Here is a 57671-nt window from a genome sequence, read left to right as displayed (position 1 = left end):
CTGGAGATCCTCTTCGACCACGACACGCACCTCAAGCCGCTCACCGACGTCAAGGCCCAACTGGACTTCCACGGCGGTGTGCTCGTTCTGTTGGAGCGGCTCACCGTGCTCGGCCACGGCGCCGGGGCGTCCGTCCCCTACGAGGGATCCGCCCACTCCGTCGACGAGCTGTACGCGGTGCTGCGCGCCGGCTGCCTGGACATCGCGCGCCGGTTCGACGCGCGCAACGGCAACAGCCGTGTGTCCGACCGGTTCCTCGCCCGGCTCGGTCGGACCCCGCTGGTCGACGTACTGCCCCTCGGAGTGCGCAGTTCGGCGCTGCCGCACGCCGCACCGACCGCGGTCCCGACACCCGTCCCGACCCCGACGCCCGTTCCGGACGCCTCGGTGCGGGCCGGCGTCGACGCATCGGCGGAACGGGCCCGTCATGCCCGCGATCAGGGACACCCGGGGGCGGACGCGCTCTGGGCCGCCCTCGCCGTAAGCGTCGCGGCCCTCCCCGAGTCGGAGGTGGACCCGCTGCTCTCCGCGGACCTGGCGGACCACCGGGCCGTGTCCGCGGCTCGCGCCGGGGCCCCCGAGGCGGCGGAATTGCTCGCAGCCGCCAGGGACCGCTACCGGGCCCTGGGGCAGGCGGAGCGCGCCGCGCTGGCGGAGCTGCGCCTGGCGGGCGTCGTCGCACAGGCGGGGGCGGATCCGGCGGAGACCCGAAGGCTGCTCGCGACGGCCGTCAGGGCCGCCGAGGCACTGGATCCGGCCGACCCGGCACGGGTCCGCCGCATCGCGCGCGCCGAGCTGACCACGATCCGCCTGGAGCCGTACCTGCGGTCCATCGAGGCCACCCACGAACACGACGAGTCCGGGCCCGACGCCGGGCACGAGCACGAGCACGAGCAGAGCCACGGTCACACCGAACTCGCCGCCGAACTGGACTCCTTCATCACCTCGTACGCGCAGGCGTTGCCCGACGTGGCGGCGGAGGCCGAGGAGATGCTGGGCCGAGTGATCCTCGCGCAGGGCGACCCGGAGCGGGCCCTGTCGGCGCTGGCCTCGTCCGCCGACCGGGCCGTCGCGGCGGGTTGTCCCTGGCAGGCGGTGGACGCCCTGGTGCTGCGGGCCGGAGTGCTGCTCTCGTTGGGCAGGCCCGAGGAGGCGGAGGGGGCGGCCCGGTCCGGGCTCGAACACGCCGCCGAGCTGACCGATCCCGAGGAGCAGGGCGTCGTACGGCTCACCTTGGCCGACGCCCTGCTGCGTCGACGCGACGGGGCCGAGGAGGCCGCAGAACACGCGCTGACGGCGGCGCACTGGTTCGACCAGGCCGGGCTGAGCGCGGACGGGGGTGCGCAGGCGCGGCTGCTGCTGGCACGGGCGTACGCGCGGGCCGAGCGGTACGCCGATGCCGCGGAGGTGGTGCAGTCGACCCTGCCGGACCTGCTGGAGCACGGTGAACAGCAGGCCGTCTTCGTACGGGAGTTTCTCGGCGATCTCCTGCGCGAGGTGCGGGACCTGCCGGCCTCGGCGGAGCAGTACCTGCACGCCGCGGAGCTCACCAAGGACTGGGAGGACCCACGTCCCCAGGCGGGCTTCGCACAGGCGGCCGCCGACCAGCTCGCCGGCACGGAGCTGGTGCGCGAGGCGGTCGCCGCCTACGAACGGGCCCTGGAGCTGCATCGGCGCGCGGGCGGTGCCCCGGTCGCGGAGGCGCGGATCCTGCGTTCGCTGGCGTGGTTGGCGCTGCGCGAGGAGGTCACCGTGGACACGGTGGCGGTGGCCAGGGCCTTGATGAACGAGGCCGCCGGAGTGCTGGAGGCGGCGTCGGCCACGGATTCGCAGAACCCGGAGCTCCGAGCCGAACTCGCGCAGACCTGGCACCAGTCGGCCCAGGTCCTGGACCGACAGGTCCAGGCGATGGAAGGGTCCGACGAGGAGAACGACGACGAGGGCGAGGCGGAGAGCGCTGCCTCAGCGGCCACCGCGCTCGGCGAGGCGGAGTTCACGGCGCTGCGACTGGAGGAGATCCGTCTGTGGGACCGGGCCGCTGTCGTCTACGCGGAGCTTGGCCACGACCATCTGGAGGACCGCTTCCAGTGCACGAACAACGCCGCTTGGACGGAACAGGAGCTGGGCCGCTCGGAAGCGGGGGTCGAGCGGATCACTGCGCTCATGGAGGAGATCCGGGCGCTGCCCGAGGGTGTCGTACAGGAATGGATGCTGCCGAACGCGGAGCGGATCATCGCCCGCCTGAGGGCCTGAAGGCCGATGCCCTGAGGGTCTGAGGACCTGACACCCTGCGGTCCCCGTCCCCGCCCCGTCGTTTCATCGCGGCGGGGCGGGGACGGCTCCCGTGTCCGGGACCGGCCGGGGCCTCAGCGTTCGAGTTGGGCCAGGGCCTCGCCGGCGATGCGTTCGAACACGGCCTCGTCGGCGGCGAAGTCGGAGTTCGGAATGGGCGCGTGGACGACCAGTTCGGTGAAGCCGAGCTCTTGATGGCGGCCGGCGAAGTCGACGAACGCGTCCACGGACCCCAGCAGCGTGTTGCGCTCCGGGGTGAAGCCCGTCAGCAGGACCTTCTCCATCGCCCCGAAGTCGCGCTCGATCTCCACACAGGCCTTCTCGAGCTTGCCGAGCTGCCCGCGCAGGGCCTCCAGCGACTGCTCGGGAGTCCCCTCGAAGACCTTGGGATCGCCCGCCGTCACCCAGGCCTGGCCGTGTCGCGCCACGACCTTCATGCCGCGGGGCCCGGTCGCCGCGACCGCGAACGGCAACCGCGGCCGCTGGACGCATCCGGGGATGTTGCGGGCCTCCACGGCGGAGTAGAAGGTGCCGTCCTCGGTGACCGCGTCCTCGGTCAGCAGCCGGTCCAGGAGCGGTACGAACTCGGCGAAGCGGTCGGCCCTCTCTCGCGGGGTCCAGGATTCCTGACCCAGGGCGGTCGCGTCGAAGCCGTTGCCGCCCGCGCCGATGCCGAGGGTGACACGGCCGCCGGAGATGTCGTCCAGGGACATGAGGTCCTTGGCCAGGGTCACCGGGTGTCGGAAGTTCGGCGAGGTGACGAGCGTGCCCAGCCGGATCCGCTCGGTGGCGCAGGCCGCCGCGGTCAGCGTGGGAACCGCGCCGTACCAGGGGCCGTCACGGAAGGTCCGCCAGGTGAGGTGGTCGTAGGTGTACGCGGTGTGGAACCCGAGCTCTTCGGCCCTCGACCACTGGTCGCGGCCTCCTTCGTGCCACGGTCGGACGGGGAGAATCACAGTGCTCAGACGCAAACTCATACAGGCGAGCGTAAGGCGGTGCCCGCGTGTTTCACGTGAAACATTCGCCGCCTCCGCCTCCGGCTGGACTCGGTTTCACGTGAAACATCGCCCCGGAACGCGCGGGAACACCCTCAAAGCTGCGGGAATCCACGCGGCAGGCCGGCCGATCTTGGTCCAGTGCCATGGGCCCATGGGCGAAGATGGAACCGTGACCTCGGCTCCCCAGCGCCCGGACGGGCCAACCTCCTCTCCCCGGCTCATCGCCACCGACCTCGACGGCACCCTGCTGCGCGACGACAAGTCCGTCTCGCCCCGCACCGTCGCCGCACTCGCCGCCGCCGAGGAGGCCGGGATCGAGGTCTTCTTCGTGACCGGACGCCCGGCCCGCTGGATGGGTGTGGTCAGTGACCATGTCCACGGCCATGGTCTGGCGATCTGCGCGAACGGCGCGGCCGTGGTCGACCTCCACGCCGGCCCCGAGTTCGTACAGGTCCGGGCGCTCCCTCGGGCCACCGCGCTCACGGTCGTGGACGCCCTGCGGACCGCAGCTCCCGGTACGACCTTCGCCGTGGAGCGCACCACCGGGATCAATTACGAGCCGGCTTACCCGCCGTTCTTCCAGGACCCGGGTGCCACGGTGGCCACCGTCGAGAAGCTGCTGCACGAGGAGTACGACGACAGCGCGGAACCCGTGCTGAAGCTGCTCGCGCACCATGCCGAGCTGGCACCCGACGAGTTCCTGCTCCTGGCACGTTCCGTCGCCGGCGGGCACGCGTCGATCACCCGCTCCAGCCCGACCGCCCTGCTGGAGATCAGCGGACTCGGAGTCTCCAAGGCCAGCACCCTGGCCCTGTGTTGTGCCGAGCGCGGGATCTCCCCCGCCGAGGTGGTCGCCTTCGGGGACATGCCGAACGACGTGGAAATGCTCAGCTGGGCAGGCACCTCGTACGCCATGGGAAACGCCCATCCTGACGTGATCGCGGCCGCGTCCGGCCGCACGGTCGCCAACAACGAAGACGGGGTCGCCCTCGTCATCGAGCGCATCCTGGCCGAACACACCGCGTAGGAGCCGTACCAAGAGCAGCCGAACCGGGAGCGGCCCGGTCGGGAGCGGTCGGACCGGGAGCGGCCGGGCCGGAAGCGGCCGGGCCAACGCCGCCGGCGGGACAGCGGGACCGGCCTCGGACGCTCAGAGCGGGGCCTCCCAGACCAGGGTGGTCCCGCCGCCGTCCTCGCCGATCCCCGGGCCGTACGAGCTCGACCCACCCAGCGATTCGGCTCGACGGCGCAGGTTCCGCAGCCCGCTGCGGCGGCCGCCCTCGGCGATGCCCACCCCGTCGTCAGCCACCTCCAACCGGACCCCGGGCCGGCCGTCGGTCAGGTGGATGGTGGAGTCCAGGACCACTTCGATCCGGGACGCCTCGGCGTGCCGGAACGCGTTCGACAGTGCCTCGCGGAGCGCCGCGATCAGGTTCTTGCCGACCAGTTCCCCCACGACCGCGTCGATCGGTCCGAGGAAACGGTGCGCGGGCTTGAAGCCGAGGGGGACGGCGGCCATGTTGATCTCTCGCAGTACCCGGGTGCGCAATCCCGAAGGGGCTTCCGCCGGGCCCTGCTGGAGGGCGAAGATCGCGGTGCGGATCTCCTGGATCGTGACGTCCAGTTCGTCCACGGCCTTCCCGACCCCGTCGCTGACCTCCGGGACGACGGACCGGCGCTGCGCGCCCTCCAACATCATTCCGGTGGCGAACAGTCGCTGGATCACCAGGTCGTGCAGATCACGGGCGATGCGGTCGCGGTCCTCGAACACCGCGAGCCGCTCCCGGTCACGCTGGGCCTCGGCCATCATCAACGCGAGGGCGGCCTGGGAGGCGAACTGGGTCGCCAGGGTCCGCTCGGACTCGGTGAAGGGTCGCTTGCCACGCGCCCGCGGGGTGACCAGGGCCCCGAGCACCCGTCCGCCACTGTGCAGCGGCAGCATCATGCAGGGCCCGTACTGGCTGGTCAGCTTGCTGATCATGCGAGGGTCGGAGGCGGCGTCGTCCACGAAGACGGGTTCGCCCCGCAGCAGCTTGTCCACCACCGGGCTCTCGGCGGGGATGACCGCTCCCAGCGAGGTCGCCGGGTTCTCGGCGGACACGGCGACGATCTCCATCCCGCCGTCCTCGGCCGGCAGCAGCACGATCCCGGCCGCCGAGTCGGCCAACCGGCGGGCCTGCTCGGCCACCACCGCGAGGGCGTCGTCCGCGTCTCCGCCGGACAACAGGGCAGTGGTGACGGCCACCGAGCCGTCGATCCACCGCTCGCGCTGGGTGGCGGCCTCGTACAGCCGGGCGTTGCCGATGGCGATGCCCGCCTCGGTGGCCAGCACACGGACCATGTGCACGTCGTAGTCGTTGAACTCGCCGCCGCCGTTCTTCTCGGCGAGGTACAGATTGCCGAAGATCTCGCCTTGCACCCGGATCGGGACACCGAGGAAGGTCTTCATGGGCGGGTGATGGTCCGGGAAGCCCGACGACCGGGGATCCTTCGTGAGATCGGCGAGCCGCACGGTGTCCGGGTGGGAGATGAGCGCGCCGAGCAGGCCCCGCTTCCCGTCCGGACGATGGCCGATCTTCCGTGCCGTCTCGGCGTCGATGCCGAAGGTGACGAAGTCCGAGAGCCCTCGGCCCTCGGTGTCGACGACGCCGATCGCCGCGTAGCGGGCGTCCGCCAGTTCGGCGACCGTCTCGCAGATGCGGTCGAGGGTGGAGTGCAGTTCAAGGCCCGTACCGACCGAGCGCATGGCCTCCAGCAGTTGCGGCACCCGGGCGGTGAGCTCGGTGGAAAGGCCCTGCAGACTCCTGGCGGCCTGGGGGGTGGCCTCCAGCGGGTCCGGTGTTCCCCGTGATGGTTCCGGTGGTTCCTGAGACTCCTGCACTGACATGTCCTTGAGCCTAGTTAGTCCCCTTTATTGGGGAAAGTCGGCCTGCGGTTCCCGGCCGGCAGTGCGTCCGCCTCCCGTTCCCGCTCCAGGAGCCGACGCAGTGGCCCCTCGACGACGGCCAGCTCCTCGTACCCGCCACGCTGTACGACCGCGCCCCGGTCCAGGACGAGCACCTCGTCCACCGCCTCCAGGCCGGCCAGCCGGTGTGTGATCAGCACCGTGGTCCGGCCCTCGGTGGCCGCCAACAGGTCCGCGGTCAGCGCGTCCGCGGTCGCCAGGTCGAGGTGCTCGGCCGGCTCGTCCAGGACCAGGACGGGGAAGTCCGCGAGCAGCGCCCGGGCCAGGGCCAGCCGTTGGCGCTGACCGCCGGAGATCCGCTCCCCGTGCTCGCCGACGAGGGTGTCCAGGCCGTCCGGAAGCCCGTCGGCCCACTCCAGCAGCCGGGCCGCGGCGAGTGCCCGCCTCAGCTGCGCCTCGGTCGCGTCGGTGCGGGCCAGGCGCAGGTTCTCCCGTACCGAGCTGTCGAAGATGTGGGCGTCCTGGGCACACAGACCGACGATCCGCCTCACGTCGTCGCTGTCGAGCGAGCGCGCGTCGACCCCGCCCAGGGTGTACGAACCCTGGCTCTGGTCCAGGAACCTCAGCAGGACCTGTGCCAGCGTGGTCTTGCCCGAGCCCGACGGTCCGACGACCGCGACACGTCGGCCGGCCTCCAACGTCAGGTCGAGCCCCTCCAGCGCGTCCCGCTCCTGGCCGGGGTGCCGGGCGGTGAGCCCCGTCACGCGCAGAGGGAAGGGCGAGACGGGCATCGCGTGCGGCCGGTCCGGTTCGGCGACCGGAGCCGGCGCGTCGATGACCTCGTAGACCCGCTCGGCACTGCGGCGCACCCGCTGCCGGTACTGCACCGCGAGCGGAAGTCCGGTGACGGCCTCGAAGGCGGCCAACGGAGTCAGCACGACCACCGCCATCGTCACCCCGGACAACCGGCCGTCGACCACGGCGTTCGCGCCGAAGAGGGCGGCGACCACCACGGTCAGGCCGCACACCAGGGCGGACAGTCCACCGCCGAGCCCGGTCGCGGCCGCGCCCCGCGAGGCGATGTCGGTCAGCCCCCGGTCGCTCGCGCGCACGGCGGCCTTCCGCCCCTCCAACGCACCGGCGACCGTCAGCTCGGCGGTACCGGTCAGCAGGTCGGTCACCCGGGTGGCGAGCCGCCCTCGGGCGGGCGCCAGCCGGCGTTCGGCGCGGCGGGCGACGGCGCCGCTGACCAGGGGCACCCCGACACCGGCCGCGAGCAGGCCGACGGCCAGCGCGGCCCCGGCTTCCGGCAGCAGCCAGGCGGTGAAGGCCACCGAGCCGGTGCCGACGAGCACGGCCGTGCCGACGGGAAGGAGCCAGCGCAACCAGTAGTCCTGCAGGGCGTCCGCGTCGGCCACCAGCCGGGACAGGAGATCCCCGCGCCGCTGTTCGCGCAAGCCCGCCGGGGCGATCCGCTCCAGCCGCCGGAACACCGAGACCCGCAGATCGGCGAGCATCCGCAGGACGGCGTCGTGCGACACGAGCCGTTCGGCGTAGCGGAAGACGGCACGCCCGATGCCGAAGGCACGGGTGGCCGTGACCGCCATCATCAAGTAGAGGACCGGTGGCTGCTCCGAGGCCCGCGAGATCAGCCATCCGGAGACGGCCATCAGGCCGACACCGCACCCGACGGCCAGCGCGCCGAGCAGCAGCCCGAGCCGGAACCGCCCCTGCCAGGCCGCGGCCACCTCGCGGACCCGTCGGAGCGGATCGCGCCCGCCCGCGTCGGTACCCGCTTGCTTCGCGGCGCCCTCTGACGCGACGCCGAGGATCCACTCCCCGGGATCCGCCGGTTCCGTGTCCCGACCCGGTCCCGCTTCCCGCGGGATCCCTGCGAGCGGGTGCGCGTCCGCCATGGGGGAGGGGCCCGCCGGGCCCGCCCCCACGGCCACGACACGGTCCGCGACGGCCAGCAGCGCCGGCCGGTGCACCACCAGCAGGACGGTCCGCCCGACCGCGAGCTTTCGTACGGCCTCGACGACAGCGGCCTCGGTCTCCCCGTCCAACGCGGCGGTCGGCTCGTCCAGCAGCAGTACGGGCCGGTCCGCCAGGAAGGCCCGGGCCAGCGCCAGGCGTTGGCGCTGGCCGGCGGACAGCCCCACCCCGCCCTCGCCGAGTACCGTGTCCGCGCCACGAGGCAGCGCGCTCACGAACTCCCGGGCCCCGGCGTCCGCGAGCGCCTCGGCGACGGCGTCGTCGGACGCGTCCGGCCGGGCCATTCGCACGTTCTCCGCGATGGTCCCCGCGAACAGGTGCGGCCGCTGCGGCACCCACGCGATCCGCTCCCGCCACTGCTCGGGCGCCAGGTCGGCCAGGTCCACGCCCGCGACCGACACCCGCCCGGCGGTCGGCTCCACGAATCCCAGCAGTACCTGCAGCAGTGTGGACTTGCCCGCGCCGCTCGGCCCGGTGAGGGCCACGCACTCGCCCGGTTCGACCACCAGCGACACCGGTCCGGGCGAGTCCTCGCCCCGGCCCTCGTACCGGACGGCCACACCGTCCAGCGCGATACGAAGCGGGGTGCCGGCCGGCGGGACCACCGAACCGCCGCCCCGCGCGACGGGGGTCTCCAGCACCTCGAAGATCTCCTCGGCGGCCGCCAGCCCCTCGGCCGCCGCGTGGTACTGCGCCCCCACCTGGCGCAGCGGCAGGTAGGCCTCCGGGGCCAGGATCAGGATGACGAGTCCGGTGTACAGGTCGAGGTCCCCGTGCACGAGCCGCATGCCGATGGTCACGGCCACCAGCGCCACCGACAGCGTGGCGAGGAGTTCCAGGGCGAAGGAGGAGAGGAAGGCGATGCGCAACGTCCGCATCGTGGCCTGACGGTAGTCGTCGGTGATCTTGCGGATCGACTCGGCCTGGGCCTTGGCCCGACCGAAGACCTTCAGGGTCGCAAGCCCTTCCACCACGTCCAGGAAATGCCCCGAGAGCCGTGAGAGCAGCCGCCACTGGCGGTCCATCCGGGACTGGGTGGCCATGCCGATGAGGATCATGAACAACGGGATCAGGGGCAGGGTGACGACGATGATGGCCGCCGACACCCAGTCCTCGGTGACGATCCGCGCGAGCACCGCCACCGGCACTACGATCGCGAGCCCCAGCTGCGGCAGGTAGCGGGAGAAGTAGTCGTCGAGGGCGTCCACGCCCCGGGTGGCCAGCGCCACCAGCGATCCCGTGCGTTGCCCGCTCAGCCATCCCGGCCCCAGGTCGGCGGCCCGGTCCAGCAGTCGCCCCCGTAGTTCGGACTTGACCGCGGCACTGGCCCGGTGGGCGGCCAGCTCCGTGAGCCAGGCGATCAGCCCGCGCCCCAGCGCCACCGCCGCGAGCAGCAGCAGTGGCGTCCGGAGCGCCTCACCGTCCAGCCCCTTTTCGAAGGCACCGACCACGATCTCGGCGATGAGCATCGCCTGGCCGACGACCAGCCCCGCCCCGACCAGCCCGAGGGCCACCACCGCGCCCAGGAAGAGACGGGTGGAGCGGGCGTACCGGAGCAGACGCGGGTCGATCGGTTTCACGTGAAACATCCCCTCGGCAGGGTCAGGCAGGCGTGGGCTGTCCCAGGCTCGAAGAGCCCGGGACGGTCAGCGGCTCAGTGCGCGTCAACGATGTGCTGCGTACCGATGCGCTTGCGGAACACCCAGTAGGTCCAGCCCTGGTAGAGCACGACGACCGGGGTGGCCACCACCGCGAGCCAGGTCATGATCTTCAGGGTGTACGGGGTGGACGAGGCGTTGTCGACGGTGAGGCTCCAGGCGTCGTTCAACGAGGACGGCATGACGTTCGGGAAGAGCGTCAGGAAGAGCATCGCGACGGCGGAGGCGATGGTGACCCCCGACAGGGCGAACGACCATCCCTCACGGCCGGCCAGGTTGAAGCCGAGCGCCGCGAGCAGCGCCACGACCGCGACGGCCATGGCGATCAGGCTCTTGCCGTCGCCCCGCGAGACCTGGGTCCAGGTCAGGAAGACCAGCGCCAGCACCGCGGTGAGCACACCCAGCCGGGTCGCCAGGCTCCGCGAGCGGTCCCGGATGTCACCGACGGTCTTGAGCGAGGCGAACACCGCGCCGTGGAAGGTGAACAGGGTGAGGGTGACCAGGCCGCCGAGGATCGAGTACCCGTTGAGCAGGTCGAGGAAGGTACCGACGTACTCCTTGTGCTCGTCGATCTTCACGCCGCGCACGATGTTGGCGAAGGCCACGCCCCACAGGAACGCGGGAATCAGCGAGGTCCAGAAGATCGCGTGTTCCCAGTTGGTCTGCCACTTGTCCTCGGGACGCTTGTGGCGGTACTCGAAGGCGACGCCGCGGACGATGAGGCAGACCAGGATGATCAACAGCGGCAGGTAGAAGCCGGAGAAGAGCGTCGCGTACCACTCGGGGAACGCGGCGAAAGTGGCACCGCCCGCGGTGAGCAGCCAGACCTCGTTGCCGTCCCACACGGGCCCGATCGTGTTGATCAGGACCCGCTTCTCCGTGCGGTCACGGGCGAGCAGCTTGGTGAGTACGCCGATCCCGAAGTCGAAGCCCTCCAGGAAGAAGTAGCCGATCCACAGGACGGCGATGAGCACGAACCAGACGTCTTGAAGTTGCATGGTGTGGTCTCCTCAGCCTCAGTACGAGAAGGCCATCGGCCGGTCGGAGTTCTTGTCGTCCCCGCCGATCTTGGTGGGCGGGTTGAGGTCGGCTTCCGTCAGTTCGGGCGGGCCCGTCTTGACGTACTTCACGAGCAGCTTGACCTCGATCACGGCGAGTACCGCGTAGAGGGCCGTGAAGACGAGCATCGACGTGATGACCTCGCCCTGCGAGACGCTGGGGGAGACGGCGTCACGGGTACGCAGGACTCCGTAGACCACCCACGGCTGGCGGCCCATCTCGGTGAAGATCCAGCCCCAGGAGTTGGCGATCAGCGGGAAGCCGAGCGTCCAGATCGCGGTGAGCCAGTACAGGCGGGTGAAGCGGGGACTCAGTGCCTTCCGGAAGAGCACCAGGTGGGGCCGTTCGTCCTCGCCGGTGCGCAGGGCCGACGGCAGCATGAACTTGCGGCGCGTCAGCCAGAGGCCGATGGCCCCGATCGTGAAGGAGGCCATGCCGAACCCGATCATCCAGCGGAAGCCCCAGTACGCGACGGGGACCTCCGGCCGGTAGTCGCCGGGCCCGTACTTCTCCTGCTCGGCCTTGTTCACGTCGTTGATGCCGGGCACGTAGGAGTCGAAGGTGTTGTCCGCGAGGAACGACAACAGGCCGGGCACCTCTACGGCGACCTTGTTGTGGCCCTTGTCGACGTCGCCGTAGGCGAAGATCGAGAAGGGCGCGCCCTTCTCGCCGTCCCACAGCGCCTCGGCGGCCGCCATCTTCATCGGCTGCTGCTTGTACATGATCTTGGCGAGGGTGTCGCCGCTCACCGCCGTGAGCAGGCCGCCGACCACGACGGCGATCAGGCCCAGCCGCAGTGAGGTGCGCATCACCGGGATGTGCTTCTTGCGCAGCAGGTGGAAGGCGGCGATGCCCACCATGAACGCGCCCCCGGTCAGCAGGGCGGCGGTGAGGGTGTGGAACACCTGCGCCAGGGCGGTGTTCTGCGTCAGCACGAGCAGGAAGTCGGTGAGCTCCGCCCGCCCGGTCTTCTCGTTGATGCGGTAGCCGACCGGGTGCTGCATCCAGGAATTGGCCGCGAGGATGAAGTACGCGGAGAGGATGGTGCCGATCGACACCATCCAGATGCAGGCCAGGTGGATCTTCTTCGGCAGCTTGTCCCACCCGAAGATCCACAAGCCGATGAACGTGGACTCGAAGAAGAAGGCGATGAGGGCCTCGAAGGCCAACGGCGCCCCGAAGACGTCACCGACGAACCGCGAGTAGTCGGACCAGTTCATGCCGAACTGGAATTCCTGGACGATGCCCGTGACGACGCCCATCGCGATGTTGATCAGGAAGAGCTTGCCCCAGAACTTGGTGGCCTTGAGGTACTTCTCCTTCTCGGTCCGCACCCAGGCGGTCTGCAAGATCGCGACCAGCGCGGCGAGCGAGATCGTCAGGGGGACGAAGAGGAAGTGATAGACGGTGGTGATGCCGAACTGCCATCGCGCCAGGGTCTCTGGCGCCAGAGCTTGGTCCACGTCGTCGTCTCCTTCGTGTCGCCGTGGTCACAGCCGCAGTTTGTCTGTTGTGCACTGCTCAGAACGGGATGAAGCAGGCACGCTTGTGAACGCGTTCACATTCACAAGCATTATGGCGCACGTGGTTTTCGGACGCTTGAGCGGGGTCCCCTCTGGTCAACGCCTTCAACAAATTGTTGAATGCACCCCATGAGGATTCGAATCTCCTGGCCTGCGGGTCAGCTCACCGCGACGCTCGAAGAGACCCCGACCAGCAAGGCCCTGGCGGAGGCACTCCCGATTTCCGCCTCCGCGAACACCTGGGGCGAGGAGGTCTACTTCGACACCGGGATCTCGGTGGCCCTGGAACACGACGCCCGACAGGTGGTCGACCCGGGCACGGTCGCCTTCTGGACCGACGGCGACGCGCTCGCGCTGCCCTACGGCCCCACGCCCATCTCGCGCGAAGGCGAGAGTCGCCTGGCGAGCCCGTGCAACGTCCTCGGCTCGTTCGACGGCGACCCCCGCCTGTTGGCCACCGTCCGCGACGGCGACCCCATCCGCGTGGAACTCGCGTAGTCGAGTCCCGCGGGCTGCCGACCGCTCCGCAAAGCCCGTACAGCCCCGCGGCCGCACAGCCATGCAGCCGTTCAGCTCTTACAGCTCCTTGAGGAACGCCTCCGCCGCGTGCAGGAAGAGGTCGTTCGCCTCGGTCTCACCGATCGTGACCCGCAGGCCCTCGCCCGCGAAGGGCCGGACCACCACACCGGCCTTCTCGCAGGCCGCCGCGAACTCCGCGGTCCGCTCGCCCAGCCGCAGCCACACGAAGTTGGCCTGCGTCTCCGGGACCACCGTCCAGCCCTGCGCGAGCAGCGTGGCGTGCACCCGCGCCCGCTCGCCCACCAGCGCGCCGACCCGGCCCATCAGCTCGTCCTCGGCGCGCAGCGAGGCGACCGCCGCGTCCTGTGCGAGCTGGCTGACACCGAACGGAACCGCCGTCTTGCGCAGCGCCGCGGCGACCGGCTCGTGCGCCACCGCGAAACCGACGCGCAGGCCGGCCAGCCCGTAGGCCTTGGAGAACGTACGCAGCACGCACACGTTGGGGCGGTCACGGTAGAGCTCGATGCCGTCCGGCACGTCCGTGTCACGCACGAACTCGCGGTAGGCCTCGTCCAGCACCACCAGGATGTCCGAGGGCACCCGGTCCAGGAACCGCTCCAGCTCCGCCCGGCGCACCGCGGTACCGGTGGGGTTGTTGGGGTTGCAGACGAAAATCAGACGGGTCCGCTCGGTGATCGCGGCGTACATCGCGTCCAGGTCGTGCACATCTCCGTCGGTCAGCGGCACCTGCACGGACGTGGCGCCCGAGATCTGCGTGATGATCGGGTACGCCTCGAAGGACCGCCACGCGTAGATGACCTCGTCGCCCGGACCGGCCGTCGACTGGATCAGCGACTGCGCCACCCCGACCGAGCCGGTGCCCGTCGCGATGTGCTCGACCGGTACCCCGAACCGCTCCGCGAGCTCGTTCACCAGGCCCGTGCAGGCCATGTCCGGGTAGCGGTTGAAACGACCGGCCGCCGCGACGGCCGTCTCCAGGACCCCGGGCAGCGGCGGGTACGGATTCTCGTTCGAGGACAACTTGAACGCGACGGGTCCACCCGCGGCCGCGGGCTTGCCCGGCTTGTAGGTGGGGATGCCGTCCAGCTCGGCGCGCAGCCTCGGGCTCTTCTCGCTCACCGCAGGTCCTCCTCGACCGTCCCGTCGACGTCGCCGTCGACTCAATGCTGCACACCTTATGAGGATTCCGCCGATCCGAGAATGGCGGGCGCCAGGATCACAGGGGGAGCGCGCGCATATATGCGCGCGCCGGTGGCCTGCGCCGTGGCGCGCATCCCCCGTGCAGGTGAGTTGCGACCGACCGGACAGCGCCCCGTTTTGGCATGCCCGTACCCGCCGACAAGCTCCACTCTCGCTGCAAGCCACCAAGAACCTTCTTTTCCAAGGTCATTGGGGGTGGCGAACCATGCAGAAACGTGCCTGTCAACGCGTGCATATGCACCCAGACCAGCCGCCCCCACGAGCCCTACTATCGGCTCGCCATGACAGCAGCAGGGAAGCATCAGGTGAGCCGGACCGAGACCACCCGGCGGACCGGCGGCCGACAGGGCCGGGCCGGCATCAGAGACGTGGCCGCAGCGGCGGGCGTCTCCATCACGACCGTCTCCGACGCGCTCAATGGCAAGGGGCGGCTGCCCGACGCCACCCGACGCCACGTTCGCGAGGTCGCCGACCGACTGGGCTACCGCCCGTCCGCCGCCGCCCGAACCCTCCGCACGGGCAAGTCGGGCCTCATCGGCCTGACCGTGACCACGTACGGGGATGAACCTTTCACCTTCACCGAATTCGCGTACTTCGCGGAGATGGCGAGGGCGGCGACCTCCGCCGCGCTCGCCCGCGGCTACGCCCTCGTCATCCTGCCCGCCACCTCACGACACGACGTCTGGTCCAACGTGGCCCTCGACGGCACCGTCGTGATCGACCCCTCCGACCACGACCCCGTGGTCAGCGAGCTCGTCCGCCAGGGCCTGCCCGTGGTCTCCGACGGCCGACCGGCCGGATCCCTCCCCGTCACCGCCTGGGTCGACAACGACCACGAGGCGGCCGTACTCAACCTGCTCGACCACCTCGCCGCCGCGGGTGCCCGCCGGATCGGGCTGCTCACCGGCACCACCACCGACACCTACACGCGGCTCTCCACCACCGCCTACCTCAACTGGTGCGAGCGCGTCGGCCAAGACCCCGTCTACGAGTCCTACCCCGCCCACGACCCGTGCGCGGGTGCGGTCGCCGCCGACCGGCTGCTCGCCCGACCCGACCGACCCGACGCCGTCTACGGGCTCTTCGACCCGAACGGCACCGATCTGCTCGCCGCCGCCCGGCGCTACGGGCTGCGTGTCCCCGAGGACCTGTTGCTCGTGTGCTGCAGCGAATCGACCGTGTATGCGAACACCGAACCACCGATCACCACCCTCTCCTTGAAACCGCGGCGCATCGGCACGGCCGTCGTGCAGTTGCTCATCGACGCGATCGAGGGAGTCGACACCGGCCGGCCCGTCGAACAGGTCGTCCCGACCGAACTGATCATCCGTACCTCCTCACAGCGCAGGCAGCCCCGCACGACCGTCAGTCCGCCGCGCTCGCCGGCCCAGGACTGACCGTTCGACCGACTGCTCGACCGACCGATCGACCGACCGAATCGGCGGTGCCGGACGCCACACCGGCGGGGCCGACGGCCCCGCCAAAGATTTCAACCACACAGATATCGGTCGAAAGTGGCAGGAAGGACGGCTCTGGCCAGGATTCACCACCCCTGGTGCGTCACAGAGCGCGAGCCGCATTCCTATGATGGGCGCACGACATCACGGACCCTCCGACCCGGAGGTCAGAGGGTCCGCAGGTGTACGGCAGCGCGACGGTGGTGGAGGGGTCGATGACTCAGGGGGCCGGTCAGGGACCCGCGATGCGGACGGACACGCTGCGAGACTTCCGCGTGCCGGTCACCGAACCCGCCCCGTACGCGGCGTCCGTCGGCTTGCCCGGCGAGCAGCCGGTGTACGGCGAGTACCCCGCGTACTACGGCGAGGGCGCGCCCGGCCACGGGCAGCCCGAGTACCGGAGGGAGCCCGTCACCCACCCGACGGGCCACGTCGTGGTGCGCCCGGAGGGCGAACACGAACACGTGCCCCACCAGCGAGTCGTCGGCGCGTTCACGGGCCTCGCACCCGCCGGGTCGGACATGCCGGACGCATCCGCGCCGGCCGAGGACGAGGACCCCGAGGGCTACACGCCCACGCAGCGCGACCTGCCCATCATCGGCCCGGGCGCACAGGGCGGCCCCGGCGACACGGTCCAGGTCCACTACGTACCCCAGGAGACCTCGGCGCCCGGGCCCGGCCCGCTGTACGTCGTGGGCGACGTGCACGGCTACCTGGACGAGCTCGTCACCGAACTCCAGGCCCAGAACCTCATCGACGCCGACCGGCGGTGGTCCGCGGGCAACGCCCGGCTCTGGTTCCTCGGGGACTTCACCGACCGGGGCCCCGACGGCATCGGGGTCATCGACCTGGTCATGCGGCTCTCCGCCGAGGCCGCCGCCGCGGGCGGCTACTGCAAGGCCCTCATGGGAAACCACGAGTTGCTGCTCATCGGCGCCAAGCGCTTCGGCGACACCCCGATCCACTCCGGAGCCGGCACCGCCACCTTCCAGGCCGCCTGGCTGCTCAACGGCGGCCAGCGCACCGACATGGAGCGGCTGGAGGACGTGCACCTCCAGTGGATGTCGCGGCTCGACGCGGCCACGCTGGAGGACGGGCACCTGCTGCTGCATTCCGACACCACCGCCTACCTCGACTACGGCAGCTCCATCGAGGATGTCAACGACACCATCCACGAGCTGCTCAACCGCAACGACGCAGACATCACGTGGGACCTCTTCCGAAAGTTCACCAAGCGCTTCGCCTTCCGTGACGAGGAAACCGGTCCGCAGGCCGTACGGGAACTGCTGAGCACCTACGGAGGTGGCCGCGTCGTGCACGGTCACAGCCCCATCCCGTACCTGCTCGGCGAGGTGGGCACCGAGGACGGCGACGAACCGCGCGGCCCCGAGGTCGTGGACGGCCCGCACGTGTACGCGGACAGGCTGGCCATCGCGATGGACGGCGGTGTCACGATGGCCGGGAAACTCCTGGTCGTCCAGCTGCCTCTGCGCGACTGAGCGTTCGCTGAGCGGGGTATTTCCGGAAAGCCCCTGTCACGGCGTGGCATGGTCGCTCTACCATCGCTCTATCCGTAGCAGGCTCTCCTCCGTTTGTGCCGGCGCCCGGGTCTACGCGGGCATACCGGCTTGTACGGAGCATCGGGGGATGCACATGACCAGCGCTCCGCACCTGCTCACCGAAGACCGACCGGAGTTCGATCGGCTCCTCGACGAGGCGCTGCGCACAGCGAACGAACGGCCCGAACTCGCCGCCCTGGGGGAACGACTGAACGCCGAACAGTTGCGCACCATGGCCATGGGCGCCAGCGCGATCCTGACGGCGGCGGCCGCCGCCGAGTACGACCACTTCGTGAAGGTCCGCGAGGACCTGCGCGACGAGGCCCTGACGGCCTCGGGAAGGGCCGGAGAGCACCAGTACACCGGTCAGGACGGCGGGGCGGGACTGAGCGCCATCGTGGCCGTACTGGCGCCGGTCCTGGCGGGCACCGCCATGCTGATCTTCCTGCTGGTGGGTTACAGCCTCAAGATGCTCGACCCCGAACCAGCCTTCGCCCAAACGATGCTGACGGCGGGTTGGCTCTTCGGCGCACTCACCGTGGCCGCGCTGCTGTTCGCGGTGATCGGGCTGTTGGTGACCGCGATCCGCAACAGTTCCACCGAGGTCGCGGCCGAGGAGACCGTGTCGATACCCGACGAGCTCTCGCGCGCACGGGAAGCCTGGCGCAACGCCCTGCTGGAACGGGGCATCATGCCGTTCCTGCGGGACGCGCTGGCCGATCCGAGTACGCGCCCGGGTTCACCCGTACGACGACTTCCCTCCAGCCGGATGCCCAACCTCGGCTACACCGCACCGGACTTCACGAGTCCCGGCACGTCCGGCGGGGCCGCCCGGCCGGGCTACTCGCCGCCGGACTTCACCAGCCCGGACTTCGGAGGCCCGGAAAACGAACCGGAGTGATCTGATCGGAGCCCGACCAGGTTGGGCGGAACGGCCCATCAGGCGAGCCCACTTGGCGGTGCTCCCGGGGTCCACCCGGGCCGCTCCCCGGCGTGCCGTCCCACGGCCCCGCGAGCCCGTCCCCAGGGTCAGCGGCCGTGAACCCTGGGAGTCCCGGCCGGAGCGACTGGAAGCCTGCTACGAATTCGCTTCCAGGCTGCGCCTCCGAGGCCGCCACCACGGGGCGCACTCCATCTCCGGTGCCGTCCTCGATCGGCCGGCTCCGGACGACCTGTTGTTCGTCCAACCCTGGGTGTACCGGTGGGGTCTGCTCTTCGAGCACTCGATCACCTCGTACCGGGTGGGCGACGTGGCCGGCTCTCTCCTCGCCTGCGACCGACTGCTCGCCATGCCCGACCTGCCGGGGACCTACCGACGACAGACCGAGGTCAACCGCGGGTTCGCCGTATCCCGCGCCCCGATCCGCTCCGTGATGCCTGTTTCACGTGAAACAAACCTGACTGTTTCACGTGAAACATCCGGGTCTGTTTCACGTGAAACATCACACGACTCCGGCGTCTAACCCGCCGCGCGGTCCTCAAGCGTCCGCCGCCGCTGCGCGACCTCCGTCAGCGCCGGCGGGCGCCAGACGCCGTCGGGCCGGTAGAGGTTGTGACCCGGCGGAACGATCTCGTCGATCCGGTCGAGCGCCGCGTCGTCGAGGACCAGGCCCGCTCCGTCGACCAGCGACTCCATCTGCTCCATGGTGCGTGGGCCGATGATCACGGAGGTGACGGCCGGGTGCGCCACCGGGAAGGCGACCGCGAGCTCCGGTAGCGAACAGCCGATCTCGTCGGCCAACTCGACGAGCCTTTCGACGGCTTCCAGCTTCGTGACGTTGCCGGGAATCGCCGGATCGAACCGGGCAGGAGTCAGCGCCGCCCGCCCCGACGTCAGGTCGACCGGGCCACCGAGCCGGTACCTGCCGCTCAGAAATCCGGACGCGAGTGGGCTCCAGGTCAGGACGCCCATCCCGTGGCGCCGGGCCACGGGAAGCACGTCGGCCTCGATGCCGCGCGCGAGGATCGAGTACGGGGGTTGCTCCGTACGGAACCGCGGCAGCGCTCGGCGCTCCGAGACGTGGTGGGCCTCGACGAGTTCCTCGGCCGGGAAGGTGGAGCACCCGAAGGCCCGGATCTTGCCGGCCCGCACCAGATCCCCGAGTACGGCCAGGGTCTCCTCGACGTCGGTGCCGTGGTCGGGCCGGTGCACCTGGTAGAGGTCGATCCAGTCGGTGTCCAGCCTCCGGAGGCTGTCCTCCACGGCCCGGACGATCCACCGCCGCGAGTTCCCGCTGCGGTTGCGTCCCTCCCCCATCTGGAAGTGCACCTTCGTGGCGAGCACGACGTCGTCGCGGCGCCCCTTGAGCGCCTTGCCGACGATCACTTCCGACTCGCCCGCGGAGTACATGTCCGCGGTGTCGACGAAGTTGATCCCCCGGTCGAGCGCGGCGTGGATGATCCGTACGCACTCCTCGTGATCCGGGTTCCCCACGGCCCCGAACATCATCGTGCCGAGGCAGTGCGCGCTCACCTCGATGCCGGTCCCGCCCAGATTCCTGTATCGCATGGTCATGGCGGTGGACTCTAGGAGTTGAAGCACACTCGAACGCAAGGGATTCGAGGTGCGAGTGTCACCACCGACGGGCGAAGGTGCCGCCGTTGTCCGATCCCCCCGGTCCGGACAACGGCGGCACCGCGCCCTGCGTCAGTCCGCCAGTGGCAGGTAGACGCGGTTACCCGAGGCGGCGAACTCGGCTGACTTCTCCGCCATGCCCGCCTGGATCTCGTCCGCCTTCAGGTCACCACCGTGCTCACGGCGGATGTCCTGGGAGATCTTCATCGAGCAGAACTTGGGACCGCACATGGAGCAGAAGTGCGCGGTCTTGGCCGGCTCAGCCGGGAGGGTCTCGTCGTGGAATGCGCGGGCCGTGTCCGGGTCGAGGGCCAGGTTGAACTGGTCCTCCCAGCGGAACTCGAACCGGGCGTCCGACAGGGCGTCGTCCCACTCCTGGGCGCCCGGGTGTCCCTTGGCCAGGTCGGCCGCGTGTGCGGAGATCTTGTACGTGATGACACCGGTCTTCACGTCGTCCCGGTTGGGCAGACCCAGGTGCTCCTTGGGCGTCACGTAGCAGAGCATCGCGGTACCCCACCAGGCGATCATGGCCGCGCCGATGCCGGAGGTGATGTGGTCGTACGCGGGAGCGACGTCGGTGGTCAGCGGCCCGAGCGTGTAGAACGGCGCCTCCTCGCAGATCTCCTGCTGAAGGTCGATGTTCTCCTTGATCTTGTGCATCGGGACATGGCCCGGGCCCTCGATCATCGTCTGGACGTTGTGCCGCTTGGCGATGGTGTTCAGCTCGCCCAGCGTCCTCAACTCCGCGAACTGCGCCGCGTCGTTCGCGTCGGCGATGGAGCCGGGGCGCAGGCCGTCGCCCAGCGAGTACGTGACGTCGTACGTCGCCAGGATCTCGCAGAGCTCCTCGAAGTTCGTGTAGAGGAAGTTCTCCTTGTGGTGCGCGAGGCACCACGCGGCCATGATCGAGCCACCCCGCGAGACGATGCCGGTCTTGCGACGGGCGGTCAGCGGCACGTACGGCAGCAGCACGCCGGCGTGCACCGTCATGTAGTCGACGCCCTGTTCGGCCTGCTCGATGACCGTGTCCTTGTAGATCTCCCACGTCAGGTCCTCGGCACGGCCGTCGACCTTCTCCAGCGCCTGGTACAGCGGCACGGTGCCGATCGGGACGGGGGAGTTGCGCAGCACCCACTCACGCGTGGTGTGGATGTTGCGGCCGGTGGAGAGGTCCATGACCGTGTCGGCGCCCCACTTGGTCGCCCAGGTCATCTTGTCCACCTCCTCCTCGATGGAGGAGGTGACGGCCGAGTTGCCGATGTTGGCGTTGACCTTCACCAGGAAGCGCTTACCGATGATCATCGGCTCGATCTCCGGGTGGTTCACATTCGCCGGAAGCACCGCGCGACCCGCCGCGATCTCCTCGCGGACGACCTCGGGGGAGACGTTCTCGCGGATCGCGACGTACTCCATCTCCGGGGTGATCTCGCCCCGTCGGGCGTACGCGAGCTGTGTGACGGCGGCGCCGTCGCGGCCCCGGCGGGGCTGACGGGGCCGACCCGGGAAGACCGCGTCGAGGTTCTTGAGACCACCGCGGGGGGACGTGTGCTTGATGCCGTCGTCCTCGGGGCGCACGGGACGGCCCGAGTACTCCTCGGTGTCACCGCGACCGATGATCCAGTTCTCGCGGAGCGGAGCAAGACCCCGGCGGACGTCCGTCTCGATCTGGGGATCGGTGTACGGACCGGACGTGTCGTAGAGCGTCACGTCCTTTCCGTTGGTGAGGTGGACCTGGCGGACCGGCACCCGGATGTCGGGGCGGGAGCCCGCCAGGTATCCCTTGTGCCAGCCGGGCTGGCGCTCGGTCTGGCCGTCGACGTCCTGGCTGACGGCAGGCGTGCGTGCGTCCTGAATGGTCATGAGACCTGATCTCCCTACGCCGGCATTACCCGGTAACAGGTTCGGCGGTCGACGCAGCCTCTTCCCGTACGTCGTGACGACGTGCGTACGGTGATCAGCGTCCTCTCAGCCCGGTGCTCCGAGCTCCCGCGTTGTGCAAAGGTGCCCCCACGCTAGCGTCATCTGTGGCGTGCTGAACAGTGGGCCCCCTCATCTCTTGCGATGATCGGCCGGTGACGACCTCGCCGCAGCCCCCCACCGAGCCCGCAGAGCACACCGGTCACACCGGTCACGAACACGCCCCACTCGGCCATGTGCCAAGCCCCTCCCACGGACATTCCCACAGCCATGGCCACGGCCCGGCCGCTCCCGTTTCCAAGCACCTGCGCAAGGTCATCGCGGCCGTACTGATCCCGTTCGCCACCGCGGTCTTCATCGGCATGGTGGTCCTCTGGCCGGGGGGCGCCCCTGCCCACGAGCGCACCGGCGTCGGGTTCGACCGCCAGACCCAGCAGGGGAAGGTCGTCACCCTGGCCCAGGTCGACTGCAAGTCGGTGAACGCCTCGCAGGTGCCCCCCACGGGCGACACGTCGACCCCGGAAGGCCGTGAGGCCCAGGCCGCGCAGACCGGCGAGTGCAAGAAGGCCACCGTCGAGGTCACCAGCGGCCCCGACAAGGGCCGGACCTTCTTCGAGATCGTCCAGCCCGGCGCTCCGCGCCAGTTGGCGAGCGGTCAGGAGGTGGTGGTCGCGTACGCCCCGGACGCACCCCGGGACCTCCAGTACTCCGTGATCGACCTCAATCGGAAGTTCCCGATGGCACTGCTCGCCGGGATCTTCGCCATCGCGGTCGTCATCGTCGGGCGAATGCGTGGACTGTTCGCACTGATCGCGCTCGCTGTCAGTTTCACCGTCCTGACCCTCTTCATCCTCCCGGCGATCCTCCAGGGTTCCAACCCTCTGCTCGTCGCGGTGATCGGGGCCAGCGCGATCATGCTGATCGCCCTCTACATGTGCCACGGGCTGACCGCGCGCACCTCGGTCGCCGTCCTCGGGACGCTCGTCTCGCTTCTGCTGATCGGCCTGTTGGGATCCTGGTTCATCGGATGGGCGTTCCTCAGCGGGAACACCGACGACAACACCGGTCTGATCCACGGTCTGTACCCGGAGATCGACATGAGCGGCCTGTTGCTCGCAGGCGTGATCATCGGTTCCCTGGGCGTCCTCGACGACGTGACGGTCACCCAGACCTCAGCCGTCTGGGAACTCCACCAGGCCGACCCGAAGATGGGCCCGCGAGCCCTGTACCGGGCGGGCATCCGGATCGGCCGCGACCACATCGCGTCCGTGGTCAACACGCTGGTGTTGGCGTACGCGGGCGCCGCGCTGCCCTTGCTCCTGCTGTTCTCGATCGCGAACAGCAGCATGGGCTCGGTCGCGAACAGCGAGCTGGTCGCGGAGGAGATCGTACGGACCCTCGTGGGCTCGATCGGGCTCGTGGCCTCTGTACCGGTCACCACGGCACTGGCCGCGTTGGTGGTCTCCGCCGACCGCCCGGGCGCTCCGGACACCGCGCCGGCCGCGGGTCCGGCACGTGGTGGCCGGGGCCGGCGGCGCAAGCGCTGAGCGTAGGGGCGGGACCGGACGGGGCGACGGCGGGTGGTGAGCGCGACGAACGGGGCGGTCGCTCAGCCCGCGTTCCGCTCGTTCTGCTGGGATTCGTCCAGGATCTTGCCGAGCGCCTCGTCGAGGTTCTCCTCGAAGTCACTCAGAGTGCGCTCCTGACCGAGCGGAACAAGCCGGTCGGTCCGGTCGAGGAACGCGACGAGCGGCGCCGCACCGGCGCGGAACAGCGCCCGGTCTCCTCCGACCTGCAGACGGATGTGCACATCCGAGAGCTCTTCAGGCTCGGTGGGAGCGATGTGCACATCACCTTCCCCACAGGACTTGTTGATGCCGTCGAGGAGCAGTTCTCGGCCGAATGCCCAGGTCACAGGCGCGTCTCCCGGGAGGTGGAAGGTCAGGCGTACCGCGTATGGGTCGTGAGCGTCGTACCGGAGCTCCACCGGGATCCGGAACGAAAGCTCCTCGGAAACGAGGAAGTTCATCATGACCTCTGCCTGTACGGACTCGCGCATTGCCTACCCCGCTGTCGTGGAAGTGGCCAGGAATGGTCCCTCTAGGCCTCTTGACAAGAGTGGTGGAAGCGGTTGCAGATCACAAGGAGTGAGTTTTCAGATACTGATAGAGAAGGACAGGGTGCTCAACAGCGCGCCTACTTCACTCCGTAGTCGATTGACTACATAGAGCAACTCGCCTTCCTGGTGCAGGGGGAGAGAAATGGCCATCGTCGCGGCAGTGTCCCCCGCGGTGATCGGGATGGCCGCGCACACCGTGCCCAGGGAGTACTCCTGCCGCTCGACGACGGGCTGCATCCGCCCCTGGGATTCGATGCGCTGCTCCAGGGAGCGCATGTCCCGCACCGTGTAGGGGGTGATGGGCTCGACCGGGTGCCGCTCGTAGTAGTCCTTGCGCGTCTTGTCGTCGAGCTGGCCCAACAGGCACTGACCGATGGCGTGAGCGTGGCCCGTCTCGCGGAAGTCCGCCCACTCCTCACACGCCGGGCTGGACTGGGTGTCCGAGACACCCACGACCTCGATCTCACCCTCGCGGAAAACCGCGAAGTAGACGGGAGCCCCCACGGCGTCCCGGAAATGGGCGAGCGAATCGAGGATCATGCTGCGACGTTTCTGCTGAAGCCCCCCAAAGGCCAGCCGCCCCGCGGCGTCGCCGAGGACGAAAACTCCGCCCTCCCTGCGCAAATAGCCCTCGTGGGTCAGGGTGCGCAGCAGGTGGTACGCGGTGGGAAGCGGGAGCCCGGCCTCGCGCGCCAGTTGTTTCGCCGGAGCTCCCCCACTGTGGGAGGCCACGGCTTCGAGCAGTCTCAGCGCCCGCTGCACCGAACCGATCAGAGTCGGCACAGCGGAATTGGGAACCGAAGACAAAGCTCACCCCCAGGCATGGCGCGGGCCTTGAGGGCCCACTCTGCGGGGGCCACCCCCGCACATGCCGTGATCCTGGGGGTCACACGTGTCGGATATGCGTCATAACCGCCGGTCAGAGCGGCAGTAGCGGCCTTTTCGGTGCCCCGGGAACGGCACAGATTGCCACTCTATCCGCCGATTCCTGGGGTATGGACGGTTTCACGCGTCACGTTCCCTCTGCTGGCTCAATCCCGGTGGCGGTCGGAGCGGATTGTCCTACCAGTCCCGGGAGGAGGACTTCGAACCAGCACCGGAGAACTTCTTGACCACGAAGATCAGACCGCCGACCAGGGCGACGAAGAGCAGCAGCTTGAAGACGAGCGCGATCAGGGTGCCGAGGACGGTGGTGATCACACCGCCGAAGACGAGCAGAGCCAGCAGTGGAACGGCGATCCACTTGACCCACCACGGCATGCCCTCGAACATCGCTCGGATCCCGTCCATGTCCCCTACCTCTTCCTCGTCCGTGACTTCCTGCTCTCGATGCTAGGAGGCCACGGCTTCGAACGGGGTCCCGCGAGCCCCCGGAACCCCCTGATCCGACCCTTAGGGGGATCAGGGGAGCGACCCTCGGCCTTAGCCCTCCGGCGGGGAGAACACCACCAACACCTTGAGCGGCTCGGTGATGTGGTGGAACCTGTGCGGCACTCCTGCCGGCACGTAGACGACGCTGCCGTTGGCCACCGTCTCCGTCTCCTCTCCGACCGTGATCGCGGCCCGGCCGCTCACCACGTAGTACACCTCGTCCTGCAGGTGCGGCTGCTGCGGATCGCTCTGCCCCGCATCGAGTGCGTACAGCCCGACCGACATGTTCCGCTCGCGCAGGAACTGGAGGTAGGCGCCGTCGTTGGCAGCCCGCTCCGATTCGAGTTCGTCCAGCCGGAAGACCTTCATCGTTCCTCTACCCCTTGCTCCGTGGTGCCCCGGGATCCGCTGATCTGCCGATGTCCCGCCAGGATCTTCTCTGCAACGATCGGGCACATGACGAATTTCGTAATCAAGACGCTCGCCAACGCGGCGGCCCTGGCCGTCGCCATCTGGCTGCTCGCCGGCATCACGCTCGACGACGGCAGCAGCACCGGCCGACGCGCCCTCACCCTGATCCTTGTCGCCCTGGTCTTCGGCCTGGTCAACTTCATCGTCAAGCCCGTGGTGAGGCTGCTCTCGCTCCCCCTGTTCGTCCTCACCCTCGGCCTCTTCACCCTCGTCGTGAACGCCTTGATGTTGCTGCTGACCTCCTGGCTTGCCAAGCAGTTCGACCTCAGCTTCCACGTCGACGGGTTCTGGACCGCCCTCGTGGGTGGTCTGATCATCTCCATCGTCTCCTGGGCCGTGAACCTGGCCCTGCCCGACAAGAACTGAACGGACGGCCCATGTACCGCGTGTGCTTCGTCTGCACGGGCAACATCTGCCGCTCCCCCATGGCCGAGTCCGTCTTCCGCGCCCACGTCGCCGAAGCGGGTCTCGCCCACCGGATCACGGTGGACAGCGCCGGCACCGGTGGGTGGCACGAGGGCGAAGGCGCCGATCCGCGCACCGTGTCCGTGCTGGAGGCCGCCGGGTACGAGTTGGAGCACCGGGCCCGACAGTTCCGGGCCTCATGGTTCGACCGACTCGACCTCGTCATCGCACTCGACGCCGGTCACCTGCGGGATCTGCGGGCGCTCGCCCCCACCCCCGAGGACGCCGCCAAGGTCCGGCTGCTTCGTTCCCACGACCCCGACGCCTCCGCCGCACAGGGCGACGGGCCGGACGTGCCGGACCCCTACTACGGCTCCCTCGACGGGTTCGAGGAATGCCTGGAACTGGTCGAGGCCGCGAGCCCCGGCCTGCTGAACGCCGTACGCGCGGCGCTAAAGGAGCACACCCCGTGAACGACCCGCACACCTCCGGAACCGACGGATACGGCGACGGCACCCGGGCCGTCCGCGCCGGCCTGCCCGAACCGGTCAAGAACGAGCCGACCCTGCCCGGGCCGGTCTTCGCCGCGCACTTCCACCTGCCCGGCGACGTCGAAGGCCCGTACACCTACGGCCGTGACACCAATCCCACCTGGACCCTGCTGGAGAAGGCCATCGGGGAACTGGAGGCGCCCGGCCGCAGCGGTGTCGAGACGATCGTCTTCGCCTCCGGCATGGCCGCGATCTCCGCCGTCCTGCTCTCCCAGGCACGCACCGGCGACACCGTCGTCCTTCCCGACGACGGCTATCAGGCCCTGCCGCTGCTCCGCGAGCAGTTGGAGGCGTACGGAATCCACGTGCGCACCGCCCCGACCGCCGACGAGGCCCAGTTGGCCGAGCTCGACGGGGCCCGGCTGCTGTGGATCGAGACCCCGTCCAACCCGGGGCTCGACGTGTGCGACGTACGGCGCCTCGTGAGCGCCGCACACGCCGGCGGAACACTGGTCGCCGTCGACAACACCCTGGCGACACCGCTCGGGCAACGGCCGCTGGAACTCGGCGCGGACTTCTCCGTCGCCAGCGGCACCAAGGGACTCACCGGCCACGGCGATCTCCTGCTGGGCTACGTGGTGTGCCTCGACCCCGATCTCGCGGCGGCCGTCCGCCGCTGGCGCAAGATCGTCGGTGCGATCCCCGGTCCCATGGAGGCCTGGCTCGCCCACCGGTCCCTCGCCACCATCCAACTGCGTGCCCAGCGCCAGTGGGCCAACGCCCTGGCCGTCGCCGAAGCGCTCGCCGACCGCGACGATGTGAGCGGGTTGCGCTACCCGGGCCTCCCCTCGGACCCTTCGCACAAGACCGCGGCGCGGCAAATGCCGGGCTTCGGCTCCGTGGTCTCCTTCACCCTGGCGGACCGCGGACGGGCGGAACGGTTCATGGCCGCCCTTCGACTGGTCGAGGACGCCACGAGTTTCGGGGGAGTACGGTCCACAGCCGAGCGGCGTGGACGGTGGGGTGGCGACGCCGTGCCGGAGGGGTTCATCCGCTTCTCCGCCGGGGCGGAGGACACCGAAGACCTGGTCGCCGATGTGTTGCGAGCCCTCGACTCCGCCGGTCAGGGCCACTGAGCGGCAAGGAGAAGGCGGTCCGAGCCTCCCCCCTGGTGGCTCGGACCGCCTCGGGTTCCATGTGCGAAGAACCACGTCGACAAGGCTAGTTGACTCTCTGTCAGAGTCCAATCACGGTAACGACAGGGGCCTATCGGCATATTTATAGTTGAAGGCTCCCAACGAGAGGGGCCCTCATGGACCTGGCCCTGCTGCGTACCTTCGTCGCCGTGCACCGGGCGGGCTCGTTCACCCGGGCCGCAACGCTCCTCGGGCTGTCCCAGCCGGCCGTCACCTCACAGATACGAACCCTCGAACGCCAGCTGGGGCGCCCCCTGTTCCACCGCCGTGCCCGGGGGGTCACCCCCACCGCAGTCGGAGACGAACTCGCGCACAAAGCCGCCCCCCACCTGGACGCGCTGCTCCGGATCGCCGAAACCGAACGAGAGGCCACCGGAGCCTTACGCACGCTGCACGTCGCCGGGCCTCCCGAGTTCCTGAGCCTACGCGTGCTCCCCGCGCTCGCACCGCTGGTCGGTCAGGGCCAGACCCTGCGCACCGCCCTGAGCGCCGATACCGAGGAGAACCTCGACGGCCTGGCCTCCGGGCAGCACGACCTCATCGTCACGACCGCTCGGCCGCGCGGCTCCCTGTTCACCGCCGCCGCCCTCTGCGACGAGGAACAGGTCCTGGTCGCGGCTCCCTACTGGGCCGCACTCGTCGATCCGGAACCGCTGCGCGAGAAAGGGGCCGGCGCGAGCACCGCCCTCGACGGAATCCCCGTGGTCGAGGTCCACGAGAGCCTGCCCCTCGTCACCCGCTACTGGGCCGCCGTGTTCGACACGCTGCCCGACGCCGCCGCCACCGTGATCGCCCCCGACCTGAGAGCGGTACTGGAGTGCGTCCGCGCCGGCGCCGGACTCGCCGTCCTGCCCCGCTACCTGTGCCAGGACGCCCTCGACAGCCGGCGGATCGTCTCGCTGCTGGAGCCCGCCGTACCGCCCCTGCGCACCTGGTTCCTCGTCGTACGCACCGGCAGTCTGGCCCTCGCCCATCTCGCGCGAGCCCACGACCGGCTCCTGCGCGCAGCCGCCGACTGGTGAGCCGCCCGGCCGAAACCGTCCGTTTCACGGGCCCGCGTTTCAGAAGCGGAAGTCTGGGCCACTCTTCTCCCATGACCGAACGCCCCGTGGTCAAACGCACCGCCCGCGCGATCCTGCTCGACGGTGACGACCTGATCCTCATCAAGCGCACCAGGCCCGGCGTCGACCCGTACTGGATCACCCCAGGCGGTGGAGTGGAGTCCTCGGACGCCACCGTCGTCGACGCCCTCCATCGCGAGGTCCACGAAGAACTCGGTGCGAAGATCACCGATGTGGTCCCGTGCTTCGTCGACACCGTCGAGCACATCGCCGATGGCGGCGTCACCGGCGTGAAGGTGCAGCACTTCTTCGTCTGCCACCTCGAATCCATGGACCCGGACCAACGCCACGGCCCCGAGATCGACGCGCCCGAAGGCGAATACGAGATCGTCCGCGTGCCGTTCAGTCGGGTCGGCATCGCCGCCGTCCATCTCGTCCCGCTGTCCCTGCGCCACTACCTCGACGGCAACATCGAAGGTGTGCGCGCCATGCACGCCGCCGACCTGGGCTGAGCCCCTCGACGAGCCGGCAGGCGTCCCTCGTTCTCAGCCCCCGACGCCCGCCAGCTCCTCCACCGCGTCGTAGCGGATCCGCTCACCGGGAATGCCGATCCGCTTGAGCGCGTCCACACCACTGCGGATCATCGCCGGCGGACCCGAGATGAACGCGTCGTACGACCTCCACGGACCATGCTCTCCGACCGCCTGCGGCAACTGCCCGTCCAACCCCCCGCCGATCACGGGACGCACCGACAACCAGGGGTGCGAGCGCTGCAATCCGAGCAGGGTGTCCTTGTCGTACAGGTCGTGGTCGCTGCGCGCACCGAAGAAGACCTCCATCGGGCGTCGTTCCCCGTGCTCGGCCACATCCTCGATGAGCGCCTTGATCGGGGCGATCCCGGTGCCGCCGCCCAGACACAGCATCCCGTTGTCGGTCGTGTGGTCCACCACCATCGAACCGGCCGGAGGCCCCAGGCGCAGCACGTCGCCCGGCCGGGCGTGCCGTACCAGGGCATTGGAGACCCAGCCCGCCGGAACGGCCTTGACGTGGAAGGACAGCAAGCCGTCCGCGCGCGGGGCGGAGGCGAAGGAGTAGTGCCGCCACACCCTTGGCCACCACGGGGTCTCCAGGCTCGTGTACTGCCCGGCGACGAACGGATACGGCTGGTCGGTCCTGACGGTCAACACCGCGATGTCCGAGGTGCGCAGGTCGTGGGAGACCACCTCCGCATGCCACCAGGCCGGTGCCTTGAACTCGTCCTCGGACGCCGCGTCGATCATGATCTGGGACATCGCCGTGTACGCCCGCACCCACGCCGCCTCGGTCTCCGGCCCCCACGTCAGCTCGGCGTACCGGGCCAGCGCTCCCAGCAGCGCCTCGCCCACCGCGGGATAGTGGGCCGCCACGGTGCCGTACTTGCGGTGTCCCGTGCCCAGACGGCGCAGATACGGGCCGAGCACATCGGGGTCGTCGATGTGCTCGGCGGCGGTCAGCAGGGCCTTCAGCAGGCGGTCGCGCTGGGTGTCCATCGCCACGGGGAACATGCCCCGCACCTCGGGATGCCCCGTGAACACCAAGGCGTAGAAGTACGAAGTCACTCGGTCGGCGACGGGCGCGATCTCCGCCAGGGTCCGGCGGATGAGCACGGCATCCGGGGACGGCTCGACCTCACCTTCCCCGGACGGTATCCGGCCCGTCCGCCGTCTTGCCGATCTGGTGGACGGAGCGTCCATGCGGTGCCTCGCTTCGAGAATCTCGGTAGGTCTGCACACGCCACGGCCTCGAATCCGTGGTTCCGGGCTTCACAGCGTGCCGGCCACCCAAGAGCACTGCGCGGGAATGGGGAAATTCCGAGTTTCGAACCCCCTTTCCCCTTAAGATGCCTGAACTCCCGGGCGCTCCTACCCCAGAAGCCGGTAAGCCTCGCGGAGATCCCGACCCTCATAGACATACGTCGCGCGTTCTGCCAGATACGGCCTGGCATTGACGGCCACGGACCTCGGCACCGCCTCGAAAAGCACCGCATCGGTCAAGGAATCCCCGTAGGCCACGCAGTCACTCCGGGTCACCCCGAACCGAGCGCACAGTCGGTCCGCGACGTCGACCTTCAGCTCGGGCGTCAGGATCCCCGCCACGTCGAGGGGCCGGGTGAACGGCACCTCCGGGTAGAGCGAGCCGTGCGCGGCGTCCGCGCCCCACTCCAGCAGCAGCTCCACGAAGAAGGACGGCGACAGGGAGATCACCGCGCAGTGGTCCCCGCGCTCCCGGATCTCCTGCCAGACCTCCCGGATCCCCGCCAGCCACGGGGATCCGTCGAAGGCAGCCCTGACGTGCTCGGACGTCAATCCCGACCACAGCGCGTGGGCCGCCACGGAAAACTCGTGCGGTCCGATCTCACGGGCGGCGAACGCTCGCTCCAACTCGGCGATCTCCTCGCTCACGCCGAGCTGCCGGGAGATCTCCACCGGCGCGGCCGAGCCATACATCAGGGTTCCGTCGAGATCGAAAAGGTGGAGAAGCTTCATAGCCGTCGAGGCTAGCCGGTGTGTTTCACGTGAAACACCGTGTTTCACGTGAAACGAACTCCGCCGTCGCCGGAATCGCGCCATGTTTCACGTGAAACATGGCGCCGTTTCACGTGAAACATCTGCGTCCTCTCCGCCTCACACTCGCTCCCCCAGGCTCCGCCTCCCTCTCGATCCAAGTCCCCGAATCCTCTGGACTCCCCACCAGCTGATGATCCAGTCTGGTCCCGTGACACCACCACAGCTCACCGACCTGCCGATCCGCGCACTGGCCATGGACGATCTCCGCCGCTGCGCCGACCTCTCCGAGGACCGCGGCTGGCCCCGCGAGGAGCACAAATGGGGGCTCCTCCTTGCCGCCGGGGACGGCTACGGCATCGATGCCCCCGACGGACACGGCCTCGCCGCGGCCTGCGTGGTCACCCGATACGGCGGCAGCCCGGCCGCACCGGAACTCGCCGCCATCGGAATGGTCCTCGTGGCCGACCGGTACGCGCGTCAGGGCATCGGCCGCCGCCTCATGACACACGTCTGCGACGACGTCCTCAAGGGCATCGCACTCACCCTCCATGCCACCCCCTACGGCCGACCGCTCTACGAGGAGCTCGGTTTCGCCGCCACGGGCCGCGCCGAGATGCTGACGGGCACCTTCCGTGCGGAACCACCGGCGACCGGGGGTTCCGGCACCGGAACGACCTCGATCAGGCCCGCCGGCGCCGAGGACATCGGGCGGATCATCGGGCTGGACACCGAGGTGTTCGGCACGGATCGAACGCACATGATCACGCGGCTGCCCGCCTTCGCCGACCGACTGCTCGTCGCCGAGGACGGCTCCGGCGAACTCATCGGCTACGCGGCCCTCTGGCCCAACATGGAGACACATGTCATCGGCCCGTTGATCGCCCGCGACACCCTCGTGGCCCAGTCCCTCGTGACCGCGCTGGCCGGCACCACCGAACGCCCCCTGCGCACCGATGTCGACGTACGCCACGAAGAGTTCCTCGCCTGGCTCAAGGGCCGCGGACTCGAATCGATCGCCTTCAACGCCGTCATGACCCGCGACACTCCCGGTCTCCCCGGCGACTGGGCCCGACGCTGGGCGCCGCTCACCGTCGCCGCGTGCTGAGGAAGGAACCACCGCACATGACCGACAGCACCGCCGAACTCGCCATCCGCCCGGCGACCGAGGCCGATCTGCCCGCCATCGTCGCCATGCTGGCCGATGACCCGCTGGGAGCGACCCGCGAGTCCCCGGACGATCTCGCCCCGTACATCGCGGCCCTCAAGCACATCACCGACGACCCCAACCAGCGCGTGGTGGTCGCCGTACGCGAGGACAGGGTCGTGGGCACGCTCCAGCTCACCATCGTCCCGGGCCTCTCCCGCAAGGGAGCCTCCCGCTCCATCATCGAAGGCGTGCGCGTCCACTCTGACGAACGGGGCAGCGGCCTGGGCACCCGCTTCATCGAGTGGGCGATCGAGCAGTCCCGTCTGGAGAACTGCCAGTTGGTCCAGCTCACCTCGGACGTGACGCGGGTCGACGCCCACCGCTTCTACGAGCGGCTCGGGTTCACCGCTTCCCACGTCGGATTCAAGCTCCAACTCTGACGGACCGCACCGAAAGGCCGGGCCGTCGGCGGTGGTCCGGCCTACGATCGGGAGGATGAGCCCCAGTCTCCCCCTCATCACCACCGCCGAGCGCCGCCACCGGCTCGGCCGTCGGCACCGGTTGGCTCCCTCGGCCCGCGCCACCCGCGTACACGAGGCCGCGGACGCCGTCGTGGCCCTGCATGCCACCGATGCCGCGACGGTGTTCCTGTCGGCCCGTGCCCGCCTCACCGGGGCGGGCTCCACGGCCGTCGAGCAGGCGCTGTACGAGGACGTCAGCCTCGTACGACTGCTGAGCATGCGCAACACGCTCTTCGCCGTCTCCGCCGAACTGGCTCCTTACGTGGACGCGTCCACGGGCCGGGGGATCGCCGCGAAGGAGCGTCGTACCTTCCTCAAGCACCTCGACGAGGACGGCCAGGGTCTCGACGCGGACTGGCTCGACCGGGTCGAGCTGGCCGCGCTCGACGCCCTCGACGAGCTCGGCCCCTCCACCGGCAGCCAACTCTCCACCGCCGTACCCGCTCTGCGGCAGAAGATCACCATCAGCCGGGGCAAGAAGTACGAGACCGAGACCGGTGTGGCCACCCGCGTCATCAGACTCCTGGCCGCGGACGGCCGGATCCGCCGCGACCGCCCGCGCGGCTCCTGGACCTCCAGCCAGTACCGCTGGGTCCACACCGATCCCTGGCCGGCCGTGCCGGTCGCCGAGGCACGCGCCGAGATCGCCCGCCGCTGGCTGTACGCGTACGGACCGGCCACCGAAGCCGACCTCAAGTGGTGGACCGGCTGGACCCTCACCGACGTACGCAAGGCACTGGCCGTCGTCGGCCCCGACCACGTCCGCCTCGACGACGGCACCGGAGCCCTCGTCAGCCCCGGTGACATCGAGCCCGAGCCGGCCCCCGAGCCCTGGGCCGCCCTGCTGCCCGGGCTCGATCCGAGCGCCATGGGCTGGGCCGACCGCGGCTTCCACCTCGATCCCGCCCACAGAAGCGCTCTCTTCGACTACGCGGGCAACATCGGCCCCACCGTCTGGTGGAACGGCGAGATCGTCGGCGGTTGGGCCCAACGAACCGACGGCGAGATCGTCTGGCGGCTGCTGGGCGATCCCGGCCGCGCGGCCGAGAAGGCCGTCACCTCCGAGGCGGCCCGCCTCTCGGAGTGGATCGGCGACGCGCGCATCACCCCCCGCTTCCGCACCCCACTGGAACGAGAACTGGTGGCGTAGGGGCCGGCGTCTCAGCCGATGCCGCGCCAACCCCGCGGGTCCACCCCGCCGGGCACCGGAGCCTGTGCGTCGTACGGTTCCCGCGTGAACACGAAGGAACCCAGGTCGAGATGGCTCACGGAGCCGTCCGCCCGGCGTACCGCCCGGAGCGTCTCCCCCGCGTAATAGCCGTTGAGGCCCGTCCAGCTCCCGTCCGACTCGGCGCGGAAGCGCGCGGTACGACCCGTCGCCCCGACCGGTGCCAACTCCAGGACTCCGTCGGCGGTCAGCCGGACCACCTGGGCCGAGGTGCCCCAGTACCAGGGGCCGCACAGGTCCAACGCCACCGCATCGGCCTCGCGGAAGGGCCGCCACGGCTCCGGGAACCGGGGCTCCGCCTCCGCCACGATCGTCACCAGGTCCACGGCCACCATCGTCGCCGGCAGGCCCGACGTGCAGTTGGCCAGCACCACCGCCGCCACATCGTCCGCCTCGCTCAGCCACAGCCCCGCGACGAAGCCGGGCAGCGACCCCCCGTGCCCCACCAGCCTGCGCCCGGAGTCGTCCATCAGCTGGAGCCCGAACCCGTAGCCGGGCTCGGCGACACCTTGCGTCGGGGCGGCCGATGTACGCATCTCCCGCAGCGATTCGGCACTCAGCACCCGCTCGTCGCCCCGCACGAGGAACGTCGCGAACCTGGCCAGGTCCCTCGTCGTGGACCAGAGTTGTCCCGCCGAAGCCATCAGGCCCAGGTCCTCCGACGGCTCGGGCATCATCACGTCCGCCCACGGATGGACGGCCCAGCCGCCCGCGTGCGGAGCCTCCGGTCCTGCCGTCGTACGGTCCAGCCCGAGCGGCTCCAGCACCTCGGCCCGGAGCGCCTCCTGCCACGACGTCCCGCGCACGGACTCCACGAGGGACCCCAGCAGCGTGTAGCCCGGGTTCGAGTAGTGGAACCGCGTGCCGGGCTCGTGCAGCAGGGGACCGTCTCCCAGGACGTCGGAGAGCCCCGGGCGGAGGGCGGCCGGCGTCCGTTCCCACCACTCACCGGGCGTCTCGGCGGCCAACCCCGCCGTGTGTGCCAGCAGTTGCCGCACCGTCACCTCGCCGACACCCGTCCCCGGCAGGTACTTCTCCACCGGATCCCCGAGGCTCAGCAAGCCCTCGTCCCGCAGCCTCATCACCAGCACGGCGGTGAACGTCTTGGTGATCGAGCCGATCCGGTACTGCACGTCCCCGTCGGGGCCGTGGCCCTCGACACTCGTACGAGACCCCTCCCAAACCACCTCACCACCCCGAGCGACGGCCGCCACGACCGACGGGGCACGCCCGTCGCTCTGGGCGACGGCGATCCGGTGCTTCAACGCGCGTCGGGTGGCGGGAAGCAGTTCCAGGTCTTCGGCAAAGGTGTCCATGATCCCCAGGCTCTCAGGTCACGCGCCCCGTGTGCGCGTCGATTCCCGCGCTCCCGCTCCGCCGGCCGACAAGCCGTCCGCCCAGGGGGTCACGCGGCGCTCGCACGACCGACCGCCACCGACCGCCGCCGACCGCAACCGACCGCCACGACGTGAAAAACCCCGAACCCGCCTTCACCGCTTCGCGAGTTCGAGTGACCATACGGTGCCCCGGTTCATACCCATCTGGAATTTCCCCCTGTGGATATTCCGAAGTGACGGCGAACTTCTCCGCATCGGCGGGAGACTCGGGCGGTGACTTCGAACTCTGCCGACCCGAGCTGCCGCGAGCCGTCGCCCACGAAGCCCGATCCGTATCCCGACCTGGTGTCCGCCGGCAGCCTCGCCGCGGCACTGGAGACGGTGGCCGCCGAGCTCGCGCTCTCCTGGGATCCGGTCCTGGTGGACGAATCGGATCCCTTGCGATCCGCCGGCGTCGCGAGCGAGGGCGCCGGCCGGGAGACCTGCTGGATCACGCTCGGATCCGCGGAACGACAGTTCATCCTCAGTGGGTGGTGCGGGGGAGTCCGGCTGATCTCGGGATCCACCCCCGACCTCGGCGAAATGGCCCTGGCCCTGGAGGGTTGGCGAAACGGCGCGACGCTCCGGGAGATCCACGAGGTGGCCCCGTTCGTCGCGGTCACCGAACTCGCACAGGCACACGAACGTGGTCCCGCCGACGCCGTCGCCGTCGGGTGGCGCCTGCTCCTGGAAGGGCTACGGCGGAAGGAGGACCTGTTCTACTACGCGCGCTCGACCCTGAGGATCGCCGAGGCCGCGTACGCCGAGCCGAGGCTGCGTCGGCTCTACCCGTTCACCAGTCACCGGTCCCTGCACTTCACGACGTGCGTCGGAATCCCGTACTCACGGGACGTGCCGCACGTCGATCCGCTGAGCAACGGCCGGTACCGGGTCCACGCGCCGTCCCGCCGGGCCGTCATCGGCGATGCCGACACCCCGGAGGCGGCAGTCGCCCTGGTGGTCTCCGGGCTGCCGGACGGCTGCGGACCGGCGGTCGCCGGCACATCCGGGGATCGATGACGACAGACGACACCGGCGGCCCGCCGTCCGGTGGGACGCCGGGGGCGGCGGGGTCGAAACCGCCGCACCCCCGCAGGTCAGGTGTTGGCCATGTCCACGAAGCGCGAGTAGTGACCCTGGAAGGCCACGGTGATGGTGGCGGTGGGACCGTTACGGTGCTTCGCCACGATCAGGTCGGCCTCGCCGGCGCGGGGGGACTCCTTCTCGTACGCGTCCTCGCGGTGGAGCAGGATCACCATGTCCGCGTCCTGCTCGATCGAGCCCGATTCACGCAGGTCGGAGACCATCGGCTTCTTGTCGGTTCGCTGCTCGGGACCACGGTTCAGCTGGGAGAGCGCGATGACCGGCACCTCGAGCTCCTTGGCCAGCAGCTTGAGGTTTCGGGACATGTCCGAGACCTCCTGCTGACGACTCTCGGGGCGGCGCGAGCCACCCGATTGCATCAGCTGGAGGTAGTCGATGACGACGAGGGAGAGGTCGGCGCGCTGCTTGAGCCGGCGGCACTTCGCCCGGATCTCCATCATCGACAGGTTGGGGGAGTCGTCGATGTACAGCGGGGCGGCGGACACGTCCGGCATCCGGCGGGCCAGCCGCGTCCAGTCGTCGTCGGTCATCGTGCCCGAGCGCATGTGGTGCAGCGCCACACGGGCCTCGGCCGAGAGCAGGCGCATCGCGATCTCGTTGCGGCCCATTTCGAGGGAGAAGATGACGCTCGGCAGGTTGCTCTTGATGGAACAGGCGCGGGCGAAGTCCAGCGCGAGCGTCGACTTGCCCATGGCGGGTCGGGCCGCGATGACGATCATCTGACCGGGGTGCAGGCCGTTGGTCAGCGAATCCAGGTCGGTGAAGCCGGTCGGGACTCCCGACATCTGGCCGCTGCGCGAACCGATCGCCTCGATCTCGTCGAGGGCGCCTTCCATGATGTCGCCGAGCGGCAGGTAGTCCTCCGAGGTGCGTTGCTCGGTAACGGCGTAGATCTCGGCCTGGGCGCTGTTGACGATCTCGTCCACATCGCCGTCGGCCGCGTATCCCATCTGCGTGATCTTGGTGCCGGCCGCGACGAGGCGCCGCAGAACGGCTCTCTCGTGGACGATCTCGGCGTAGTACTCGGCGTTGGCCGCCGTGGGCACGGACTGGACCAGCGTGTGCAGGTACGAGGCCCCGCCGACCTTGCTGATCTCGCCGCGCCGGGTCAGCTCCGCGCCGACCGTGATCGGGTCGGCCGGTTCGCCCTTCGCGTACAGGTCGAGGATGGCCTGGTAGATCGTCTCGTGGGACGGCCGGTAGAAGTCGTGGCCCTTGATGACCTCGACCACGTCGGCGATGGCGTCCTTCGAGAGCAGCATGCCTCCGAGCACCGATTGTTCGGCGTCGAGGTCCTGCGGCGGAACGCGCTCGAAGCCACCGCCACCGCCGTCCCAGGAGCCTCCCTCACGGCCCTGGTCCTGCTGGTCGTCCCCGCGGCCGCGACCCTCTCCCTTGCGGCGCGAGCGGGCGGGCAGACGGTCACCTGGACCGCTGTCGGCCCAAGGGTCGTCCATGGGCTCGGGCATGCTCACCGGGCCGCCTCCTCCCGTCCGCTGCGCGGACCTCGCCGTGTCACTCTTTCTACGACACGGCTCTGACATTTGGGGTGCCCGAATCGGCTGTCGGCACGTCGGGGCAACGCACCACGGTAGGGCCGCGAGCGGCGTCAGCCAATCTTGTTATCCACAGGGTGTGTGGATGAGATGTGGACGACGGCACCAATGCTGTGGGTAACTCCCTCCAAGCTGTGCACGGACCGGGGGACGACGCTGTGGACAAAATCACCCGACCTCCCTCCACACCCACTCTGAGCTGCGGTTTCTCTCCCATCGAGCCGTGGGGGAGAAATTTCTTCGCCACTGTCTCAAGATCGCCCCCAACGGGTTGGGAAGAACACCCAAGTCAGCGCTTTGGTAAGGATCCCTGCACCCTTGCATCTATTACCTGTGGAAGATTAGATTGAGCACATGACACAGGCCTCCACAGCGCCGAAGGCTGCGCCGAGACGACACGACCGCGAGATCCTCGCCTTGGCAGTCCCCGCGTTCGGAGCCCTCGTCGCCGAGCCCCTCTTCCTGATGGCCGACAGCGCCATCGTGGGGCATTTGGGCACGCCCCAACTGGCCGGTCTGGGCGTCGCCGCCGCTCTGCTCACCACCGCGGTGAGCGTCTTCGTCTTCCTCGCCTACGCCACCACCGCGGCGGTCGCCCGCCGGGTGGGCGCGGGCGACCTCCCGGCGGCCATCCGCCAGGGCATGGACGGCATCTGGCTCGCGCTGCTGCTGGGCGCCGCCGTCGTCGCCGTCGTCCTGCCCGCGGCCCCCTGGCTGGTCTCCCTCCTCGGAGCCTCCGACAACGTGGCCCCGTACGCGATCACCTACCTGCGGATCTCCGCCCTCGGCATTCCCGCGATGCTCATGGTGCTGGCTGCCACCGGTGTCATCCGCGGCCTCCAGGACACCCGGACCCCGCTCTACGTCGCCATCGGCGGGTTCACGCTCAACGGCGTCCTGAACGTCGCTCTCGTCTACGGGGCCGGTTTCGGCATCGCCGGTTCCGCCTGGGGCACCGTGCTCGCCCAGTGCGCCATGGCCGCCGCCTACCTGGTCGTGGTCGTACGCGGAGCCCGCCGGCACGGCGCCTCCCTGCGCCCCGACCCGGCGGGGATCCGGGCCTGCGCGCAGGCTGGTGTACCGCTGCTGGTCCGCACCCTGTCCCTGCGTGCGGTCCTGATGATCGCCACCGCCGTGGCCGCGCGACTCGGCGACGCCGACGTCGCCGCCCACCAGATCCTGCTCTCTCTCTGGAGCTTGCTCGCCTTCGCCCTGGACGCCATCGCGATCGCAGGTCAGGCGATCATCGGCCGCTACCTGGGGGCCGGGGACACCGAGGGTGCCAAGGCGGTCTGCCGCCGGATGGTCCAGTGGGGGATCGTCGCGGGCATCGTCCTGGGACTGCTGGTCGCCGTGGCCCGCCCGGTCTTCATCCCCTTGTTCACCGGCGACCCGGCCGTCGAGTCCGCACTCCTGCCGGCGCTCCTGGTCGTGGCGCTCTCCCAGCCGGTGTCCGGCATCGTGTTCGTCCTGGACGGAGTCCTGATGGGGGCCGGAGACAGCCGCTACCTGGCCTGGGCCATGCTGCTGACCCTCGCCGTGTTCGCCCCGGCCGCTCTCCTCGTCCCGGCCCTCGGAGGAGGCCTGACGGCCCTCTGGTGGGCCATGGCCCTGATGATGCTGGTCCGCATGGTGACGCTCCAGCTCCGCGCCCGCTCGGGCCGCTGGCTGGTCGCCGGGGCCACCCGCTGAGACACCCGACCACCGAAGCCCCCGACGGCCGCTGTTTCACGTGAAACAGCGGTGCGCACCGCTCCCGCGCCTGTTTCACGTGAAACCGGGGAACGCCGCGCCTTCACGGTTTCACGTGAAACCGCCTTCACCGTTTCACGTGAAACATCGCGCCGATCCGCACCCGCCACACCCGGCCACCGGCCACGGTGGACATCCGAAAACGACGAAGGGCCGCACCCCCTTGGGGGTGCGGCCCTTCGTCGCGCAGCACTTAGGCGGCGACGACCTCGACGCCCACGTTCGCGAGGACCTCGGTGTGCAGACGCACGGAGACCTGGTACGAACCGAGGGTCTTGATCGGCGAGCCCAGCTCAACGCGGCGCTTGTCGACCTTCGGGCCACCGGAAGCCTCGATCGCCGTGGCGATGTCGGACTGCGTGACGGAACCGAAGAGACGGCCGGCGTCACCCGAGCGGGTGGCCAGACGGACCTTCACGCCCTCGAGCTTGGCCTTGATCTCGTTGGCCTGCTCGATGGTCGCGATCTCGTGGATCTTGCGGGCGCGGCGAATCTGCGCCACGTCCTGCTCGCCACCCTTGGTCCAGCGGATCGCGAAGCGACGCGGGATCAGGTAGTTGCGAGCGTAGCCGTCCTTGACGTCGACGACGTCACCTGCGGCACCGAGGCCATTGACCTCGTGGGTCAGGATGATCTTCATTGTTCGGTCACCCTTTCCTTATCGCGCGGTGGACGTGTAGGGCAGCAGCGCCATCTCACGGCTGTTCTTGACGGCCGTGGCAACGTCACGCTGGTGCTGCGTGCAGTTGCCGGTGACGCGGCGGGCACGGATCTTGCCGCGGTCGGAAATGAACTTCCGCAGCATGTTCGTGTCCTTGTAGTCCACGTACACGGTCTTGTCCTTGCAGAACGCGCAGACCTTCTTCTTAGGCTTGCGCACAGGCGGCTTCGCCATTGTGTCTCTCCTGTGTGATCAAGAAGTGGGGGTTCGAGCTGCCCTAGAAGGGCGGCTCGTCCGAGTAGCCACCGCCGGAGCCGCCGGAGCTTCCGCCCCAACCGCCCCCGCCGCCGCCCTGCTGCGCCTGGCCACCGGCCGGCGCGCTGGACGCCCACGGGTCGTCGGAGGGAGCTCCGCCGCCCTGCGGCGCGCCGCCACTGGGGGCTCCGCCCCAGTTGCCACCGCCGCCACCCTGCTGCTGGCCGCCGCCGCCGTATCCACCCTGGCCACCGCGACCGCTGGTCTTGTTGACCTTGGCCGTGGCGCTCTTCAGGCTGGGGCCGACTTCCTCGACGTCCAGCTCGTAGACCGTGCGCTTGACACCCTCACGGTCCTCGTACGACCGCTGCTTCAGCCGGCCCTGCACGATGACGCGCATGCCCCGCTGAAGGGACTCGGCGACGTTCTCCGCCGCCTGACGCCAGACCGAGCAGGTCAGGAACAGGCCTTCGCCGTCCTTCCACTCATTGGTCTGCTTGTCGAAGATGCGGGGAGTGGACGCGACACGGAACTTCGCGACCGCCGCACCCGAGGGGGTGAAGCGCAGCTCGGGGTCGTCGACGAGATTGCCGACGACCGTGATGACGGTCTCGCCTGCCATGGATGAACCTCTCGGCGGGGATTGCTGCTGGGCTGCTGTGCTACTCGGTCCCGATTACCGCTGAACCGAAGTTCAGTGGGTCTCGGGGCGAAGGACCTTGGTCCGGAGAACCGACTCGTTCAGGTTCATCTGTCGGTCAAGCTCCTTGACGACCGCAGGCTCGGCCTGAAGGTCGATGACCGAGTAGATGCCCTCGGGCTTCTTCTTGATCTCGTAAGCGAGACGACGACGGCCCCAGGTGTCGACCTTCTCGACCTTTCCGTTGCCCTCACGGACGACGGAGAGGAAGTTCTCGATCAGCGGGGAGACAGCGCGCTCCTCGAGATCGGGGTCGAGGATGACCATCACTTCGTAGTGACGCATGTGGAACCCACCTCCTTTGGACTCAGCGGCCACGGTCGTTCCGTGGCAGGAGGGTCGTGATGCGTACGCACGGCGTCCACAGAGCAGACACCGCGCAGACCGTACAGACTACCTGCTCCACTCCTTCCGGTTGAAATCCGGAGGGAGAGGGCCACACTCTGTATGCATCGGGTGTGCTCGGTGCCATGCCCCCGGCTCCGCCGGAGGAGGCTCCACAGCACCGCTCTGCTTCAGCCAGGAGGTGCCTTCCGATGGCACAGGCAACGCGGTCCCAGTCCGCCATCTCGCTCTTCGCGACCGATGGCAAGCCCCATCCGCTGCAGGACACCCTGTTGGCGGCCACCCTGATCCTCGGCGCCGTGGCGTTCGTCACGGCCTTCTTCGACAATCTGCACCTGATCAGCTCGTGGACCGGGCTGGTGGGGATCCTCACCGGCGCCTACGGACAGTTCATCTCGGTGACGACACGCGAGCGCTTCGCGCTGATCATCGGGCTTGGCGCCTCGGCCATCGGCTTCTACCTCGGCATGGCGCACGGCGGCCTCTTCGGCGGCTGGCTGAGCTGATCGGGCTACCTGCGCGACAAGGGCATCGGCCGTCGGCGGCCGGTGCCCGGCCCGTCCCCCAGAAGGGTGGTGCCCCCGTCGCAGTAGGCTTCGCGCCATAGCCAGCGAAGCCGCCGGAGGAGCACCCCGCATGAGCCTGTCCCTGAGGACCATCAGCCGAGAGCAGCATCTGGGTTTCCTCCAGAGCCTGCCCTCCGCTAGCCACTGCCAGGTCCCGGCGTGGGCCGACGTGAAGAACGAGTGGCGCTCCGAGAACCTCGGTTGGTTCGACGGATCCGGCGAACTCGTCGGTGCCGCACTCGTGTTGTACCGCCAACTGCCCAAGGTGAAGCGATACCTCGCCTACCTCCCCGAGGGCCCGGTCATCAACTGGTACGCCCCGAATCTGGAGGAGTGGCTCCAGCCGATGCTGAGCCACCTCAAGCAGCAGGGCGCCTTCACCGTGAAGATGGGGCCGCCCGTCGTCATCCGGCGCTGGAACTCGGCTGCCATCAAGGCGGGTATCCAGGACCCCGACGTCAAGCGCCTGCGCGACGTGGAGGCCTCGGTGATCGAGCCCCGCGCCTTCGAGGTGTCCGACAAGCTGCGTCGCATGGGCTGGCAGCAGGCCGAGGACGGCGGCGCCGGATTCGGTGACGTCCAGCCCCGCTACGTCTTCCAGGTGCCGCTGGCCAACCGCTCGTTGGACGACGTCCTCAAGGGCTTCAACCAGCTGTGGCGCCGCAACATCAAGAAGGCCGAGAAGGCCGGCGTCGAGGTGGTCCAGGGCGGCTACGACGACCTGCCGACCTGGCAGCACCTGTACGAGATCACGGCCGAGCGCGACAAGTTCCGCCCGCGGCCGCTCAGCTACTTCCAGCGCCAGTGGACGGCCCTCAACTCCGAGGACCCCAACCGGATGCGGCTGTACATCGCGACGCACGAGGGCGAGCCCCTGGCCGCGGCCACGATGATCACCGTCGGTCAGCACGTCTGGTACTCGTACGGGGCGTCCGCCAACCACAAGCGCGAGGTACGACCCTCGAACGCGATGCAGTGGCGCATGCTCCGCGATTCGTACGCGCTCGGCGCGAGCGTCTATGACCTGCGCGGCATCAGTGACACGCTGGACGAGAACGACCACCTGTTCGGTCTGATCCAGTTCAAGGTCGGCACGGGTGGCGAGGCCGTCGAGTACGTCGGCGAGTGGGACTTCCCGCTCAACAAGGTGCTGCACAAGGCGCTCGACATCTACATGTCCCGCCGCTGACCCGCACCTTCGCCCCACCCACATACACAGCACCGCTGTACCAAGCGGCTTTCCAGAGAGGCTCCGGACGGGCATGGCGCTCACGCTCTACGTCGACACCGCGCGCTGGCGTGCGCACCAGAAGCAGGTCGCGGACCGGTTCCCCGGGTTGATCCCGGTCTGCAAGGGCAACGGCTACGGCTTCGGCCACGAGCGGCTGTGCGAGGAGGCGACCCGGATGGGCGCCGACATCCTCGCCGTCGGGACGACCTACGAGGCCGCGAACATCAAGGACTGGTTCGGCGGTGACCTGCTCGTCCTCACCCCGTTCCGGCGTGGCGAGGACCCGGTGCCGCTGCCGGACCGGGTGATCCGCTCGGTGTCCTCCGTGGACGGGGTCCGCGGTCTGGTCGGCGCCCGCGTGGTCATCGAGTGCATGAGCTCGATGCGCCGCCACGGTGTGTCGGAGCAGGACCTGGGACAGCTCCACTCCGCCATCGAGGACGTCCGTCTGGAGGGCTTCGCCCTGCACCTGCCGCTGGACCGCCCCGACGGCTCGGACGCCGTCGAGGAGGTCATCGGCTGGATGGATCGGCTGCGCGCGGCCCGGCTGCCGCTGCACACCATGTTCGTCAGCCACCTCAAGGCCGAGGAGCTGACGCGGCTCCAGCAGCAGTTCCCGCAGACCCGCTTCCGGGCCCGCATCGGCACCCGGCTGTGGCTGGGCGACCACGAGGCGACCGAGTACCGCGGCGCGGTCCTCGACGTCACCCGGGTGGCCAAGGGGGACCGGTTCGGCTACCGGCAGCAGAAGGCCGCGTCCGACGGCTGGTTGGTCGTCGTCGCCGGCGGTACGTCACACGGAGTGGGCCTGGAGGCCCCCAAGGCCCTGCACGGGGTGATGCCGCGTGCCAAGGGCGTCGCGCGGGCGGGCCTGGCGACCGTGAACCGCAACCTGTCCCCGTTCGTGTGGGCGGGCAAGCAGCGCTGGTTCGCCGAACCCCCGCACATGCAGGTGTCGATCCTGTTCGTGCCCTCGGACGCGACCGAGCCGAAGGTGGGCGACGAGTTGGTGGCGCACCTGCGGCACACCACCACGCAGTTCGACCGGGTGTTGGACGCCTGATCCGTTCCGGTCAGTGACCGGGGTCCAGACCCCAGTCGACCCGCTGTCCATCCGAGGGCGTCGCCTTGTGCGGCGCCCTCGCCGCGTCCGACAACACGAACACGTCCTCGGCCCTGTCCAGGACGCCCCCGGAGGGGTCGTCCGATCCGTCGCGGCGCACGACGTCGCGCTCGGGCAGCAGGATGTCCCGTACGACGACGGCGCAGAGGTAGAGCGTCGCCAGCAGGTGGGCGGCGATCGCCACCTGGTAGCCCTCCACGGGCAGGCCCTGGTGCTTGTCTCCGCTGGAGGTGTAGGCGAGGTAGAACCAGATCCCGAGGAAGTAGACGAGCTCGCCGGCCTGCCAGACGAGGAAGTCGCGCCAGCGAGGCCGGGCCAGGGCGGCGAGCGGGACGAGCCACAACACGTACTGCGGCGAGTAGACCTTGTTGGCCAGGATGAAGGCGGCGACGACGAGGAACGCCAGTTGGGCGAAGCGGGGGCGTCGGGGGGCCGTCAGGGTGAGGAGCGCGATCCCACCGCAGAGCAGCAGGGTCAGGCCCGTGGCGTAGGTGTTCGCGTCCTCCAGGGGGTTCCCGGAGCGCTGGGAGATCAGCAGCCAGACCGAGCCGAAGTCGATGGGCCGTTCCTGGCTGAACGTGTAGAACTTCGTCCACCCGTCCCAGGCGAAGATCATGACGGGCAGGTTCACCACGAGCCAGGCACCGACCGTGCCGAGGAGGGCACCGGCGAACGCGCGCCATTTCCCGGCACGCAGGCAGAGCACGAAGAGCACCCCGAGCAGCAGTACCGGGTAGAGCTTGGCCGCGGTGGCCAGACCGATGAAGACACCGAAGAGCACCGTCCGCCCGCGGGACCACATGAGCATCCCGACGGCGGTCAGGGCGAGGGCGAGCAGATCCCAGTTGATCGTCGCGGTGAGCGCGAAGGCGGGCGCCAGGGCCAGCAGCAACGCGTCCCACGGCCGGCGGCGGTGCGTGCGGGCGACACACACGGCGATAACCGCGGCGCAGACCATCAGCATGCCCGCGTTGACCATCCAGTACATCTGTTCGCGATGCTGCATGGAGCCGCTGCCGGGTGTCAGCCATGAGGCCACCTGCATGAAGAGCCCGGTCAGCACCGGGTACTCGAGGTACTCCATGTCACCGGTGAGCCGGTCCCAGTAGGGGACGAGACCGTCGGCGAAGCCGCGTACGACGTACAGGTGCGGAATGTCGGAGTAGCAGGCGTGCGTGTACTGCGAGCCGGCCCCCCGGAACCACGCCCAGTCGTAGCAGGGCAGTTTCTGCGCCATGCCCAACGCGAACATCCCGAGGGCCACGAGGACCACCACCCGCACCGGGGTCAGCCAGTGGCCGCCCAGCCGGGCATGGCGGCCCAGCGGGCCGCCGATGAGCTCGCTGCCGGCCGCGGCGACCTCGTCCTGCTGGGTGGGCAGTACAAGCCTGTCCTCGTGCACCTTCGTCATGCGCTCATCCTGCCGTACCGGGCCGGGCACGGACGAGGGCCGCCGCACGATGTGCGACGGCCCTCGTCAGGTGGTGATGGCGAACCGGTCAGCCGCCGACACCGGCGGTGGTGCCCCAGCTACCGCCTCCGGGACGGCCCGGTCTACCCGGGGTGGGCGGTGACGGGTCTCCGCCCGCCCCGCCGTCGGCCGCGCCGCCGGCTCCCGCGTCGCCTCCGTTGCCGCCGCCGTTGGCTCCGTTCCCGCCGTTGGCCCCGTTGCCACCGTTGGCCCCGTTGCCGCCGCCGATCAGGCCACCGACGTCGTTGCCGCTGGTGGTGCCGCCGTCGGGGTCGGTCTCACACACCTGCCAGGGCCTGCACTTCGGCTTGTCCTCGGTCTTGGAGGGCGACGGGGACACCTTCGGCGGGGAGCTCGACGGGGAGGGCGAGGGCGAGGGGGAGGGCGATACCGAGGGCGCCGAAGGCGTGGGGCTCGGCGCGCCGGAGGCGTGGGCGATCACGCCGATCTCGTCCGGTTCCGGGAACTGCTTGATCGGAGCCCCCTTGAGGGCCGCGCGCATGTACTCGGTCCAGATCACGGTCGGGATGTCACCACCGTGGATGGAGTCGATGCCTCCGACACCGTTCATGGACTGCAGCGCCTGCCCCTTGGCGTTGGGGTCGCTGCGGAAGAGGGTGACGGCCGTGGACAGTTCCGGGGTGTAGCCGACGAACCAGGCCGACTTGTTCTTGTCGGTGGTACCGGTCTTGCCCGCGGCGGGCCGCTCCAGCTTCTTGGCCTTGATCGCGGTGCCGTTCTGGACGACGTTCTCCAGGACCTTGGTGATGTTGTCCGCGATGGCGTTGTCCATGGCCCGCTGGGGCTTGGGAGCCTCGAACCCGGGAAGCTCCACCCCGTCCTTCTTCACGCTGGTCACGGAGAACGGCTCGTGGTGCGTGCCCGAAGCGGCGAAGGTGGCGTACGAGTCGGCCATCCGGATGGCGCTGGGGGTCGAGGTTCCCAGCGCGAACGAGGCGTTGTCGTTCGGGTCCATCGAGTCTTCGAGGATGCCGGTGGACTTGGCCACCTCGCGGACCTTGTCGTGGCCGACGTCGAAGACGAGCTGGGCGAAGGGGACGTTGATGGAGCTTTCCATCGCCTTGTTGAGGGTCACGTACCCGTAGGGCGTGGTGCTCTCGTTCTTCTGCCTGAACGGCTGACGGTCCTTGCCGAGCAGGGGCTTGCCCGCACGGTTGGTGATCACGGTGCGGTCGTCGGCCATGTACTTGCTGTCGACCGAGATCCCCTCGCCGTCGGAATTCTGGGTGCCGTACTCCATCGCGGCCGCCAGCACGTACGGCTTCCAGGTCGAGCCGACCGGGACGCCCTGGGTGTCGGCGTTGTTGGTGAAGTGCTTCTTGTCCATGCCGGGCCCGCCGTACAGGGCCACGATCGCCCCGGACTTCGGGTCCACCGACGCGGCGCCGAACTGGACGTGGGTGTCGGTGTCGGGCCGGCGCTTCTCGTCGAGGAAGTCCTTGCGGGTCTCGTCGACGGCCTTGGACAGGGCGTCGACCTTCGCCTTGTCGAAGGTGGTACGGATCTGGTAGCCGCCCAGGGCCATCTTGTCCGCGCTGATGTGCAGCTTCCGCATCATGTACTGCTTGGCCGTCTCGACCAGGTAGCCGGTCTGGCCCGACAGTCCGCGCGCCTGCTCCGACTCGACGCGTGCGGGGAACTCCGTGTACTTGGCGCGCTCGGCCTGGTCCATCCGACCCACCACGACCTCGCGGTCGAGCACCCAGGCCCAGCGCTGGCGGGCGCGTTGTTCGTTGAGCTCGGGGGTGGCCGCCTTGCCGAGGCCGCCGTCGGGGTTGTACAGGTTCGGGCCCTTGAGCACGGATGCCAGGAAGGCGCTCTCCGAGGGGGTCAGGTTCTTGCAGTCCTTGCCGAAGTAGGCGCGTGAGGCGGCCTGGATGCCGTAGGCGTCGCGGCCGTAGTAGGCGGTGTTGAGGTAGCCGGCGAGCACCTCGTCCTTGGGCGCCGTGAGACCGAGCCTTATCGAGATGAAGAGCTCGGTCACCTTCCGCTTGAGCGTCTGCTCGGAGTCCAGGAAGTTGTTCTTCACGTACTGCTGCGTGATGGTCGAGCCACCCTGGGTGGAGCCGCCCTGGGCCATGTTCACCACGGCCCGGGCGATGCCCATCGGGTCGACGCCCTTGTCCGTCTCGAAGGACTCGTTCTCCGCGGCGATGACCGCGTTGCGCATCGAGAGCGGGATCTCGTCGATCTGCACGATCTGGCGGTTCATGGAACCACCGGTCGCGACCATCTGGCTGCCGTCGGCCCAGTAGAAGACGTTGTTCTGAGCCTGGGCCGCCTTGTTGGCATCCGGCGTGCTCACCATGGCGATACCGATGCCGGCGCCCGCGATGATCACCGCGATGAACCCCAGCGTGGTGCCGCTCACGAGCTTCCAGGACGGGACGAACCGTTTCCACCCGTCCCGGTCGGAGCGGGGGTAGTTCACGAGCCGGCGGTTCGGGCGGCTCGCGCCGGTTCCGGATCTGCCCGACTGGGCCCCGTCTCGGCCTCGACCGGCCGAGCCTCTCTGGGCGGCTCTTCGGGCCTCGACCCGACCGCCGGAGGGGGACTGCTCTCGGTACGAAGCACTGGGGGACGCCGCGCGGGCGTCATGCCCCGCCCCGGCGCCGCGGCCAGAGTGCTGCTGCGCGGGCCGACGGGACGCGGCGCGGCCGCCGCCCTGGGCTTGCTGCGGCGGTTTACGGCGATGCTCGCTCATCGAACGACTACTCCTCGGGCAGGCGAGTGGCCTGGCAGCGGCGGTGCATTCCGGTTCCCCCCGGTGTCATGCCGCACAGACTACGCACGGTCAAAACCCAATCAGTGCCGAAGTTCACCCCAAATCAGGCAACTTGCGTACGTCGAATTAGTGATGTGACGCCGGTCACCACGTCACCCCTTGTCGCCGGAGGCCGGCCGATCTATCGTCTGGATGTATCGAGTCGATACATCAGCTCGACATAAACTCAGGGGCAGAGGAGAGGCAGGCGGATGAGCAGACGCTCAGGCATCCTCGAATTCGCCGTCCTCGGCCTGCTTCGCGAATCCCCCATGCACGGCTACGAGCTCCGCAAGCGGCTCAACACCTCGCTGGGGGTGTTCAGGGCGTTCAGCTACGGAACCCTGTACCCCTGCCTCAAGACGCTCGTCGCCAACGGCTGGTTGATCGAAGAACCGGGCAACGCCCCGGAAGACGCTCTCGCCGCTTCACTCGCAGGGCGCCGCGCCAAGATCGTCTACCGGTTGACGGCAGCAGGTAAGGAGCACTTCGAAGAGCTCCTCTCCCACACCGGCCCGGACACCTGGGAGGACGAGTCCTTCGCCGCCCGCTTCGCCTTCTTCGGTCAAACCGAACGAGAAGTGCGCATGAGGGTGCTGGAGGGTCGCCGCAGCCGGCTGGAAGAGCGTCTGGAGAAGATGCGCGCCTCGCTCGTCCGTACGCGGGAGCGGCTCGACGACTACACGCTTGAGCTGCAGCGCCACGGAATGGAATCCGTGGAGCGCGAAGTGCGCTGGCTGAACGAGCTCATCGAGAGCGAGCGGGCGGGACGGGATCAGAGACGACCCGGTCCGTCCGACGAAACTGCAAAGTGAGGCCTGCATCTCGCAGGCCTCGTCCGAGAACAAACAGGGAGCAACCGGAATGGGTTCGGTTCGCGTAGCCATCGTCGGCGTAGGCAACTGCGCCGCCTCGCTGGTGCAGGGCGTCGAGTACTACAAGGACGCCGACCCGGCGGCCAAGGTCCCCGGTCTGATGCACGTCCAGTTCGGCGACTACCACGTGCGTGACATCGAGTTCGTCGCCGCGTTCGACGTCGACGCGAAGAAGGTCGGCCTCGACCTCTCGGACGCCATCGGCGCCAGCGAGAACAACACCATCAAGATCTGCGACGTCCCGAACACGGGCGTGACCGTGCAGCGCGGCCACACCCTGGACGGCCTGGGCAAGTACTACCGCATGACGATCGAGGAGTCCGCCGAGACCCCGGTCGACGTGGTCCAGGTCCTCAAGGACCGCGAGGTCGACGTCCTGATCTGCTACCTGCCCGTCGGCTCCGAGGCGGCGGCGAAGTTCTACGCGCAGTGCGCCATCGACGCGAAGGTCGCCTTCGTCAACGCCCTTCCGGTCTTCATCGCCGGCACCAAGGAGTGGGCGGACAAGTTCACCGAGGCCGGCGTCCCGATCGTCGGCGACGACATCAAGTCGCAGGTCGGCGCGACCATCACGCACCGCGTGATGGCGAAGCTGTTCGAGGACCGCGGTGTCCGTCTTGAGCGCACCATGCAGCTCAACGTCGGCGGCAACATGGACTTCAAGAACATGCTCGAGCGTGACCGCCTCGAGTCGAAGAAGATCTCGAAGACGCAGGCCGTCACCTCGCAGATCCCGGACCGCGACCTGGGCGAGAACAACGTCCACATCGGCCCGTCCGACTACGTCGCCTGGCTCGACGACCGCAAGTGGGCCTACGTCCGCCTCGAAGGCCGCGCCTTCGGCGACGTTCCGCTGAACCTCGAGTACAAGCTCGAGGTGTGGGACTCCCCGAACTCCGCCGGTGTCATCATCGACGCCCTGCGCGCCGCGAAGATCGCCAAGGACCGGGGCATCGGTGGCCCGATCCTGTCGGCTTCGAGCTACTTCATGAAGTCCCCGCCGGTCCAGTACTTCGACGACGAGGCCTACGCGAACGTCGAGAAGTTCATCAAGGGCGAGGTCGAGCGCTAAACCGCTCGCCGCGTCCGCGCGACGCGAAGCGAAGCACCAAGGTCCTTTCGGACACCTGGTCTTCGGCTGCTCTTCCACCGAGGGTCCCCGGGCAATGTGCCCGGGGACCCTCGGTGTGTGTGACCCTTTCCCTCATGCCCGTCGTACGTGATCTGCGCGTACTCCTGCGCCTGAGGGACTTCCGCAACCTGCTCGCCGTACGGCTCTTCTCCCAGGCCGCGGACGGGGTGTACCAGGTCGCGCTCGCCACCTACGTGGTGTTCTCCCCGGAGAAGCAGACCTCGCCCGCGGCCATCGCATCGGCCATGGCCGTGCTTCTGCTGCCCTACTCGGTGATCGGCCCCTTCGCCGGCGTGCTGCTGGACCGTTGGCGCCGACGTCAGGTCTTCCTCTACGGCAACCTGCTGCGGGCTTTCCTCGCCTGTGTCACCGGCGTGCTGATCGTCGCGCACGTCCCCGACTGGCTGTTCTACGCGTCGGCGCTGTCGGTCACCGCCGTCAACCGCTTCGTCCTGGCCGGACTCGCCGCCTCCCTGCCACGGGTCGTCGGCCCCCATCAGTTGGTCACCGCGAACGCCCTCTCTCCCACCGCAGGCACCCTCGCGGCGACCGCCGGCGGCGGCCTGGCCTTCCTCGTACGGCTGCTGGCCGTCGAATCCAACGCACTCGTGGTGCTCCTCGGTGCCGCGTTCTACCTCTGCGCCGCGCTCGTCTCCTTGCGGCTGGCCGTCGACCTCCTCGGTCCGGATCAACCCTCCGGGCGGGTCCACCCGTCCATCGCCGAGGGGGTGACCCTCACGGTGCGGGGCATGGCCGAAGGCCTGCGTCACCTGGCCGACCGCCGGGACGCCCGCCTGGCGCTCACCGCGATGACGATGATGCGCTTCTGCTACGGCGCACTCCTGGTGATGCTGCTCATGCTCTGCCGCTACTCCTGGTCGGACAACGAGTCCGACGGACTGGCCCTCCTGGGGATCGCGATCGGGGTCTCCGGCGCCGGGTTCTTCGCGGCCGCCGTCGTCACACCCTGGATCGTCGAACGTCTGGGCAACCTGGGCTGGATCACCGTCTGCGCCGCGACGGCAGCGCTCCTCGTCCCGGCGCTCGGTCTGTTCTTCGCCGTCGGACCGATGCTCGTCGCGGCCTTCGTCCTGGGGCTCGCCACCCAGGGCGCCAAGATCTCCACCGACACCGTCATCCAGTCCCGGGTGGACGACGAGTTCCGCGGTCGGGTCTTCTCCGTCTACGACGTGCTCTTCAACGTGGCCTTCGTCGGCGCGGCCGCCGTGGCCTCGCTCATGCTTCCCGCGGACGGGCAGTCCGTCACCCTGATCCTGAGCGTGGCCCTCCTCTACGGCCTCACCGCGGCACTGCTCCGACGCCAGGAGCGACGTTTCACGTGAAACATCAGGGGGCGATGGATCGGGGCGGTCGATGTTTCACGTGAAACATCGACCGCCCCGGACGCCTCAGGCCTGGCCGGCCCACCACTCCTTGAGAGCCGTGACGGCGGCGTCACGCTCCATCGGTCCGTTCTCCAGCCGCAGCTCCAGCAGGAACGCGTAGGCCTTGCCGATCACCGGGCCGGGACCGACACCCAGCACCTGCTGGATCTCGTTGCCATCCAGGTCGGGCCGGATCGAGTCCAACTGCTCCTGCTCCTGGAGCTGCGCGATGCGCTCCTCCAGACCGTCATAGGTACGGGAGAGCGCGTTGGCCTTGCGCTTGTTCCGGGTGGTGCAGTCGGACCGGGTCAGCTTGTGCAGCCGCTCCAGCAGGGGACCGGCGTCGCGTACGTAGCGCCGCACGGCCGAGTCGGTCCACTCGCCGTCCCCGTAGCCGTGGAAGCGCAGGTGCAGCTCCACGAGCCGGGACACGTCCTTGATCATGTCGTTCGAGTACTTCAGCGCGGTCATGCGCTTCTTGGTCATCTTCGCTCCGACCACCTCGTGGTGGTGGAAGGAGACCCGGCCGTCGCCCTCGAACCGGCGGGTTCGCGGCTTGCCGATGTCGTGCAGCAGGGCGGCCAGACGCAGAACCAGGTCCGGGCCGTCCTCCTCCAGGTCGATCGCCTGCTCCAGCACGATCAGCGAGTGATCGTAGACGTCCTTGTGACGGTGGTGCTCGTCACTCTCCAGCCGCAGGGCGGGCAGCTCGGGGAGCACCCGGTCCGCCAGCCCGGTGTCCACGAGCAGACCCAGGCCCTTGCGGGGGTGTGCGGACAGCAGCAGCTTGTTCAGCTCGCCCTGCACGCGCTCCGCCGAGACGATCTCGATCCGCTCGGACATCTCCTTCATCGCCGCCACGACCTCCGGGGCGACCTCGAAGTCCAGCTGCGCCGCGAACCGGGCCGCACGCAGCATGCGCAGCGGATCGTCCGAGAAGGAGTCCTGCGGAGTGCCGGGGGTGCGCAGTACACCCTCCCGGAGGTCCTCCAGGCCGCCGTGCGGGTCCACGAACACCTTCTCGGGCAGCGCGACCGCCATGGCGTTCACCGTGAAGTCCCGGCGGACCAGATCCTCCTCGATCGAGTCGCCGTAGGAGACCTCGGGCTTGCGCGAGGTCCGGTCGTACGACTCCGAACGGTAGGTCGTCACCTCGATCTGGAAGCCGAGTTTCTGCGCTCCCACGGTGCCGAAGGCGATGCCCACGTCCCAGACGGAGTCGGCCCACGGCCTGATGATCTTCAGGACGTCCTCGGGGCGGGCGTCGGTGGTGAAATCGAGATCGTTGCCGAGACGCCCGAGCAGCGCATCGCGAACGGACCCTCCGACCAGGGCGAGGCGGAAGCCGGCCTCCTGGAATCGGCGGCCGAGTTCGTCGGCGACAGGGGCGACCCGCAGCAGTTCACTGACCGCGCGGCTCTGCACCTGACTCAGGGCACTGGGGCTGTCTTCATTGGCGTTCGGCACAACAGAAAAGGGTACGTGGCCCGCCCGGTCCGGGCCGCCGCGTTTTGCGGCCACCCCGCCCCGCACCGGCGCGGAGTCGAAGCCGATCATGTGGAGCAAGGCGCGGCACTCGCGCACAGCGGGCCTCGTTACCATGCGTAGACGCACGAACGACGACCACTGACACTTCGAGGACGGGCGAAACGCGTGGCCGAGGCGGCAGAAATCCAGGGGGCGGTCCCGGCCCCTGCCCGGCGCCGCTGGCTGCGGCGGGCAGTCGTCATGCTCGCCGGGACACCGGTCCTGGCCGCTCTGGTCTATGCCCCCGCCCCACCCGCCCAGGCGGCCGAGTCCCCCGTGGACGTCCAGCTGAGCGAGGTGACACCCAGTGCTCCGGTCAAGACGGACACGCTGACCATTTCGGGCACCGTGGTGAACAACGGCGGCGAACCGATCAAGGGCGCGCACGTCGGCCTGCGGGTCGGGCCCGTCGTCGGTGACCGCTCGGCGATCGACGACGTCGCGGACCGCAGCGGCTTCCGGCCCGGCACCGATCCGGCCGAGATCGATCCCGCCTTCGCCGTGAAGATCGACTCGCTGCCCTCCAAGGTCAGCCGGGAATTCACGATCAAGGTCCCGATCAACAAACTGGACCTGGACAAGGACGGCGTCTACCAGCTCGGTGTCTCCGTGTCCGGGGAGACCGCCGGCCGCCCGTACGAGCAGGTCCTCGGCATCAAGCGGACCTTCCTTCCGTGGCAGCCCGAAACCGCGGCCAAGCGCTCCAACCTCACGTACGCGTGGCCGTTGATCTCCACCACCCGTGTGACGGCGGAGACCGGCTCGGACGAGACGCAGACCCCGGTCTTCATCGACGACTCCCTCGCGGCCGAGCTGGGACCCGCCGGCCGGCTCGGGCAGATGGTCTCGCTCGGCAAGGACCTCCCCATCACCTGGGTCATCGATCCCGACCTGCTCTACACGGTCGACGCGATGGCCAAGGGGTACCGGATCCGCAATCCCGACCCGGCCGGGAAGCCCATCCAGGGCAAGAACAAGGCCGTCGCGGAGAAGTGGCTGAGCGATCTCGAAACCGCGGTGCAGGGCAAGAAGGTCGTCGCGCTGCCCTTCGCCGACCCCGACATCGCCTCCCTCGCCCATCACGGCAAGGACGTGTCCGGCACCCTGGGCCAGCTGAGGCCGGCCACCGACAAGGCGAAGCAGGCCGTCGAGACGGTGCTGCACGTCACCCCGTCCACCGACTTCTCCTGGCCCGTGGACGGTGCCATCGACCCCTCGATCGTCAATGTCGCCACCTCGGCCGGTGCGCACAACGTGCTCACCCGCAGCGACAGCCTCCAGGAGAACGGCACCCTCGGTTACACGCCCTCGGCCGCCCGCCCCATCGGCGCGGGCACCACGGCCGTCGTCGCCGACGCCCAGCTCTCCACCGCCTTCCAGGGCGACATGCTCAGCGCCGGGAACTCGACCCTCGCCGTGCAGCGGTTCCTCGCCCAGACCCTGGCCCTCAACCTGCAGAACACCGAAGAGCAGCGCAGCTTCGTCGTCACCCCGCAGCGGATGCCATCCGTCAGCCAGGCGGGAACGATGGCCGCAGCCCTGCGCGGGCTCCAGAACGGGCGCTGGGCCCAGCCCTCCGATCTGGAGGCCGCGGCGGCCGCCAAGCCCGACCCCGGCGCGGCCACTCAGGTCCCGGGCGCCGGCCAGTACCCGGAGTCCCTGAGCAAGCAGGAGCTGCCGGTCTCGGCGTTCGAGAAGATCCGCACCACGCAGAACACCCTCGACCACTTCAAGGTCATCCTGGCGGCGCCGGAACGCGTGGAGATCCCCTTCGGGAACACCACCAACCGGGAGATGTCCACTTCCTGGCGGGGCCGCCCCGAAGAGGCCCGCGTGTACCGGGACCAGGTGCAGGAGTACCTGATCGGCCTGACCGAGAAGGTCAAGGTCATCCCCAAGTCGGACGCCACCCTGTCCGGACACAGCGCGACCATCCCGGTCAGTGTCCAGAACAGCCTGGTCCAGGACGTCCACAACCTGGTCCTGCGGGTGCGGTCGGCCAACCCCACCCGCCTGATGTTCGACGACAGCGGTGTCGCCGAGCAGGAGGTCACCGTCCAGGCCGACCACAGCCAGACCCTGAAGTTCACCGCCAACGCGACCGCGAGTGGTCCCGTGGAGGTCACCGCGCAGCTCTTCACGAAGCAGGGCGTTCCCTACGGCAAGGAGCGCAAGTTCACCGTCGAGGCGACCGAGGTCACCCCCACCGTGATGCTCGTCATCGCAGGTGGTGTGCTTCTCCTCGTGCTGGCCGGCATCAAGATGTACGCCAGTCGCAAGCGCGTGGCGGCCCGTACCGCGGTCGAGGAGAGCACGCAGCCGAGTGACGAGTCCCCGGACACCGAACCGCAAAGCGCGGGCGGGTCCGGCGCGGGTGAGACAGTGGACCGTTGATGCGATGCCGTGGCCGGTCGGCCTGGGGACGATGAGGTGGGGTTTCGATGAACGCGCCGTACGACGGTGACCGCGGGCAGGGCACTGGTGGGCCGTCGCCCGCGCAGGGCGCCGCTCCGGGTACCCCGGTGCCCGGGCAGGTCCCTCCGCCCGCACCCGCGCCGGATCACGACCCGTATGTCCAGGATGCCTACGACTACGACCCGTACCGGTCCCAGGACCTGTCCGCACAGGACCCGGTCACCGAGGTCATGTACGACCGGGCCTCTCACCCCCCGCCGCCGCCGGGTACCTACCAGGAGGCCGGACCGCTCTACGCGGCCCCACAGGCGCCCTCCCACGGCCCGGATCCACGTGTCTGGGCCCAGACCCCGCCGCCCGAGCCGGACGGTCCGTCCCGCCACATGCCGTACGGGGACCACGCCACGACCACCCGGTTCGTCGGTGTGGACTCGCTCGTGACCGAGACCGCGGACGACCAGCCGCCGCCCGACGCCTTCGCGCACCTCTACCGGGACCAGGAAGCCGCACCGCGGACGGTCACCGAGGAGGCGCCCGTCGCCACCCCGGCACCGACCAAGCCCGCCGGGAAGGCCTCCGGCCTGCTCAAGTCCAGCGCGCTGATGGCCGCCGGCACGATCGTCTCCCGCATCACCGGTTTCCTGCGCACCCTCGTGATCGGCGGCGCCATCGGCGTCGTCACCCTGAACGACACCTACCAGGTCGCCAACACACTGCCGACGATGATCTACGTCCTCGTCGGCGGCGGTGCGCTGAACGCGGTCTTCATCCCGCAGCTCGTCCGCGCGATGAAGAACGACGAGGACGGCGGGGAGGCGTACGCCAACCGGCTGCTGACCCTGGTCATGGTCCTGCTGGGCGCGGTCACCGTCATCTGCGTGCTCGCGGCCCCGGTGTTCATCACGATGATGTCGCCGACGATCGCCGACAACCCTGACCGGATGGACGTCGCGGTCTCCTTCGCCCACTACTGCCTGCCCACCATGTTCTTCATGGGCGTGCACGTGGTCCTCGGTCAGATCCTCAACGCCCGCGGTCGGTTCGGCGCGATGATGTGGACGCCGGTCCTCAACAACGTGGTCGTCATCGCCACGTTCGGCGCCTTCATCTGGGCGTTCGGCGGGTTCACCTCCACCGGCATGAACGAATCCGGCATCACCCCCGAAGGCGTGCGCCTG

Annotated in this window: 48 protein-coding genes and 1 riboswitch (2 of these 49 cut by a window edge); of the genes, 25 read left to right on the top strand and 23 right to left on the bottom strand. The window is 69.4% G+C overall.

Annotated features, from left to right (window positions below; translation table 11 throughout):
* Positions 1–2253 carry the 3' portion of a tetratricopeptide repeat protein gene (locus ACFYW3_RS19345; protein ID WP_389386850.1) on the top strand. The gene continues 795 nt to the left of window position 1, outside the view, so the window shows 2253 of its 3048 coding nt (coding positions 796–3048); the start codon falls outside the window, past its left edge; it ends in the stop codon at positions 2251–2253.
* Positions 2254–2366: 113 nt separating this feature from the next.
* Here the strand turns inward: ACFYW3_RS19345 and ACFYW3_RS19340 are convergent, their stop codons facing one another.
* Entirely contained in the window at positions 2367–3269 is a 903-nt protein-coding gene (locus ACFYW3_RS19340; RefSeq protein WP_351749876.1) for an LLM class flavin-dependent oxidoreductase, read from the bottom strand.
* Positions 3270–3441: 172 nt separating this feature from the next.
* On the opposite strand from ACFYW3_RS19340, the gene ACFYW3_RS19335 reads away from it, so the two are divergent.
* The gene (locus tag ACFYW3_RS19335; protein WP_351749875.1) at positions 3442–4317 is read left to right on the top strand and encodes a Cof-type HAD-IIB family hydrolase; all 876 of its coding nucleotides are present in this window, start codon (positions 3442–3444) and stop codon (positions 4315–4317) included.
* Positions 4318–4440: 123 nt separating this feature from the next.
* Here ACFYW3_RS19335 and ACFYW3_RS19330 read toward each other — a convergent pair whose 3' ends face one another.
* The 4 genes from ACFYW3_RS19330 to ACFYW3_RS19315 all read right to left on the bottom strand — a co-directional run bounded on the left by ACFYW3_RS19330 (position 4441) and on the right by ACFYW3_RS19315 (position 12370).
* On the bottom strand, positions 4441–6177 hold the full coding sequence (locus ACFYW3_RS19330; protein WP_351749873.1) for a GAF domain-containing protein: 1737 nt from the start codon (positions 6175–6177) through the stop codon (positions 4441–4443).
* A 14-nt stretch (positions 6178–6191) separates the two neighbouring features.
* Positions 6192–9779: a thiol reductant ABC exporter subunit CydD gene (gene cydD, locus ACFYW3_RS19325; RefSeq protein WP_389386849.1), complete on the bottom strand. Its 3588-nt coding sequence runs from the start codon at positions 9777–9779 to the stop codon at positions 6192–6194.
* Between the two features lie 65 nt (positions 9780–9844).
* Positions 9845–10846 carry a cytochrome d ubiquinol oxidase subunit II gene (cydB, locus tag ACFYW3_RS19320; RefSeq protein ID WP_351749869.1) on the bottom strand — a complete coding sequence of 334 codons (1002 nt, stop codon included), beginning with the start codon at positions 10844–10846 and terminating at the stop codon, positions 9845–9847.
* Positions 10847–10864: 18 nt separating this feature from the next.
* Entirely contained in the window at positions 10865–12370 is a 1506-nt protein-coding gene (locus ACFYW3_RS19315) for a cytochrome ubiquinol oxidase subunit I (RefSeq protein WP_389386848.1), read from the bottom strand.
* Positions 12371–12559: 189 nt separating this feature from the next.
* On the opposite strand from ACFYW3_RS19315, the gene ACFYW3_RS19310 reads away from it, so the two are divergent.
* Entirely contained in the window at positions 12560–12928 is a 369-nt protein-coding gene (locus ACFYW3_RS19310; protein WP_351749865.1) for a cyclophilin-like fold protein, read from the top strand.
* Between the two features lie 78 nt (positions 12929–13006).
* On the opposite strand, the gene hisC is transcribed toward ACFYW3_RS19310, so the two are convergent.
* On the bottom strand, positions 13007–14089 hold the full coding sequence (gene hisC, locus ACFYW3_RS19305; protein ID WP_053684020.1) for a histidinol-phosphate transaminase: 1083 nt from the start codon (positions 14087–14089) through the stop codon (positions 13007–13009).
* 362 nt (positions 14090–14451) lie between these two features.
* Between hisC and ACFYW3_RS19300 the strand changes: the two genes are divergently transcribed.
* From ACFYW3_RS19300 to ACFYW3_RS19290, 3 genes are all read left to right on the top strand, one after another.
* The gene (locus tag ACFYW3_RS19300) at positions 14452–15567 is read left to right on the top strand and encodes a LacI family DNA-binding transcriptional regulator (RefSeq protein ID WP_053684018.1); all 1116 of its coding nucleotides are present in this window, start codon (positions 14452–14454) and stop codon (positions 15565–15567) included.
* Between the two features lie 275 nt (positions 15568–15842).
* Positions 15843–17126, top strand: a complete 1284-nt coding sequence (locus tag ACFYW3_RS19295; protein WP_389386847.1) for a metallophosphoesterase — start codon at positions 15843–15845, stop codon at positions 17124–17126.
* 148 nt (positions 17127–17274) lie between these two features.
* Positions 17275–18087 carry a hypothetical protein gene (locus ACFYW3_RS19290; RefSeq protein ID WP_351749861.1) on the top strand — a complete coding sequence of 271 codons (813 nt, stop codon included), beginning with the start codon at positions 17275–17277 and terminating at the stop codon, positions 18085–18087.
* A 558-nt stretch (positions 18088–18645) separates the two neighbouring features.
* Here ACFYW3_RS19290 and ACFYW3_RS19285 read toward each other — a convergent pair.
* Positions 18646–19695 (bottom strand): aldo/keto reductase, encoded by a 1050-nt coding sequence (locus ACFYW3_RS19285; protein WP_389386911.1) that lies wholly within the window; start codon positions 19693–19695, stop codon positions 18646–18648.
* Between the two features lie 138 nt (positions 19696–19833).
* Positions 19834–21621, bottom strand: a complete 1788-nt coding sequence (gene thiC, locus ACFYW3_RS19280) for a phosphomethylpyrimidine synthase ThiC (RefSeq protein ID WP_351749857.1) — start codon at positions 21619–21621, stop codon at positions 19834–19836.
* Positions 21616–21761, bottom strand: a riboswitch (TPP riboswitch). It overlaps the preceding gene by 6 nt.
* 72 nt (positions 21762–21833) lie before the next feature.
* On the opposite strand from thiC, the gene ACFYW3_RS19275 reads away from it, so the two are divergent.
* Positions 21834–23225 (top strand): YibE/F family protein, encoded by a 1392-nt coding sequence (locus ACFYW3_RS19275; RefSeq protein ID WP_389386846.1) that lies wholly within the window; start codon positions 21834–21836, stop codon positions 23223–23225.
* A gap of 62 nt (positions 23226–23287) precedes the next feature.
* On the opposite strand, the gene ACFYW3_RS19270 is transcribed toward ACFYW3_RS19275, so the two are convergent.
* The 4 genes from ACFYW3_RS19270 to ACFYW3_RS19255 form a co-directional block, all read right to left on the bottom strand.
* Positions 23288–23737 carry an SsgA family sporulation/cell division regulator gene (locus tag ACFYW3_RS19270; protein ID WP_351749853.1) on the bottom strand — a complete coding sequence of 150 codons (450 nt, stop codon included), beginning with the start codon at positions 23735–23737 and terminating at the stop codon, positions 23288–23290.
* A gap of 96 nt (positions 23738–23833) precedes the next feature.
* Positions 23834–24571, bottom strand: a complete 738-nt coding sequence (locus ACFYW3_RS19265) for an IclR family transcriptional regulator (RefSeq protein ID WP_389386910.1) — start codon at positions 24569–24571, stop codon at positions 23834–23836.
* Between the two features lie 288 nt (positions 24572–24859).
* Positions 24860–25087, bottom strand: coding sequence for a DUF5326 family protein (locus tag ACFYW3_RS19260; RefSeq protein WP_389386845.1), 228 nt, complete (start codon positions 25085–25087; stop codon positions 24860–24862).
* Positions 25088–25219: 132 nt separating this feature from the next.
* Positions 25220–25537, bottom strand: coding sequence for a cupin domain-containing protein (locus ACFYW3_RS19255; RefSeq protein ID WP_351749851.1), 318 nt, complete (start codon positions 25535–25537; stop codon positions 25220–25222).
* Between the two features lie 87 nt (positions 25538–25624).
* Here ACFYW3_RS19255 and ACFYW3_RS19250 point away from each other — a divergent pair, with 87 nt between their 5' ends.
* The 5 genes from ACFYW3_RS19250 (at position 25625) to ACFYW3_RS19230 (ending at position 29304) form a co-directional block, all read left to right on the top strand.
* The gene (locus tag ACFYW3_RS19250; protein ID WP_053684001.1) at positions 25625–26005 is read left to right on the top strand and encodes a phage holin family protein; all 381 of its coding nucleotides are present in this window, start codon (positions 25625–25627) and stop codon (positions 26003–26005) included.
* Between the two features lie 11 nt (positions 26006–26016).
* Entirely contained in the window at positions 26017–26517 is a 501-nt protein-coding gene (locus ACFYW3_RS19245; protein ID WP_389386844.1) for a low molecular weight protein-tyrosine-phosphatase, read from the top strand.
* Entirely contained in the window at positions 26514–27671 is a 1158-nt protein-coding gene (locus tag ACFYW3_RS19240) for a cystathionine gamma-lyase (RefSeq protein WP_389386843.1), read from the top strand. The genes ACFYW3_RS19245 and ACFYW3_RS19240 overlap by 4 nt, the downstream gene beginning before the upstream one ends.
* Before the next feature lie 176 nt (positions 27672–27847).
* Positions 27848–28753 (top strand): LysR family transcriptional regulator, encoded by a 906-nt coding sequence (locus ACFYW3_RS19235; RefSeq protein ID WP_351749845.1) that lies wholly within the window; start codon positions 27848–27850, stop codon positions 28751–28753.
* A gap of 71 nt (positions 28754–28824) precedes the next feature.
* A complete protein-coding gene (locus ACFYW3_RS19230; RefSeq protein ID WP_389386842.1) occupies positions 28825–29304 on the top strand; it encodes an NUDIX domain-containing protein in 480 nt (159 codons plus the stop codon).
* A 33-nt stretch (positions 29305–29337) separates the two neighbouring features.
* On the opposite strand, the gene ACFYW3_RS19225 is transcribed toward ACFYW3_RS19230, so the two are convergent.
* Positions 29338–30525 (bottom strand): globin domain-containing protein, encoded by a 1188-nt coding sequence (locus tag ACFYW3_RS19225; protein WP_389386841.1) that lies wholly within the window; start codon positions 30523–30525, stop codon positions 29338–29340.
* A 168-nt stretch (positions 30526–30693) separates the two neighbouring features.
* Positions 30694–31317: an HAD-IB family phosphatase gene (locus tag ACFYW3_RS19220; protein WP_351749841.1), complete on the bottom strand. Its 624-nt coding sequence runs from the start codon at positions 31315–31317 to the stop codon at positions 30694–30696.
* Positions 31318–31546: 229 nt separating this feature from the next.
* On the opposite strand from ACFYW3_RS19220, the gene ACFYW3_RS19215 reads away from it, so the two are divergent.
* The 3 genes from ACFYW3_RS19215 to ACFYW3_RS19205 are packed head-to-tail and all read left to right on the top strand — an operon-like array spanning position 31547 to position 34156.
* Entirely contained in the window at positions 31547–32443 is an 897-nt protein-coding gene (locus ACFYW3_RS19215) for a GNAT family N-acetyltransferase (RefSeq protein ID WP_389386840.1), read from the top strand.
* A 17-nt stretch (positions 32444–32460) separates the two neighbouring features.
* Positions 32461–32925, top strand: coding sequence for a GNAT family N-acetyltransferase (locus tag ACFYW3_RS19210; RefSeq protein WP_389386839.1), 465 nt, complete (start codon positions 32461–32463; stop codon positions 32923–32925).
* Positions 32926–32980: 55 nt separating this feature from the next.
* Entirely contained in the window at positions 32981–34156 is a 1176-nt protein-coding gene (locus ACFYW3_RS19205; RefSeq protein ID WP_351749835.1) for a winged helix DNA-binding domain-containing protein, read from the top strand.
* Positions 34157–34167: 11 nt separating this feature from the next.
* Here ACFYW3_RS19205 and ACFYW3_RS19200 read toward each other — a convergent pair whose 3' ends face one another.
* Positions 34168–35550 (bottom strand): serine hydrolase domain-containing protein, encoded by a 1383-nt coding sequence (locus ACFYW3_RS19200; protein WP_389386838.1) that lies wholly within the window; start codon positions 35548–35550, stop codon positions 34168–34170.
* Positions 35551–35844: 294 nt separating this feature from the next.
* Between ACFYW3_RS19200 and ACFYW3_RS19195 the strand changes: the two genes are divergently transcribed.
* Positions 35845–36630, top strand: a complete 786-nt coding sequence (locus ACFYW3_RS19195) for a DUF6193 family natural product biosynthesis protein (RefSeq protein WP_351749831.1) — start codon at positions 35845–35847, stop codon at positions 36628–36630.
* A gap of 77 nt (positions 36631–36707) precedes the next feature.
* On the opposite strand, the gene dnaB is transcribed toward ACFYW3_RS19195, so the two are convergent.
* Positions 36708–38189, bottom strand: a complete 1482-nt coding sequence (gene dnaB, locus ACFYW3_RS19190) for a replicative DNA helicase (protein WP_329443887.1) — start codon at positions 38187–38189, stop codon at positions 36708–36710.
* A gap of 435 nt (positions 38190–38624) precedes the next feature.
* Here dnaB and ACFYW3_RS19185 point away from each other — a divergent pair, with 435 nt between their 5' ends.
* Entirely contained in the window at positions 38625–39962 is a 1338-nt protein-coding gene (locus ACFYW3_RS19185; RefSeq protein WP_389386837.1) for an MATE family efflux transporter, read from the top strand.
* Positions 39963–40215: 253 nt separating this feature from the next.
* Here the strand turns inward: ACFYW3_RS19185 and rplI are convergent, their stop codons facing one another.
* From rplI to rpsF, 4 genes are all read right to left on the bottom strand, one after another.
* Entirely contained in the window at positions 40216–40662 is a 447-nt protein-coding gene (rplI, locus tag ACFYW3_RS19180; protein WP_053683975.1) for a 50S ribosomal protein L9, read from the bottom strand.
* Positions 40663–40680: 18 nt separating this feature from the next.
* Positions 40681–40917 (bottom strand): 30S ribosomal protein S18, encoded by a 237-nt coding sequence (gene rpsR / locus ACFYW3_RS19175; RefSeq protein WP_003956534.1) that lies wholly within the window; start codon positions 40915–40917, stop codon positions 40681–40683.
* Between the two features lie 43 nt (positions 40918–40960).
* Positions 40961–41560, bottom strand: a complete 600-nt coding sequence (locus ACFYW3_RS19170; RefSeq protein WP_351749827.1) for a single-stranded DNA-binding protein — start codon at positions 41558–41560, stop codon at positions 40961–40963.
* A 72-nt stretch (positions 41561–41632) separates the two neighbouring features.
* Positions 41633–41923, bottom strand: a complete 291-nt coding sequence (gene rpsF / locus ACFYW3_RS19165; RefSeq protein WP_004950685.1) for a 30S ribosomal protein S6 — start codon at positions 41921–41923, stop codon at positions 41633–41635.
* Between the two features lie 251 nt (positions 41924–42174).
* Between rpsF and ACFYW3_RS19160 the strand changes: the two genes are divergently transcribed.
* The 3 genes from ACFYW3_RS19160 (at position 42175) to ACFYW3_RS19150 (ending at position 44843) form a co-directional block, all read left to right on the top strand.
* Positions 42175–42489, top strand: coding sequence for a hypothetical protein (locus tag ACFYW3_RS19160; protein WP_351372449.1), 315 nt, complete (start codon positions 42175–42177; stop codon positions 42487–42489).
* Positions 42490–42619: 130 nt separating this feature from the next.
* Positions 42620–43738, top strand: coding sequence for a peptidoglycan bridge formation glycyltransferase FemA/FemB family protein (locus ACFYW3_RS19155; protein ID WP_053683970.1), 1119 nt, complete (start codon positions 42620–42622; stop codon positions 43736–43738).
* A gap of 73 nt (positions 43739–43811) precedes the next feature.
* Positions 43812–44843, top strand: a complete 1032-nt coding sequence (locus ACFYW3_RS19150; RefSeq protein ID WP_351749825.1) for an alanine racemase — start codon at positions 43812–43814, stop codon at positions 44841–44843.
* A 10-nt stretch (positions 44844–44853) separates the two neighbouring features.
* Here ACFYW3_RS19150 and ACFYW3_RS19145 read toward each other — a convergent pair whose 3' ends face one another.
* A complete protein-coding gene (locus tag ACFYW3_RS19145) occupies positions 44854–46314 on the bottom strand; it encodes a glycosyltransferase family 87 protein (RefSeq protein WP_389386836.1) in 1461 nt (486 codons plus the stop codon).
* An 88-nt stretch (positions 46315–46402) separates the two neighbouring features.
* Complete coding sequence (locus ACFYW3_RS19140; RefSeq protein WP_389386835.1) at positions 46403–49099, bottom strand: transglycosylase domain-containing protein; 2697 nt, start codon at positions 49097–49099, stop codon at positions 46403–46405.
* Positions 49100–49371: 272 nt separating this feature from the next.
* Between ACFYW3_RS19140 and ACFYW3_RS19135 the strand changes: the two genes are divergently transcribed.
* The 3 genes from ACFYW3_RS19135 (at position 49372) to ACFYW3_RS19125 (ending at position 52509) form a co-directional block, all read left to right on the top strand.
* A complete protein-coding gene (locus ACFYW3_RS19135; RefSeq protein ID WP_053683962.1) occupies positions 49372–49974 on the top strand; it encodes a PadR family transcriptional regulator in 603 nt (200 codons plus the stop codon).
* A gap of 49 nt (positions 49975–50023) precedes the next feature.
* A complete protein-coding gene (locus ACFYW3_RS19130) occupies positions 50024–51106 on the top strand; it encodes an inositol-3-phosphate synthase (RefSeq protein ID WP_266948614.1) in 1083 nt (360 codons plus the stop codon).
* Positions 51107–51240: 134 nt separating this feature from the next.
* A complete protein-coding gene (locus tag ACFYW3_RS19125) occupies positions 51241–52509 on the top strand; it encodes an MFS transporter (protein WP_351749818.1) in 1269 nt (422 codons plus the stop codon).
* A 66-nt stretch (positions 52510–52575) separates the two neighbouring features.
* Here the strand turns inward: ACFYW3_RS19125 and ACFYW3_RS19120 are convergent, their stop codons facing one another.
* On the bottom strand, positions 52576–54018 hold the full coding sequence (locus tag ACFYW3_RS19120; RefSeq protein ID WP_351749816.1) for a CCA tRNA nucleotidyltransferase: 1443 nt from the start codon (positions 54016–54018) through the stop codon (positions 52576–52578).
* A gap of 186 nt (positions 54019–54204) precedes the next feature.
* On the opposite strand from ACFYW3_RS19120, the gene ACFYW3_RS19115 reads away from it, so the two are divergent.
* Both ACFYW3_RS19115 and murJ read left to right on the top strand, forming a co-directional pair.
* Positions 54205–56472 (top strand): DUF6049 family protein, encoded by a 2268-nt coding sequence (locus ACFYW3_RS19115; RefSeq protein ID WP_351749815.1) that lies wholly within the window; start codon positions 54205–54207, stop codon positions 56470–56472.
* Between the two features lie 47 nt (positions 56473–56519).
* A protein-coding gene (gene murJ, locus ACFYW3_RS19110) for a murein biosynthesis integral membrane protein MurJ (RefSeq protein ID WP_351749813.1) crosses the window boundary here: on the top strand, positions 56520–57671 show its 5' portion. It continues 1026 nt past the right edge of the window; only the first 1152 of its 2178 coding nucleotides appear in the window; the start codon lies at positions 56520–56522; the stop codon falls past the right edge of the window.

This window comes from Streptomyces sp. NPDC002602 (assembly GCF_042889445.1).
GTDB lineage: Bacteria > Actinomycetota > Actinomycetes > Streptomycetales > Streptomycetaceae > Streptomyces.
This window is presented reverse-complemented; position numbering and strand designations above follow the sequence as displayed.

Bases quoted from the DNA above. Each gene is read 5' to 3' on its own strand.
- ACFYW3_RS19340 (WP_351749876.1), bottom strand. From the start codon at position 3,269: ATGAGTTTGCGTCTGAGCACTGTGATTCTCCCCGTCCGACCGTGGCAC.
- ACFYW3_RS19335 (WP_351749875.1), top strand. From the start codon at position 3,442: ATGGGCGAAGATGGAACCGTGACCTCGGCTCCCCAGCGCCCGGACGGG.
- ACFYW3_RS19330 (WP_351749873.1), bottom strand. From the start codon at position 6,177: ATGTCAGTGCAGGAGTCTCAGGAACCACCGGAACCATCACGGGGAACA.
- cydD (WP_389386849.1), bottom strand. From the start codon at position 9,779: ATGTTTCACGTGAAACCGATCGACCCGCGTCTGCTCCGGTACGCCCGC.
- cydB (WP_351749869.1), bottom strand. From the start codon at position 10,846: ATGCAACTTCAAGACGTCTGGTTCGTGCTCATCGCCGTCCTGTGGATC.
- ACFYW3_RS19310 (WP_351749865.1), top strand. From the start codon at position 12,560: ATGAGGATTCGAATCTCCTGGCCTGCGGGTCAGCTCACCGCGACGCTC.
- ACFYW3_RS19300 (WP_053684018.1), top strand. From the start codon at position 14,452: ATGACAGCAGCAGGGAAGCATCAGGTGAGCCGGACCGAGACCACCCGG.
- ACFYW3_RS19295 (WP_389386847.1), top strand. From the start codon at position 15,843: ATGACTCAGGGGGCCGGTCAGGGACCCGCGATGCGGACGGACACGCTG.
- ACFYW3_RS19290 (WP_351749861.1), top strand. From the start codon at position 17,275: ATGCACATGACCAGCGCTCCGCACCTGCTCACCGAAGACCGACCGGAG.
- ACFYW3_RS19285 (WP_389386911.1), bottom strand. From the start codon at position 19,695: ATGCGATACAGGAATCTGGGCGGGACCGGCATCGAGGTGAGCGCGCAC.
- thiC (WP_351749857.1), bottom strand. From the start codon at position 21,621: ATGACCATTCAGGACGCACGCACGCCTGCCGTCAGCCAGGACGTCGAC.
- ACFYW3_RS19270 (WP_351749853.1), bottom strand. From the start codon at position 23,737: ATGCGCGAGTCCGTACAGGCAGAGGTCATGATGAACTTCCTCGTTTCC.
- ACFYW3_RS19260 (WP_389386845.1), bottom strand. From the start codon at position 25,087: ATGGACGGGATCCGAGCGATGTTCGAGGGCATGCCGTGGTGGGTCAAG.
- ACFYW3_RS19255 (WP_351749851.1), bottom strand. From the start codon at position 25,537: ATGAAGGTCTTCCGGCTGGACGAACTCGAATCGGAGCGGGCTGCCAAC.
- ACFYW3_RS19250 (WP_053684001.1), top strand. From the start codon at position 25,625: ATGACGAATTTCGTAATCAAGACGCTCGCCAACGCGGCGGCCCTGGCC.
- ACFYW3_RS19245 (WP_389386844.1), top strand. From the start codon at position 26,017: ATGTACCGCGTGTGCTTCGTCTGCACGGGCAACATCTGCCGCTCCCCC.
- ACFYW3_RS19235 (WP_351749845.1), top strand. From the start codon at position 27,848: ATGGACCTGGCCCTGCTGCGTACCTTCGTCGCCGTGCACCGGGCGGGC.
- ACFYW3_RS19230 (WP_389386842.1), top strand. From the start codon at position 28,825: ATGACCGAACGCCCCGTGGTCAAACGCACCGCCCGCGCGATCCTGCTC.
- ACFYW3_RS19225 (WP_389386841.1), bottom strand. From the start codon at position 30,525: ATGGACGCTCCGTCCACCAGATCGGCAAGACGGCGGACGGGCCGGATA.
- ACFYW3_RS19220 (WP_351749841.1), bottom strand. From the start codon at position 31,317: ATGAAGCTTCTCCACCTTTTCGATCTCGACGGAACCCTGATGTATGGC.
- ACFYW3_RS19210 (WP_389386839.1), top strand. From the start codon at position 32,461: ATGACCGACAGCACCGCCGAACTCGCCATCCGCCCGGCGACCGAGGCC.
- ACFYW3_RS19205 (WP_351749835.1), top strand. From the start codon at position 32,981: ATGAGCCCCAGTCTCCCCCTCATCACCACCGCCGAGCGCCGCCACCGG.
- ACFYW3_RS19200 (WP_389386838.1), bottom strand. From the start codon at position 35,550: ATGGACACCTTTGCCGAAGACCTGGAACTGCTTCCCGCCACCCGACGC.
- ACFYW3_RS19185 (WP_389386837.1), top strand. From the start codon at position 38,625: ATGACACAGGCCTCCACAGCGCCGAAGGCTGCGCCGAGACGACACGAC.
- rplI (WP_053683975.1), bottom strand. From the start codon at position 40,662: ATGAAGATCATCCTGACCCACGAGGTCAATGGCCTCGGTGCCGCAGGT.
- rpsR (WP_003956534.1), bottom strand. From the start codon at position 40,917: ATGGCGAAGCCGCCTGTGCGCAAGCCTAAGAAGAAGGTCTGCGCGTTC.
- ACFYW3_RS19170 (WP_351749827.1), bottom strand. From the start codon at position 41,560: ATGGCAGGCGAGACCGTCATCACGGTCGTCGGCAATCTCGTCGACGAC.
- rpsF (WP_004950685.1), bottom strand. From the start codon at position 41,923: ATGCGTCACTACGAAGTGATGGTCATCCTCGACCCCGATCTCGAGGAG.
- ACFYW3_RS19160 (WP_351372449.1), top strand. From the start codon at position 42,175: ATGGCACAGGCAACGCGGTCCCAGTCCGCCATCTCGCTCTTCGCGACC.
- ACFYW3_RS19155 (WP_053683970.1), top strand. From the start codon at position 42,620: ATGAGCCTGTCCCTGAGGACCATCAGCCGAGAGCAGCATCTGGGTTTC.
- ACFYW3_RS19150 (WP_351749825.1), top strand. From the start codon at position 43,812: ATGGCGCTCACGCTCTACGTCGACACCGCGCGCTGGCGTGCGCACCAG.
- ACFYW3_RS19145 (WP_389386836.1), bottom strand. From the start codon at position 46,314: ATGACGAAGGTGCACGAGGACAGGCTTGTACTGCCCACCCAGCAGGAC.
- ACFYW3_RS19140 (WP_389386835.1), bottom strand. From the start codon at position 49,099: ATGAGCGAGCATCGCCGTAAACCGCCGCAGCAAGCCCAGGGCGGCGGC.
- ACFYW3_RS19135 (WP_053683962.1), top strand. From the start codon at position 49,372: ATGAGCAGACGCTCAGGCATCCTCGAATTCGCCGTCCTCGGCCTGCTT.
- ACFYW3_RS19130 (WP_266948614.1), top strand. From the start codon at position 50,024: ATGGGTTCGGTTCGCGTAGCCATCGTCGGCGTAGGCAACTGCGCCGCC.
- ACFYW3_RS19125 (WP_351749818.1), top strand. From the start codon at position 51,241: ATGCCCGTCGTACGTGATCTGCGCGTACTCCTGCGCCTGAGGGACTTC.